Below are 57,671 nucleotides of genomic sequence, written 5' to 3'. Positions count from 1 at the left end.
ACTCAAAGCATCTAAAGCCTCATCTGATAATTTGAAATTAAGAAATATGGTTAAATGATCATTACCTTCACTGACTGTTCTTTCAATTTTTTCAGCCAGACTTCGATACTGTCTGTCCATAGCTATAATTGGCAATTTATATTGCAATTGTTTTAATTCATTCATTTTTTAAATCCTCCTAATGTTTCAAATCTAATTTTCTAGTCAAAGTGGTAACGAACCAGTCGGTTGCAGCCAAATCATCAAAACTTGGTTCCCAGCTTATTCCGTAATACTTACCACCAAATCCATAAGGAACCATTTCACAGTAGCCACGATGTCCTCCATCTTTACTAGGCACAATAATTAACCTTGGCCCTGGTATTGAATCTGACACCCATGATTCACGTGTAATACCTTTGAATCCTTTATTTTTAATATTTACAATCTCATCATCACGTTTACGTGATTCTAAGACTGCCGATCTAATATCCATAAATAGTGATTCTCCTTAAATTGCTTTATGGCTGATAACAATATCTAGCATTTATTTGCTATACTTTTACATGGAAAGGATAGTAAAAATGCCTGATATTAATTTTGATATAATTATTCATATAATTTCCTTGATTTATAACTTCATAAGTTCCAATTTAATCTCATTAATTTCTCTGATTGTAGCCATCTACGTTGCAATACAAAATTCAGCTCACTTAGATTTTCTACCAGATGAAAAACCAACCTGGGTATTAGCTATCCTTTCGTCTAATGGAAAACGTATATCCAATGAAAATGGCATGGCTTTATATAGTCTAAAATTAATAAATTCATCAAACTTTGATATTGGTTATTTTGATTTAAGAATTGTTTCTTTAAGTAAAGATCACGAAATAAATTTCTATAACAAAAGGCAATTAACCAAAACAAATCATATAGAAAAATTTCACCCGTCATCCGTCGCGGTAAACAAAGATACTTTCATTGCATACGATATGCCAAATGGTCGAGAGGGAATGTTAAAAGCACATTCAATAACCAATATTGATCTGATATTTACCCCAGATAAAAATGAAAATAATGATAATTTCCTTGCTGTTTTAAAAGTGGCTAAGCGAAAAAGTATTTTCAAAAATACTAAATATGGTTATATAAACTCTAAATATGAGTCTTTTTCACATTCTTTTTCTTTAGATTCATCATCGAAACCTGACTATGAGGAATACCTAAAAGACTGGAACGAAGACAAGCCTCTTGATAAGAATCAAACATCATAGAATCTCATAAAATAAAATATTTAACTTTTTTACATCCGTTGGATGTATTTTTTTTTCATTCTTAACAATTCACCTTTCAAATTTATAATTTCTCTCTAAAAATTCAGCTCTCGCGCATGATTTTTATTTTTTATTTAAGATAAACTCGTCAACTTCATGACGGTTATAAAACTTTGTTGCTCCTACCAAGTGGTAGGGTAGATCTCTCAGATTAGCATCAATAGAACTGTCCGAAAATGGTAAATAATTAGGCAAGTCTGATCGTTTCATCCACGTTTTTAGACCCTTTTGCTCATTTGCCCGAGTGATGCCTCGAATTGTTGCTTGGTAAGCAGACTGTTCAATTTGAGCTAACTGCTCATCACTTAAAACTATTGATAAAGTTTGCATGTCCATGAGATCACCTCCCTTCATTCAAAAACTTATTAACGAAGTATGTTTGACCTTTACCAGTAACTTTCGGAGTTCGAGTAACACGTACTGAACCATCCGGATTGTTATAGGTTCGTTCTTTAATTTCAAATATCTTCAAGTTCATAGACTTTTGTGTTGGTAAATTCCTATCTGACCGACTTCCAGCAATCAAGTAGCCATTGTCCCTCAACCATCTAAATAACCTACCAGCACCGATATTTACTCCATTCTGGCTAATTAGCTTTGCAAGCTCTCCAACCAATATGCTGGTGTCACTTGTTTCAACTGCATTTGCAAAAAGAACCTTAGGTTTCATCTGTTCAATTTGATCTTGTTGATTAGCTGCTAGTCTCAATGCCTCTGACATTGAAGTGGGGATGTTAAATCCACCGTTCTTGATTTGGTCTTCCATCTGGTTGAAAGCCTCAATATATTTGATCTTAAACTGAATTGCCTTTTTACCATTGAATCCCATGGCCAATAACGTGAACCCATCACGATTCATGTAATACATTGGATATTCTTTACCACGGTTTAAATACATCCCTTGAACAAACATTTCGCTGGCCACTTTTGGCGAGCCAGATTCCTCAATGATTTGTTCAATGGATCGATTAACTTTGGATGGTTCTTTATTAAAGGACTCTGCAACTTGTAAACTGCTCGTAACGGGTTCCTTGTTTTTTAAAACAACTAAGTTATCCATTTAACCGCTCCTTTCATTTTATTTTCCAACGCCTCTCATGTTTTTAATTTTTTCGCTAAAAGCGTTATTGCTTCCAAAAAAAATATAGTCTTGAGGCACATTATAAATAGCTGTCACCTTATCTATTTCTGAGATCCTTAAATCGGAGGAATCTCTCTCCCACTTTTGAAGTGTTGGTTTGGAAATATTAAGACGCTTAGAAGCCGTTGCCTGATTTAATCCGGCTCTTACTCTAAGGTCTCTCAAAGTATGCTTAGCTCTTATAGGAACTCTCTTATCAGACATATACATACCTCCTTTACAACAAATAGATTATCACGCTTTTAGCGAAAATACAATGTTTATTTGTTTTAAAGCGTGTTTTTTTGTCTAAAAGAAAGAATTTTAACGCTTTTTGTGATATATTGTAATTAATGAAGCGAGGTTAATGACAATGACAAAAGATATTAAAGAAATATTCTCTGATAATTTGCAACGATACATGGATATTCATGACGAAAATATAACCAAACTTTCTGATTCTGTTGATGTCGCATATTCAACAGTCTCTGATTGGATTCATGCTAGAAAAATGCCACGTTCTGGATCTCTAGAACTATTAGCAGAACACTATAATATCAACATTTCTGACTTAACCTCATCCAAATTCGAAATGATTCCTAATCAAACAGCAACAAAGGGAATTCCTATCCTTGGTGAAATTGCCTGTGGTGATCCTATAACTGCCGAAGAAAATATCGAAGGATACTTATATGAACCGGTTGATTCTTTACCTAGCGGAAATCTATTTTATTTACGTGCTAAAGGACAATCAATGGAACCAACCATTCCAGATGGATCAGACGTATTAATTCGTGAACAACCAGAGGTAGAAGATGACGAAATTGCTGCTGTCCTTGTTAATGGCGATACTGAAGCCACTCTTAAAAGAATCAAACACCAGGACAGCATAGTTATGCTTATGCCTGATAATCCATCGTATTCTCCTTATATTGTTACAAAAAGCAATCCTGCTAGAATTCTTGGAAAGGCAATTCGCTTTACAACCGAACTCTAATGAGAATATTTTGATTGCCATTAAAGTTATTTAAAGTACATGGGGGATTTATTATGGGGATGTTTACAAATAAGCAAAAGTTTACTGCAGATAGTGTCTATTCTAAAGAAGTAAAACCATTATTAAAAAAAGATGGATTTACTCACGTCATTATGGTTAACAGTTTCAGCAAATGGATTAATCAAATTTTCGGTGCAGAAGATAAATACACTGTACAGATAGATGGCATTCTGTCTGATATGCAAAATGATAATTTTGAAATAATAGATGTTAAATTCGATTCACTTAAAAATCAAGGGGTTTTTAAAGATATGGAGGGATTTCATACATTAATTACATATAAATAATTTAGTTGTCCAAATACTGATGACTTTAAAAGCTGAACATGTGTTTATAGGGGGAAATTATGAACAAATATTCAAAGGTATTATTAACAAGCATTGCTGCTGTTACTTTATCTACTACTTTTTTAGAAGCACCAGGATTAAGCCTTAATCCAGTACAAGAAACAGTTGTTTCCGCTAAGGCAAAACAAGCAACCCTAATTCCCGGAACTTACAAGGTTGGATCAAAAGCAGAATTGAAACCAGGTAGATATACCATCACATCAAGCGACGGTTCCAGTGGTAACATCTCCTCTACTGCTAAAAGAAGTTTACACGGTGATTCAATAAATGAAATCCTTGGTAGTGAAACAGATTATGGCCAAGTCCCTTCCGTAACAGCCTCTTTAGCTAAAGGGGACAAAGTTAAAGTTGAGGGATTAACTTCAGCATCATTCACACCAGTAACAAAAAGAAATAAGAAGAATACTACTACCCTTGCAACTGGATTTTGGGTAGTTGGCAAAGATATTAAAAAAGGCAAATACACTGTAACTCCTCCAGATGGCCAAAGTGGTAACTTCATGGTTACACCTAAGAGTGTCTTGGGCGATTCAACTAACGAAGTCCTTGGTGGCGATACTGATATGTCACAAGTTCCAAAAGTAAATGTTAAATTACATAAGGGCGATAAAATTATTATTGCCGGTATGACACAAGTGAACTTTGCAAAAAAGTAAATAATAATAAATAAGTCTCACGTAGGCTTATTTATTTTCGCAAATTAACTAAAATTCAATTATCTTTTCCAAATAAAAAAGACCCCACACATCAATGTGCAGGGTCAAATAAATAATTTAAGGAGGTGATGCCCAACTTCTCTTTGATTCCAGCTCTCGCGCTATAAATTAAGGAGAACCAAATGAGTTCAATTCAAAAGTATCAAGTCAAATCTTCAGGAAAAACACAATGGCGCGTTCAATATATTTCAAGTGTTGATCCACTTACTGGAAAGAAACATAAAAACAGCAAACGTGGATTCAAAACCCGAGCTGCAGCTAAAGACTTTCTCAACAAAAAGCTTGCTGAGATAAATGATTATGGTTATGCAGAAAATACAGACATTGATTACAAACAAGTATATGAGTATTTTCTTCTTTCATATAAAAATACAGTTAAAGGTAGCACACTAAATCGCGTTAAGGGCCTTTTTAAGCACCACATCCTACCGGCCATAGGAAGTTTCAAGGTAAAAGAAATAACCTCGCCTATGTGCCAAGAAGTTGTTAATGAATGGTCTAAAGAGTTATCTTCATTCAAAATGCTGAAGTATTATGCAAGTTTAGTATTTAATGAAGCTAGGCGGTTAAAAATAATCTATGAAAATCCCATGGACATGATCATCATGCCAAAGATTGAGCAAAAGATCGGTAGCGATGAATTAACAAATTTTTGGACTAGGTCTCAAGAACAACATTTCTTTGATGAATTAAATATACGTTGTGGCCATGGTCAAAATGATATGGCCATTGCCCTATTCCGATTATCATTTTTCACCGGAATGAGAAAGGGTGAACTATTAGCACTTCAAATTGACGACATCGATTTTGATAAAAGAACTTTACGAATTAATAAGACTGTCAGTCGTGGAGAAGATGGTAAACCAACAATTACCGTTCCCAAGACAAGAAATTCTAATAGAATTGTCGGTCTTGATATTAAGACCATTAATATATTAAAGAAATGGATTGTTAAGCTACGTAGAAGAATGGTGTTCTATGGATTTAACATCGATACCACCGTTAATCAGCTGCTCTTCCCCAATACTCGTAATAAGCTATTGGGATTAACAAAGATGAATCGTTGGTTAGATTATTTGATAAAATCATATAATCACAGAAAAAAAGATTCCGATGAACCATTGAATAGAATCAATGTTCACGGAATCAGACACACAGTTTGTTCATTAATGCTTGAATCTGGTGCTAGTATCAAGGAAGTCCAACTACAACTTGGACATTCCGATACACAGATGATTTTAAAAATCTACTGGCACATTTCAAGTAAAGCACAGCTCAACACAGTTAACAAGCTATCTAAATTTGCTAATTTTTAAACTTTTATTGGAGCCATATTGGAGCCACGAAGCTAATTTATCGAATTAGTAGCCTTTAACACACTGGTATTACTGGATTTCTGGCAAGACGGGTATAGTTCTCGTAGTTCGCTTTATGAGGTTTTAAAACGTAAGAACACTGTTAAATCAGTGTTCTTTTTTTCAATTTAAATTATTTTATAAAATCAGCATAAAAGTGTGTCACGGAGAATACGAATCCAAATGGTGTAAGAGCTGATATTTATCGTTAGTCTTAAGGGACAAATGATTTTTTTGAAGAAAAAAGATTCATATATGTATGAATCTTTTTGTTTTGTATAAACATTAATTTATGCCTTAACTTTAGATTAATACTATTTACCCATAGTACTGCTCAATAACTTCACTCTTTTTGTTTCTCCATAGTCTCTTGAACCAAAACATATTTGTCATCACACTTTATTACACATCCAATGACAAATAATATATTACTTATCTTCTAATTTTGCAGACAGCATAACATGTTGTACAACCTCATTTATTATATAAATCATATAGAAAGTACAATAAAGCAACAGAAACATCCAAAATAAATAATACAAGTCCTTAACAAAATTATTTACTTTTAAACTCATTAAATTAGAGAGTAACGATATTGTAGCAAGAACTCCCCAAATTACAGAACCCCATTTATATGGAAAAATAAATCCTTCAAAAGTATGATTATCACCATTTATTATTAAGTGCAAATCTTTTTTATTGTATATTATTATTATTATAGCTATTGCAGCGACTATCATTGATATAGCTGATACCGCTATCGAAAAAAATGACATACTATTATTATTCATAAACGAAAAGAATCGTATCCTATAAACGTTATTTTTAAAAACAAAGTATGAATATATTATTACAATCGTTATCGAACAATAAAAACTCCAATTTATTATCTGCCTTTTAGGAATAACACAAATCTGATGCAAGAATTTTGAACGCTCATATACATCACTTTTTCTTGCCATTTAAATCATCTCCCATTTGAGAAACAATTGTCGCTTTTAAAGAATTGACAGATGTTAAGTCATTTACATTATCTTCTTTAATTTTTGCTGAAGCTGCATATTCTTTTGAGGAAATTGTTCTAGTATGATTTCTCGCACCCACCCTTGCTTTTATAGAACCAAAGCCAGACCTTACAATAACTAAAAAATCAGATAACAAATCTGTTGGTTCTTTTTTTTCTTTTCCTTTATTTTCATCTTCCTCATCCTTATATTTCCTTATTCCATCTTTTTCATTTTCTAATTCAAATTTACCCTTTGGAGCATTATTATTTAACAAAATATCACTAATAGAATTCAAAGTCCTTGGATCATTGGGTGTAACATAATTCAATGTTATTTTCCTAATGGTATCCTCAAATAACTCCCGTTCAAATTGGGTATATCTCATATAAACTTCAAAATCCAATTCTCCAATATTTACATCTCGTGATAAAATCGTTTTTAAAACTGACAGTCCAATATCATAATGTATATATTGATTTGACTGCATAATAACAACTTCATCATCCACAAAATAATAAAAATGAATTTTAAGAGCCCTATCCACCTCTTCAGGTTCAGTTTTTACACCTTGTAAAATATCAAACGTTGTTTTGGAGACTTTAACTACATCCCCAGATAGAACATTATCCTCTATCTCAGTGACATTTGCTAATGTCCACCTCACTGGATTCAATAATTTATCATCTGATTTACCAAGTCTGTACAATCTTGATTTACCATCATATTTACTAAAAGATTTTATACGTTCCGGTATCAGATTTTTTTTGATATTATTCAAATCTTGATTAAAAATATTGGCGTTAATATTCAATTTTGATCCATAAAATTTTAATTTCATAATTAATTCCCCATATAAAAGTATAATTATCTAAATTAAACACCTTAGTCAGCATCCTATCAATATAGTTATTGAATAAAGCAATCCCCTCACCATTGTTCAAGAATTGCTGTTTACTAACACAATCTAGTAACTATTATGTGAATAAATTTTATTATATAAATTTTTCCATTTCTCCATAACTTCATCAAAGCGGGTAATATATATCACATATTTCTAAAGTACATATATTTGCCCAATTAAAGTAAAAATGTTTTTAATAGAGATAATTAATATATATGGGGGTATCAAAATGAAATTCAACATTAACATGAACTATATAGGTATGGATGAAAAAGGCGAAATAACCAACCTTGTGTTACTGCATAAATTAATTGAGGAGACAAAGAACAACTTAGAAAACAAGGCGTATCTAACTTCTCTAACAACAGCTTTAACGCTACCTGATATTTGTTTTTCTTTATTGAATACCGATATGATTAAATTGGAATTGCCTTACCTAGTCCATTCCCAGTCATTTTCTGAAAATCCATCTAAATGGAATTCGTCTTTCAAATATGCATATTTTTTAAACAAATATGCAGATATTAAGCAGATAAACTATAAAGAAAATTCCCTACCAACTGATAATATTATGATTGGCTTTTTTTCCTACTATCTGAGATGTTCGCTTCTTCATGAAGGACGTATAGAACTTGAAAATAGCATGAACTTAAGTGCCCTATCTTTTTTCATGACCGATTTACAGCATCTCTTCGAAACAAAGAATACTAATATTAATTCAAAATTTAATAAAAAAAATACCTCCGAAAATATTAAGAAAAACAAAACTGAGCTTAGATTTGAATATATCAAAGAACATCGAATTAGTAATGATAAAATGGCTCAAAATAACATGAGACTTAAAATCAAGATGAACATTGGACCTAATTATGCTCCTGGGGTCATAAAAAATGACAAGAACGGTTGCTTTTTTTCTATAAATTCCAGCGATTTAATTAATTTGATTTTGGAAGCAAGTAATAAATTCATATATTCGAATGATATAAACAACAAAATTTACAATCAGGATATTTATTCCCCTGGGAAGGTTTTTTTAAATAATTCAACTAGCAAACTAAACAGAGATTTTCTTTCATAAAATTTTATACTTTGATTATTTTCATAAGAACTAAATTTGAAATTAGGATCAAGTTTAATAAATATATTTATATAATGTTTCAAACATATCAAAAAGTATCACACGACAAAGTTAAATGCTTTTTAATGTGCTGTAAAACTACTAATACCCTCTCGAAAAAGCTTTTCAAAGAAAGTATCCAATTCCTCAACACTCATTTCAGGATGACTCAACCAGTATTTAACCAATCCCAACAAAGCTGACGAAATATATTGAGCCAGTAATTCCTTCTGCCTGCTGTCTAATCCATTGAAACGGTGAGAATTTTCAATCGTCTTCAATCCTTTGGCAGTTAGGAAATTAACAAAGCTATCGTAGAACTTAGAATCTCCATTAGGACTCAACAAAATGGTGATAATTGCCCTTTTTTCATTAATCGATTCCAAAACTCTTAAGACCTGAGATCTATCATCCTCTTCACTAATTCCATATTGATCAATTTTATCCAAACCATTCAAAATATCATCTTCAATAGCTTCCAAAATAGCAAGTTTATTAACATAATGACGATAAACTGTTGTCCGGTTGACCTTGCTGTAATCGGCAATTGCCATAATCGTGATTTCTTCCAAACTCTTTTCCTTCATCAACACCAATAAGGCTGTCTGAATTTTTTCATCTGTATTATTCATAATTATCCTCTCTGCAACAAATTCAACTAACTTGTGGCTTAAAAATATTTCCTTATTTTCTACTATTTTGGTAGCGAATACAATATGGTTTTTGAATTAAAAAACATTGAATAAAATGTATTTCTCTATGGATTTATTGATAGTGAATACTCTCATCCCTGGAAAACAGCCAAAATAAAAAGACCACTTCGTTTGAAGTGATCCCTTAAATTAAACTTTAAATTAAACCATCTTTAATTTTCCGACAGCTTCTTCAATTGTTTTACCATCTGCAAAAACGTGAGTGTTTTTATCTTCAACAGTAAACAACTGAGATTTTGTATTTAATTCTACGCGATACTTCATTTGTCTACCTCCCAATTAATTATTTCTTTATATCTGCTCAACGGATAATAAGTGAAATTATATTCTTTATTCATTAAAATGCAAGCCCTTTCTTTTTAATAAATGTCGCCTAAAGATATTTTTTAGGTAGCATTTCTTTTTAAATCTAGCTATAATCTATGTACAGATAATAAGGAGAAGATGCAAAATGAAGAACATGTCCAAAAAAGAATATCCGTCGTGGTACCCTCGTAAACGGGGGCATAACACAGTAGAGTTTAATAAACCAGATAAATGGTACGAATGGTCGGCCATTCTGGATGTTATCTTTTTTGCGATTTTTTTACTTATCATAAATCATTAGACTAAAGGAGTAACGCTTGGATCATAATTCCAAATGCTACTCCTTTTTTAATTGCCTCTATTTAAGAGATATCAGTGGATAAACTCGATTATTAACAACTAATGTTATATTTTTATATTCCAAATTTGCTATAATTAAGTTAAGGAGGCGGTAACATGGGTTTGAATATTAACTTGGTGAACGGTCGTAGCATTCACATCACTGACGAAACATATATTATTGCATGGAAATATCAATCATCAATGATGGCAAGTAACGATGACCACTATTATCTAGATTGCATTTTTAAGGGTGGTTTTGAGGACGGCAAGATCACTGAAGAAGATGAAGAGAACAAATTGGAAGGCCTTATCAGTGCAGCCGATTGGTTGACAATTGGTAAAGACAACAAGAACTCTTTGAAAACTACCGCTGTTTTAAGTATCACTAGAGACTAATCGCATACTAAAAAGACCCCAGTCAATTGACTGGGGTCTTTATGCTCTCTGGGGGGAAAGCAGTAATCAGAATTTTGATTACGCCAAATCTTAACATTAAAAAAACACAAATTCCAGAGAAAAGCCTGTATACAAATATTTAGTTATTCATTGATTGACAGGCTTTTGAAGTAGCTTCCAATGTATCGCAAAAATCCTCTAAACCATCTTCTGATCCATTGTCACAAGCTGCCTCAAAATACTTAACTTTATAATCAAGTTTCTTCAAATATCTCTGAGATTGTTCAATTTGTTTCATAACTTCATCACGTTGACGTTTGAACATTTCCAATCTCGCCTGCAAAGTATCATTACCTGCCATCGACATATTGATAAACTCACGGATTTCTTTCAGAGACATCCCTGTTTCTTTCAAACAAGCAATCAAGTCTACAAAATCCATATCATCGTCAGTAAATTCACGGCGACCACCATTCCCACGATGTACAAATGGCATTAAGCCCTCTTTATCGTAATAACGTAGTGTGTAGCTGGAAAGACCAGTCTTCTCTGACACTTCTCCAATTGAATAAGCCATATTGGTCTCCCTCTTTTCTTTAAAAAATATTAATACTAGTATACCTTTAGTAACAAAATTTTTGTACTTTTTAAAATTTTGGACGTCTCCAGGACCGAGAATATTCACCTGCTATGCGGAACGATTCGAGCTAAAGTACGGTCTCGAATCTCGGTTTGAATCCTTACCAAAGAACGGTAAGTCTCCAAACTCGCCCGGTGGTGTAATGGCTAAAGCCATAACGCCACTCCCACAGCTGGTGAATATTCTCGCTCCTTCCGACTAATTTGGTTCGCAAATCAACATAATTAAATTCATAGAAATTCTGATTATATAAATTGCATCAACTCAACAAAAAAGAAGACCCTGATGGCCTTCTATTTTTTAATTAACTGAATCAATAAATGAATCTGTGACATTGTTTTATCACGAATATCATCACTGATTATTTTTTTATTTTTAATAATTAACTCTTCATAAATCGATCTCTGCAAAATCGAAACAACGGTATCAACCAAACTGCTTATATCTTCTTCATTAGCAATCTTGGTTTTATCCTGAATCGACTTCACACTGATAACTAAACTGCTTTTCAGTCGATCCAAAATTTGGGAAATCCATTTCGACTGGTCATTTGATAAAATTGCACGCTCTCGAATCGTAATCATAAAGGAACGGTAGCCCTCTTCATTTGAGAATAGCTCACATATTCCTTCATAAATAGTATCAATCAACTTTTCAAAACCAGCTAAGTCATTTATATCAAGACGTATTTCATGAACGAAATGTTCTCGATAATCCATTCCTTTTTGAACAATTAAATCCAAGATTTGTTTCTTACCCTTTGGAAAATAATAGTAAAGTGAACCATCAGATATATCAACGGAACGACTAATTTCACGAGTTGTTGTGGCTTCGAAGCCTTTTTTAACAAATAAATCTTGAGCAACTTCTAAAATTTTTTCTTTTTGGATGTCGCTTTTCTTCATATATACCTCTAGGCTCCCGTTATTGTTTGGAAAATAAGATAAACATTCAAGATAATTAAGACAACCGTTGCGAACCAGGCGCTGTATTTAACCCAATTCTTATTCTTGAAATCTCCCATCAATTTCTTATCACTGGTGAAAATAACTAGTGGAATGATGGCAAATGGCAACGCCACACTCAAGAATACTTGTGAGAAAGTTAAAAGATTTTCAATTTTGGCTTCATTATCATGATAGTAAATGGCGAAAATCAAAACTGGTGTTACTGACAAAAGTCTTGTTAACAAACGTTGTGCCCAAAGTGGCATCTTTAATCTGATGAAACCTTCCATGATAATTTGTCCGGAAAGTGTCCCTGTAATAGTTGAACTTTGACCTGATGACAACAATGCTATGGCGAATAACATACTCAAGATTGGACTGGCAATTGCACCAACGACTTGCTTGTTACTCAAAGCGTTGAACAAATCAACGAAACGTCCCAAATCACTGTTAGTGCCATAGAACAATGCGGCACCTAAGATTAACAATAAACTATTAACGATAAATGCTAAGAATAATTGAATATTTGAATCAATTGTTGAGAATTTAATTGCCTTAGCAACGTCTTTCTTATTACTACGATCAACTCTTCTAGTTTGTGAAATTGATGAGCCTAAGTACAAATCATGTGGCATAACAGTCGCACCAACGATACCTAATGATAGGTAAAGCATTGATTTGTTAGTAATAATACTGCTGGCTGGCAAGTAACCTTCCATAATTCCTGAAATACTTGGCTTAGCTAAAAATACTTCATATAAAAATACTAATAAAATAACTGTAACCAAAGTAGCTACGATAGCTTCAATCTTTCTAAAGCCTAATTTCATTAACAATAGTAGAATCAAAACATCGGCTGCGGTAATCAAAATACCCACAATCAGTGGAATATTGAATAACAACTTAATAGCAATACCAGAACCGATGATTTCGGCGATATCAGTTGCCATAATGGCTAGTTCAGCAATTATCCAGAGAATGAATCCGCCGGTCTTAGAAGTCTTCTCACGCGTCAATTGAGCTAAATCCTTACCCGTGACGATTCCAAGTTTTGCTGACATTGATTGTAACAACATCGCAATCAAACTGGAGATAAGTACCACTGACAAAAGTGTGTACTTAAATTGTGCTCCACCAGCGATTGATGTGATCCAATTACCAGGATCCATGTATCCAACCGCGATTAAAACACCGGGACCAGTAAAGGTCATTAATGTTTTCCAGAATCCAGCGTTTTCCGGCACTTCAATACTACCGTTGATTTCATCTAGACTCTTGTTATCAGCTGTACTTGAGCTGACAAACTTTTTGTTTGTTTCTGTTTCACTACCATCCCTCATAGTAGTACCTCTTTTCTATTGGTTTAGAAATTCGGTGATATATTATCATTTGAACTTATGACGTTATCTCCGTATTTTTCAGACAAATTAAGCACACGATTAAACTATACAGCTCTATAAATTATTATATTTTGAATAATTTGAGCGTGCGCTCAATTAACCATTGATACTATATCACGATTTACAGAAAAATACAGGCTTTTTTTTACGATTTTACAAATATTTTTGCAAAAAAAGACCTATTTCGAAATATTCCGAAATAAGTCTTTTTATCATTTTAAAATTTTAAATAGTCGAATTAATACTGTGACATATATGTATCACGTTCCCATTGGGAAACTGTCTGTTGATATCTAGCCCATTCAGCATTCTTGGCAGCAAAGAAACTGTTTGTTAGTCCCTTACCAAGTGATTGTTGAACATATTCATCTTTACGTAGTGCTTTCAAGGAGTTGTGTAAAGTTGAAGGAAGATCGACAATACCTTCTTCACGACGTTTGTCTTCTGACATTTCGTAGATATTATCTTTAACTTCTGGCATCAAATCGTAATCGCTCTTAATACCATCAAGACCGGCATCAAGAATACATGCGATTGCTAGGTATGGGTTAGTTGTTGGATCAACACTTCTCATTTCAATACGTTTTGACTTACCTTTAGCAGCAGGTACACGTACAAGTGGTGAACGGTTCTTACTTGACCAAGCAATGTAAGTTGGTGCTTCATAGCCTGGTACTAAACGTTTATATGAGTTAACTGTTGGATTATTAACAGCAGTCAAGGCACGAGCATGTTTCAAAATACCACTCAAGAATTTCTTGGCTGTATCTGACAACATATCGTTTTCATCATCAAAGATATTGTCGTTGCCGTTAAACAATGACATATTGATGTGCATACCTGAACCATTGATACCTTGCATTGGCTTTGGCATAAATGTGGCATACAAACCATGTTCTTTAGCGATTGTCTTAACAACAAGTTTGAATGTTTCGATACTGTCTGCAGCTGACAAAGCATCTTCGTACTTAAAGTCAATTTCTTGTTGTCCTGGTGCAACTTCATGGTGACTAGCTTCAACTTCAAAGCCCATCTTTTCAAGACCAAGAACGATATCCTTACGAACATTTACACCTAAATCAACTGGTGAAAAGTCGAAGTAACTACCATCATCATTAAGGTGAAGTGTTGGATTACCATGTTCATCTGTATTGAATAAGAAGAATTCTGGTTCTGGTCCGATATTAAAGTTAGTGTAGCCCATGTCACGCATCTTCTTGATGATTCTCTTCAAGTTTACACGAGGATCACCTTCAAATGGTGTGCCGTCTGTCTTATAAATATCACAGATCAAACGAGCAACCTTACCATGTTCTTCACCCCATGGGAAAATCAACCATGTTGATAAGTCGGGATGTAGTAACATATCACTTTCTTCAATACGTGTGAAACCGTCAATTGATGAACCATCAAAAGTAATCTTGTTTGCTAGAACTTTATCTAGTTGAGAAACAGGAACTTCAACGTTCTTAATGATTCCGTTGATATCTGTAAACATTAAACAGATAAATTCAACGTTTTCATCGTTAACCATTTTTGTAATATCTTCTGCAGTATAATGTTGCACTTTTAACCACTCCTATTGGATATACCGATTTTTTTGAGACAACTAACAAACGTTATTAATATACCGTTCTATTAATAATATGATGATAATACCAATTACAAATCATAGTGTCAAATATTTTCATTATCATTTTCAATAATTTTAATATTTAACGCTGGGCCGTCTCCAGGACTGAGAACATTTATCTGCTATGTGGACCGATTCGAGCCACAGTACGGTCTCGAATCTCGGTTTGAAACCTTACCAAAGCCCGGTGGTGTAACGGCTAAAGCCGTAACGCCACACCCACAGCTGGTAAATGTTCTCAGTCCTTCCGACTATTTTATTTTAATAAATAAATAATTAAATGAAAACTTCCAATCACCATAAATAAATTACAAATTGTATTGTTAAAAGACCAGTTATAATTTATTTCTTTCAATTTTCATTTTCAAAATTACTGCATAAAACATAGTGCTAGTTAATGATTCATTCTAAACATTCATATCAACTATATTTCAATATCTAAAACGAACTGAGCAAAGATAAATTAGTCGGAAGAGACGGGATATTTAAATATAAACACAAATTGCATATGAAAATTTTATCATAATTAAACCGATTAATCGTATAAATAATTTGACTTATTTCCGTTTTCCCGTTAAATTATAGATACGAACGAAATAGAATATAAAAATAATAATTGTTCGTTATTAATGGAGTGAATGATAAAATGCAAGTATTTGATTATGAAGATATTCAACTAATACCGAATAAATGTATCGTCGATAGTCGCTCAGAATGTAATACTGAGATCAAATTTGGTCCAAAAACATTTAAAATCCCGGTTGTCCCTGCTAATATGCAGACAATCATCGATGAAAAGTTGGCTGAAAAATTAGCTGCGAACGATTATTTTTACGTTATGCACCGTTTTGAACCCGAAACACGTGTTGATTTCATTAAAAATATGAATCAAAAAGGATTGTTTACCTCCATCAGCGTTGGTATCAAAAAAGATGAATTCACATTCATCGATACATTAGTTGCTGAACACTTAAAACCTGATTACATTACCATTGATGTGGCTCACGGTCACAGTGATCGTGTCATTGAAATGATTAAATATATTAAGACCAACCTGCCAGAATCTTTCCTAATCGCTGGTAATGTCGGCACTCCTGAGGGTGTTCGTGAATTAGAGAACGCCGGAGCTGATGCAACCAAAGTCGGAATTGGACCTGGTAAAGTATGTATCACTAAATTAAAGACTGGTTTCGGTACTGGTGGTTGGCAATTAGCCGCTGTGAGACTCTGTGCCAAAGCCGCAAGCAAACCCATCATCGCTGACGGTGGTGTTAGAAACGACGGCGACATCGCCAAATCTATCCGTTTTGGAGCCGATATGGTCATGATTGGTTCCCTATTAGCTGGTCACAAGGAATCTCCTGGTAAAATCATTGAAAAAGACGGTCAAAAATTTAAAGCATACTTCGGTTCAGCTTCACAATTCCAAAAAGGTGAATACAAGAACGTCGAAGGAAAACGCATGTTAGTTCCATATAAAGGCGAAATCATGGATACATTGACTGAAATGCAACAAGATCTACAATCATCAATTTCTTACGCCGGTGGCAAAGATCTTAAATCACTTCGTAAAGTAGATTACGTAATTGTTAAGAACTCTATTTACAACGGTGACGTTTACTAATTTTAAATTAGACAAATATTAGATATTTATTTAAAAAATGAACAAGTTTTTATAAAATGAGCAGACCTCTGACGAATCAGAAGTCTGCTCATTTGGTTTTTTTGAATTGAAAGAACACCCTAGTTTGAGAGTTAGAGGGATGGAACCAGCAGTGATAGTGGTGTTAGGTCGGTGTTCTTCCGGCCTTACAGCACAGGACGTATTTTGAGACGCGGCCTTCGGCTCAAAATCGAGGATCGAGACCGTACCTTGGCTCGAGCCGGTTCCACAGCGGTTCCATCCCTCTAACTCTCAAACGGCATATTTAAAAAACAAGACAAAAGAAAAAGAAGCTGACGACTGGGTGTTCGTCAGCTTCTTTTTTTATGAATGGGATAGTTCATGTTCAATTTGATATAATCGGTTGTCCATCAAACAACTTTAGCTGTATCAAATTTATCATTACTGTAACACATTACTAGATAATTAAAAAGCGTGAAAACTTTTAAGGTAAAAAAGATTTTTTCTAATTTTTTCAGACTATACATCTAGTAATGAACTACATTTGTCAAATATTTAAAAATTTGGTAGGACAATTTGTCTTTTTAAAATATCGGTTGTTCTCATTTAATTATTCATCTGACGAGTGGTAAAACGATGAATTCCTTTATTTCGTTCTTCAAATCCTTCAGTCTTGCTAACGATAAATCTAGGACGATTGTTGACTTGATCCAAAACACGACCTAAGTAACTTCCTAAAATCCCAATCGATAGCATCAATAATCCTAATGTGAACAAAAGAATCGTCACGCCGACACCAGCTAAACTGAAACTGCCACTTGCAATCATATAGCCAAGTGAGAAAACACCACTGACCAATGGCACGATTGAAAAAACATTGACGAATTGCAATGGTTTCATTGAGAAAGACGTGATTCCGTCTAAAGCTAACTTAACCATTTTGGAAAGTGGATACTTTGTTTCACCAGCAAGACGTTCTTGACGATGATATTGCACACTAGTCTGCTTGAAACCAATCCAAGTAACTTGTCCACGGACAAATGGATCTTGTTCATGCAATTTCAATAATTGATGGACAGCTTTTCGATCCATTAGTCGAAAATCACCAGTATCAAGTGGCATGTCAATCGTGGCTAACTTCTTGAAAGTCCGATAGAACATTTTAGCAGTGAATTTCTTGAAGAATGTTTCGCCATCACGTTGCATTCGCTTGCCATAGACAATCTCATAACCTTCATTCCACTTCTTAATCATTTGCGGAATGACTTCTGGAGGGTCTTGCAAGTCAGCATCCATAACGACAACGGCATCCCCTTTGGTATATTGCAAACCAGCGGTAATGGCCAGTTGATGTCCAAAGTTACGGGAAAACTCGACCAACTTAATATTATCGTGTTGTTCAAGTGCACGTTTGATAATTCGAACTGATTTATCCTGTGATCCATCATCAACGAATATTAGTTCATATTTCTCTTCTTGTTGTTCGATATAATTTAATAACGTATCAATCGTCGCTTGAATCCCAGCCTCTTCATTAAAAACTGGTAGAACGATTGAAATTAATTGATCTTTCATAAGCGAACGTTCCTTTCATTGATTAATTCGTTTGAAAGTTAGTACTACCTCCACTGATGACCATATTGCCAACATCCAACTAAGTTTCATTTGAAAAACCGGTCGGAAGAAATGATTACTATCATTTCTGGAGACGCCAACTACTTGTAGATACTTGATAAATCGTAAAGTGTACCTGACTGACCACCAGGGCCACCCATGCCACCACCCATTGATGGTGTTCCGGATTTACCGGATTTCTTCATTTGTGCTTTCATTTTCTTAAGTTGTGCTTTAGTCAATTTCTTCTTACCTGTTGGTGCCTTAGTACCAGATGGTGCTTTGGTGCCACTAGGTGCTGTACCTGAAGGAACCTGACCACTATTAGAACCACTTGGTTTAGCAGGTGGTGTTGAACTAGAACCTGAACCGGATGAACCAGGAGCTGTTCCACTTGGAGCTTGTCCAGTTGTACTTGCAGAACTTGCTTCTGAAGCTACAGTAACTGAACTAGAGTTATTCGTTGCAATACTGCTACTATTAGACAATTTAACTTTCTTAGCATGTTTCTTGATCCATGAAACAATCTCACTATTATTACCACCAGTTTTACCACCGGAATAGTAATACTTAATCTTGCCTTCTTTAACAAGTTTCTTAAACTGCTTCAAAGTAATCGCATTATCAGTTCCGTTAAATCCACCCATTGCCATAACAGCTTTACCGGTAGAAATAATATATGGTGCAGCGGTACTTGAATCATCGGTTGCAAATAAGTATTCAGCGTTACCTTGATGTTTTTCAAGGTATTTAAGCAAAGTTGAATCCTCTTTGGAATCTCCCATGCCACCGCCACCACCTGCGGCTGATAATAGTGATGGACCAGCACTTGGAATACCGTCACTTGATCCAGCTAAGGTTGGAGTTAATGACCACCACGTTGGAGCTAGCATGACGATAATCAAGGCTGCAATTGGCCAAACGCGTTTGTTTTTTAGACGAATGGCAATCCATGGCAATACGAACAGTGGGATTGAAATAATGATGCCAGCAATCAACAATACCCAAGCTAAGGTTGGATAATAATCTGTCAAATACCAAGCTTGCAAAATACTTGTCGACAAAATTGAGACTGGCAAAAGCATTGACCAGATTGACTTTTCGCGCCATTGCTTGACCATTGTGTAAACTCCAACTCCGGCTAAAACGGCCATCGCTGGGGCTAACATGATTGTGTAATATGGGTGGAAGAAACTAGCAACTGAAAAGAATCCCGCCACTGGGACCATCCAACCAAGCCATAGCCAGAGATCTTTTCTTTGGTTATTGAGTGAATACCATTTTTTCTTAGGATCTTGATAGTAAATGTAACTAGAAATTACGCCAAAGACAGCTAGTAACATCAACCAACTAATCTGAGGTCCTAATTCTTTTTGAAGCAATCTGAATGGTCCAGCTGTACCAATGTTGAAGGCACCGCCACCGGCACCACCTGTACCATTTCCACCACCAGTTGCTTTAGTTCCTCCTGGTCCACCTTTAGCTGAACCAGATGGTTTAGCTGGAGGCGTTCCATTAGCAGATTTCTTTGATCCACTTGGAGGTGTTGGAGCATTACTTGAAGACTTCATACCACTAGGTTTCTTAGACTTACTACCACTTGGTGGCGTCATTGACTTACTGCTGCCCTTTTTGGAAGAACTGTTACCCATACCAGGGAAAGCTCCACCAGTACCAGTAGTTTGACCAAGTAAACGTTGAGTTCCGTTATATCCAAAAGCCAATTCTAAAGCTGAGTTTGTTTCCGAACCGCCTTCATAAGGACGACTACTTGAATTAGTCATATCAACTGACAACGGCCAGAATAAGGTGAAGACCGCTAGAAAAACTGTTGCAATCGATAAGTGGACCAATTTCTTTTTCCAATTAACTTTTGCTGCTAACCAATAATAAAGGTATAGGGCTGGCAAAACCATGAACGCTTGAAGCATCTTGATATTGAATGAGAAACCAATTAAGGCAAATCCAATCCAAAGATAACGTTGTTGCTCTTTTAACACGGCTTTTTGCACGAACCAGACTGACAATAATAGGAAAAATACTAACGTAGCATCCATATTGTTGGTTCTGGAATCAGCTACTACGATTGGCGTTAAAGTCATAATCAAGGCAGCGATTCGTGCAGGAACTCTGCCAAAACGTTTTGATACCAAGTTGTAAATCAAATATACCGAGCCAATTCCAAACAGGATTGACGGTAAAACGACACTCCAACCATGTACACCAAAAATTTTGGCACTGATAGTCATAAACCAGAGGGCTACTGGTGGCTTATCAACCGTAATGAACCCGGCGGGATCAAAACTGGCATACCAGAAGTTTTTAAAACTCTTTGTCATACTGACAATTGCGGCGGTATAGAAGTTATTAGCTTCCCCAGCCTCCCAAATATTCCAAGCGTACAAGAAAGCCGCAAGGATCAAAATGGCAATTAACCAGTAATCATACTTAATAGTTCTTAATTTATTGAAAAAACTAGGTTTTTCATTTTTTTGAATACGAGTGGATTCTTTTGATTCCATCATTTATCTTCTCCTATCTCTAAAAAGCTATATTTACAAAAAAACAAATGATTGAATAAACAAATATTGAAAATAAGATTGGTTTTAATTGCAAATTATTTTTCATCTGTTCTAATTCCTTTCTTAACAACAGGGACAAGATTAGACAAACTAACTTAAATTAAGCTTAAATCGAAATTTATGTTTTATAATTATGAATAGATATTAACGGTTATTTAAATATGCCGTCTCCGGCGCTGATAGTATTCCCCTGCTGTGCGGAACGGTCCGAGCCAAAGTACGGTCTCGAACCTCGGTTTGAATCCTTGCAAAAAACGCAAGTATCCAAACTCGTCCGGTGGTGTAATGGCTAAAGCCATAACGCCACTTCCACTGCGAGTAAATACTATCAGCACCTCCGACTAGTTTTTTCTATTACTAACAACTGGATTATATGAATACTTATCATATGTATACCGAATAATATAAATTCATCAGGTTTTCATAATATGCTTGATAGAAAATAACTAGTCGGAAGAGCTGAGAAATATTTGTGGGCAGTGGTAGTGATGTTAGGACGAGTGATTTTCTCGTTCTTACATCACCGGGCGTGTTTTGAGACTTGCTGGTTTTGCAAGGCTTAAAACCGAGGAGCAATACCTTGGCTTGCTCCGGTACGCACAGCCAGTGAATATTTCTCAACTCTGTAGACAGACTACGTTAGACACCAATAAAGGAGTGCTTTATGTCAAATAACATTAGAATTTTAGTAGTTGAGGATGACGAAAACTTGGCTAATAACATCGCTTCCTTCCTATCCGACTTTTCTGAAGTCGATATTGAAAATGATGGTTTGAGTGGCAAGTTTGCCGCTACTGAAGATGTTTACGATTTAATAATTTTGGATATTATGTTGCCAGAAATGAATGGTTATGATGTGCTGAAAAATATTCGTAACGATAAAATCAACACACCTGTCCTAATCTTGACTGCCAAAGCTGAAATTGATGACAAAATTCACGGTTTCAACCTTGGTGCTGACGATTATCTAACTAAGCCCTTCCACCGTGAGGAGTTGCAGGCTCGTGTTAAAGCTCTTTTAAAGCGGAGTGGTATTTTAGCTGACGATTCAATCTTAAAAATTAAAAATCTTGAAGTAAATTTGAACAACCATGAGATCGACGCTGCTGGCAAACAAATTGCGCTCAATGGTAAAGAATATGATTTATTAGTTTATTTATTGCAAAATAAAAATACTATTCTAACTAAGGATCAGATTTTTGAACGTATCTGGGGTTTTGACTCAGATACTTCCATCACTGTGGTTGAAGTGTATATGAGCAATTTGCGTAAAAAACTACGTCCTTCGAAAAATGATAATTTAATCAAGACAATTAGAAATGTTGGGTATATTTTCCAAGATGACACAGAAAACTAGACAAAATAAAATCACCCGCCGCCAGCAATTTAAACTTTTTCTATCAATTATGGGTGCCTTTGCCATTCTCTTTTTGACGCTAGGAATTATCATTTTTAACCTTTTCCAATCGTCAACTTATCGCAGCATCGATAAAGATATTCGTAACCAAGTTACTGCTATTCAAAAGCAACCCAATATGGCTAAACGTGTTGGTCCAGCTCCTAATCATCAAATTGACCAAAATAAAAAACCAGACCCTAAAGCTCCTTTTCAAGCTTCGATTCTGGTTTTTGATGATAATGGAAAATTACTAAATAAGACTAGTCTTGGTAACCGTTATTCTGTTCTGAAAAATATTAAATTACGTAAAAGGAACGTTAATGTGAAACAAACCCTGCTTGTTAATAAAATGAGTTTCCGTTCGATGCTGATTAAAGTTTCGAAGAAAAACAATAATCCCATGTATGCCGGTCATTATATTCTAATCATGCAAAATATTGATACTCAAATCCAAGCAATTAAGAACTTTGAGGAAATATTAATTATTACTTTCTTCATATTCTGGGTCATTGCCCTAGTTATTTCTTACTTCCTAGCTCGTATTAATATGTTGCCAATTGTTAAATCATGGAAACAACAAACTGAATTTGTTAACGATGCTGCCCATGAATTACGTACGCCACTAACAATTATTCAAGGTAAATTGGAATACATGCTGACGAAGCCGAATAAAACTATTCTTGATGAAGCTGAAGCAATCTCCGTTTCATTGGATGAAGTTAGCCGACTCAACTCTTTGACTAATAATCTGCTAGTTTTGGCTCGTTCTGATTCAGCTACTACGAAATATAATTTTGAAATGACTACGCCGGATTTCTTTCTGAAGGATCCCATTGAGCCTTTCAAAGATATTATTAATTCTCAATCGAAAGTCTTTCAAATCAACCTTTATCACACACCTACGCTTTATCTGGATCGTGATAAAATTAAACAATTATTGATTATTCTTTTGGATAACGCTACAAATTACACCCCTAAAAATGGCACTATCAAAATTTACGACCAAGTTGAAGGCACCAAATATCAATTTGTGATTTCTGACACTGGTATTGGTATTAATGACAAGGATAAAGATAAGATTTTTGGACGTTTCTACCGAGTTGATAAATCACGTAATAGCAATAGCGGTGGTCACGGCTTAGGTCTAGCCATTGCCAAACAAATCGTCGATATCCACCACGGACACATCTTTGTACGTGATAATTTGCCTCAAGGCAGTGAATTCGTCGTTGAACTACCAATCAAACATAATTAAAATGAGGTATTAATTCATGGACAAAGAAAAAATCAAAGCATACTGGTTCAATTTTCTAAAAGATAAGAATCCGTTAGACTATCCGTTGGGTGACATCACACTTTTTGGCGGTGACGATCCTGACGAGTTAGCTCAATTAGTTTACAAAGGTATTAAAACAGCCACTACCTCCTCATATGCTTTATACGAACCGACTGAATATATGCCTCAAGTTGGTGACTATAACATTATTTTAGACGGTCAAGAAAACCCTCTTTGCATCACTAAAACACTTGTAACTGAAGTTATCCCTTTTAATCAAGTCAGTGCTGAGCATGCTTACCATGAAGGTGAAGATTCACGGACGCTTGAAGAATGGCGTAAAGTTCATGAACATTTCTTTAGAGAAGAATATAAGGAATTTGGTCAAGAATTTACCTTTGATATGCCCTGCTTATGTGAAGTATTTGAACGTATATACTAAAAAAGTTTGAGACTAATTTAGCCTCAAACTTTTTTACTTATCAGACTTTTCATCTAAAGATTCAGAAATCTTCTTAAGGTACATAACCATTTCTTCTTCCTTTGAGTCATCCTCTTCTGGTTCTTCCTCTTCTTCACGGCCCTTGATAATCTTATTCATCATTTTGACCAATAAGAATACTACAAACGCAATGATTAGGAAGTTAATGATGGACTCAATGAAAGTCCCATATTTGAATGTTGCATCCCCAACTTTGAATACCAAGTTACTGAGATCAATTTTCCCTAAAAACAAACCAATCAGTGGATTAATCAAGTTGCTAACTAATGATTGGACGATAGCTGTAAAAGCAGCACCCATAATGACACCGACAGCCAAGTCCATAACATTGCCGCGACTAATAAAGTCTTTAAATTCTTTTATCATATTCCAAATCTCCTAAAAATGATTTCTACCCTTAATTATGAATGTTTACAGGCGTTTTGTGCAAATTTTTCGCCAAAAAAATCTATACGTATCGTCAAAAAAGTTCATTTTAAAAGGAGTTTTGAAAAGCTTTTCATTTATAATTGATATGAAAGGCCGTGAAAATATGAATAAATTTGATATTTATAAAATGATTCTAGAAATTATCTCCGAGAAGAATCCCAAGGATTTCCAAGAACTCTTAGACGATGCTCAAAAGTACCAAATCGTTAAAGATTATATTGCTAGCGACAATCCCAATCAATTTCTAATCCAAGACTTGCAGGATTACGTAATCAGCATGGTCAATGACGGCTTGATTGCTGGGATTATTAGTCCCCTAAAGTACGTTACCTTGATCAAAATCAACGGTCTTACTATTGAGGGATTCCAATATCTCAAGAAAATGAAGGAAGACGATGTTGAAAAAGAAGTTAAGGCTATTTTAGATAGTAATAATCAACCAGTGAATCCTAAGACATTAACATCGGCACTGTCCTCACTAATATTTTAATTAATGCGAACGAAATAAAAAAAGCTTTCATATTGAATCTTCAATGATTCAAATATGAAAACTTTTTTGATCCTATTAGAATAGTGCCACTGACAAGAGTCGAACTTGCACTCGGGAAACCCGAACAGCGACCTGAACGCTGCGCGTCTGCCAATTCCGCCACAGTGGCTTTATAATTCAAATAATTACTTATTTAGATTACAATGAAAATGATACTACAAATGGAGGGTCTTGTAATGGAAAAAATTAGTAAAAATATCTTAAATCAAGTAATTCTGCCCCGTAATCCTGAGTCGTACAAAGGAAATTACGGTAAAGTCCTAATTATTGCTGGATCAACTCACTTCGGAGGTGCTGCAATTTTAGCAAGCAGTGCTGCCGTTCATGCTGGAGCTGGATTAGTAACCGTCGCAACTACTCCTGAAAAATTCACGGCAATCAATACTCGTATTCCTGAGGCAATGACCATCGACTATCACAACAAGAAAGAATTATTGACCGCTATTCTAAATAATAATGTCATTGCTATTGGCCCAGGTCTTGGTACATCAAGTGTTGCCATTGGTTTAGTTAAGGCAGTCTTGAACAATACTAAAACTGACCAAACGGTGATTTTAGATGCTTCAGCTTTAACAATCATTGCTGAAGAAAAGATTCCGCTACAAACTACTGCCCACATCATCCTCACTCCACATCAAGGCGAATGGAGACGACTTTCACAGTTAGAAATACCCGAACAAATTGAACTCAATAATTTTGAAAAACTTCAAGATTTGAATCCTGATGCTGTCTTAGTTTTAAAGAAACACAATTCTGAAATTTATTACCAGGACATGTCATTCAAAATAACTGCTGGCAATGCTGGTATGGCAACCGGTGGTATGGGCGATACTCTAACAGGAATCATGGCCGGCTTTATTGGTCAATTCGGCTACTCTCTGGCAACAATTCAAGCTGCCCTAATAATTCACAGTGTTATCGGTGATAAATTAAACGAAAAAGAATATGTTGTCTTACCTTCTCAAATCATTGAGAAACTACCAAAATACATGCAAAAATTCAGTTTGCAGAACAAATAAAAAAGACGTAACGATGTTTTCCAATCAACAATTGGATAAATATCATTATGTCTTTTATTTTTTATCTAATATTAAATATTCTTCTAATTCTTTCAACACGTGGTCCTAAAATCTTGTCAGCTAAAGAAGTCTTCAAAACCAAGTAGCCATATATAACGCCACCCAATCCAGCTTCTAATACCAAGACGACAACGGAAATGATTCGATCAGAATTACCAACAAAGTGGAATACCACCCAGTTAACAAACATAACTGAGACGAACATAATCAGCGAGAATAAGATTATTCCACTGATACGACGAGAAATTCGACCTGTATTGAATGGATAAATTCGATGTAATTCACGTAGCATTAACCAGCAAACCACCGCCATACCGATACTTGTAGCAATTAAAGGACCAAATTCATGGAACAAGCCAATCATTGGCAATTGAACAACAACTTTCACAATCAAGCCGTATACAAAATATTTAATCGCCAATCTGTTACGATATAACGCCTGTAAAACGGCTGATAAAACAGTGAACAATCCCAATAGAATAGAGATAATGGATGAAAATTGTAGCATCAAAACGCCAAGTGCATCATAACGATAAAATGTTGTCCACAATGGTTGTGCCACAGCGTACATCCCTAGTGATGCGGGAATCATAATGAAAAAGAACAATTCCAAAGTATTTGAAATTTGATTTTCAATATTTTTCTTATCACCTTTAGAATACAATCCTGACAAGATTGGAACGGCTGTAACGGCCATAGCGGTTGACAACGAAACGATAATCATAATTAATTTGTTAGCTTGGAAACCAAATAATGAATAATAATTATCCAATTGGGCTCCTGTGGCAGTAACAAACATCCGCATAAATTGATTGAATGTTGATTGATCAAACAAATTAAAGAATGTTATTCCGGCATCCAAAATAATAAATGGAACAGCCTGTTGGAAAATTTCACGAGTAAAGTTTCGCTCATTCACATTAGCAATTGGTTGACCATTACGCGATAATCGCCTCAGCTTTGGCAAGCGCCTCAACAATGCTAAAACTAAAATCCCAATAGCGACAGCTGCCCCAATAAATGCGGCAAAAGTTGATTGAACAACGGCATTGATATAACTACCTTTATTCATAATCATAATGACATACGTCGCTAAAAGCATGTAAATAACACGAGCAATTTGTTCGATAAATTGTGATATAGCGGATGGGGCCATGTCAGAATATCCTTGCAAATACCCTCTTAAAATACTCAAAATTGGAATAATTAAAACGGCAACTGCCAAAGATTTGATAACGGGAATACTTCTTGGATCACCGTCAGTAAAAATGGTAGCCAAAATTGGCGCTCCAAAATACATAACGGCTCCAAAAATCACACCCATGAATGTCATAATCTTCAGACCGTGCTTAAACAATTTATTACCAGTTGCATACTGATCAAGTGCGTTATAATGTGAAATTTGTTTTGATATTGCACCGGGAATTCCGGCTGTAGAAATAATCAAGAACAGACTATAAATGTTATAACCCTTAGCATACAAGGCATTAGCTGCGGGATAATATGATCCCATCCACGCCATCCATGGAATGATATATATCGCACCTAAAATACGAGAAAAAATACTACCAGCAGTCATCCATGCTGAACCTTTCAGCATTGTGTCTTGCGAAGAAGGCTCAGAATCAATTACTGGCATTACTTCTTCATCATCATGGCTATTATTTGCGCCCAAAACCTGCACCACCTTAAAAACTATCCTTTTAATTATAGCAAAGTTATCTACCTAAAAAATTTAAATTACACTTAAATTACGTAAAAAGCAAATTAATTTTGCCGTCTCCGGGTGACAGTACAATGCTTAGCCTGCTGTGCGACCGGTGCGAGCCAAGGTCTCGCACCTCGATTTTGAACTTCGAGAAAATCACTCGAATTTCAAAATACGTCGGTATTGTAAGGGATAAATCCCTAAGAATACCTGCACTGCTGGCTAAACATTGTACTGTCACCCTCCGACTATTTCTAATAACTACTTGGATACTTTCCTTTTTATTAATTCTTATAAATATACTGAATGTATTCTTATTTAAACATTACGAAAGCTTTGAATTCGATCACTAAAATGTCCCTTCCGATTAAAACATGTTCTATAGCTTTAGTCTCTAGTCATTTTGACCAATAATTTACACTATTCAACACTTTATATCGAAACAGTTAAAACTGCCTTATATAGGAAACCAAAGCATTTTTAAAGACACTAGCCAGAACTTGCGAGGGATGGAGTTCAGCAGTGATAGTTATGTTAGGCTGGCGATTCTCCAGTCTTACATAACAGGACGTCTTTTGAAATTCGCGAACTCTGCGAAGTTCAAAAGCGAGGGTCGAGACCGCACTATGGCTCGAGCCGGTTCCACAGCAAACTCCATCCCTCGCAAGCTCTGGCGGCATATCCCCAAATTTTACAAAACAAGAAAATTGTAAAGCGCGTTATCGTTTGAACAATGATAGAATAATCTTGTTGCAGGTTAGAAAGCAAGCAATTAATTAATTGAACTCACCTAAAAATCTCTATTTTGCAATTATTCACAAAAGTTTGAAATTCCTTCATATAATATATATAAAACGCTTAAACAATATTATCTTCAGCTTGCTTTCTACTCAACCAAAAAAGACTCCGGAAAATTTCCGAAGTCTTTTTTACTTGTCATTATTTAACTACGATATTAACAATCTTGTTAGGGATAACGATCACCTTAACGATGTTCTTACCTTCGATAAATTTTTGAACTTTTTCATCAGTTGTAGCAAGTTTTTCAAGATCATCCTTTGAGGTACCATTGGCAACTTCAACTTTATCTCTCAACTTACCATTAACTTGGACGATAATTTCAACTGTGTCAGAAACAAGTTTTGCTTCATCGTAAGTTGGCCATTTAGCGTAAGAAATTGATTCTGTGTGGCCAAACTTGCTCCATAACTCTTCCATCATGTGTGGTGCAATTGGAGCTAACAATTGAACTAAACCTTCAGCGTAAGCCTTTGGCATTGTATCAACCTTGTGTGCTTCATTTACGAAGACCATCATTTGTGAAATTGCTGTGTTAAAGTGCAATGCATCATAATCTTCGGTAACTTTCTTAACTGTTTCGTTATAAACTTTATCAAGTTTACCATCATTTGTATCAGTCAAGTAGCCATCTTTCAATGTGCTGTAGTCGTCATCATTGATAAATAGGTTCCAAACACGGTCCAAGAACTTGTATGAACCTGACAAACCATTTTCTGACCAAGCGATTGATGCATCCAAAGGACCCATGAACATTTCATAAACTCTCAATGTGTCGGCACCATATTGCTCAACTACGTCATCAGGGTTAACAACGTTACCTTTTGATTTAGACATCTTTTCGTGACCTTTACCAAGAATCATACCTTGGTTAAATAGCTTTTGGAAAGGTTCCTTAGTTGGAACAACGCCCAAATCATACAATACTTTGTGCCAGAATCTAGCATATAGCAAGTGAAGTACGGCATGCTCGGCACCACCAATATATAAATCAACTGGTAGCCATTGCTTCAATAGATCATAATCAGCTAGTGCATTGTCATTATTAGGGTCGATATATCTCAAGTAATACCATGAAGAACCAGCCCATTGTGGCATTGTATTAGTTTCACGACGACCTTTACGACCGTTCTTATCAACTACGTTAACCCAATCAGTTAGGTTAGCTAGTGGACTCTCACCGGTACCTGATGGCTTGATATCAGTATCTTCAGGCAATTTAAGTGGTAGTTCATCTTCTGGAACAAGTGAAGTCGTACCATCCTCCCAGTGAATAACAGGAATTGGTTCTCCCCAGTATCTTTGACGTGAGAAGACCCAGTCACGTAGACGGTAGTTAACTTTCTTTTCACCAAAGCCTTTGTCTTCCATGTAAGCAATAGCACGTTCAATAGCATCGGCTTTATTCAAACCATTCAAGAAGTCAGAATTAATATGCTTGCCATCTTCCGTTATAACGCCGTTATCCAAGTCACCTTCAATAACTTGAGTCATTGGTAGATCAAACTTCTTAGCAAAAGCATAGTCACGTTCATCATGCGCAGGAACAGCCATAACGGCACCTGTACCATAAGTTACAAGAACGTAGTCTGAAATCCAAATTGGAAGTTTCTTGCCGTTAACTGGGTTGATTGCGTATGCACCGGTGAAAACACCAGTCTTTTCGTCATTCAAATCAGTTCTATCAAGGTCTGACTTGTGTGAGATTTCTTCTTTATAAGCTTCAACAGCAGCTTTTTGTTCAGGTGTTGTAATCTTATCAACAAGCTTGTGCTCTGGTGCCAAAGTCATGTATTCAACACCAAAAATTGTATCGGGTCTAGTTGTAAAGACGTTGATTTTATCATCTGAACCAGCTACATCAAATGTAACTTGGGCACCAACTGAACGGCCAATCCAATTTCTTTGCATTTCTTTGATGTTTTCAGGCCAATCAATATCATCAAGGTCATCCAGCAATCTGTCAGCGTAAGCTGTGATTTTTAGCATCCATTGACGCATTGGCTTTCTAACAACTGGGAAACCGCCACGTTCAGTCTTACCATCAATGATTTCCTCATTAGCAACAACTGTACCCAAATCTGGTGACCAGTTAACCAATGTTTCTGATTCGTAAGCCAAACCTTTTTTATACATTTGTTCAAAGATCCATTGTGTCCATTTGTAGAATTTAGGATCGGTAGTTTGAACTTCACGTTCCCAATCATATGAGAAACCTAGTGAATTGATTTGACGCTTAAAGTTTTGAATATTCTTTTCAGTAAATTCAGCGGGATTGTGTCCTGTATTCAAAGCATATTGTTCTGCAGGCAATCCAAAAGCATCAAAGCCCATTGGATGCAATACGTTATAGCCTTCAGCACGTTTCATTCTAGCAATAATATCTGTGGCTGTATAACCTTCTGGATGTCCAACGTGAAGACCTTGACCTGATGGATATGGAAACATATCTAAGGCATAAAAGTTCTTCTTATTTGGATCCTCAGTTGTTTTAAAAGTATTGTTTTCTTTCCAATACTTTTGCCATTTCTTTTCTACGGTGTTGTGATTGTACATTTTTCTCCTCCTATACAAAAAAAGTCCTATGATTATAAATTAATCATAGGACGAGTTATCGCGTTACCACCTAAGTTCCGCACCACAAAATAAGTACGACTCTCAAAATCCTTAACGAGGATTAATCGTAGTCACTTACTAAAGGTTCGGCAACTATTATCAGTGGACGAGTTCGAAAATAAAACCTTACGCATTCACATCCCCATGCGCTTTCTGAAAAAGTATTTTATAATCTACTACTTCCGTGCTTATATCTTATACCATTAATGTTTGTCCGACAACCAATAAATCAGAATTTAAATCATTTAATTGACGAACGTTATCAACAGTTGTTCCAGCTTTTGAAGCGATAGAGTCAATTGTATCACCGCTTTGAACGGTTACTGACTTACTAGTTTGACTGCCTGAATCACTATCATTTGAGCTGTAATCATTTTGAACATTGATTGATGATGAGTCAGATGAATCATTTTCTGATGGAACAAATTTCTTCACACCATCACGTTCATCTTGAACCATAACTGGTGCTTGTTGACTGCCGTAAGCATCACCAACATTGCCAGTATCAGTTGTTGTATCATTAGTCTTATTTGCCAAGTTAGTAACTGCCAATGGTTGTCCATTAGCTCCAATTACTTGAGTAATTGTCAAAGTCTTACCAGGATAAATATAATTATCAGTCTTCAAATTATTCAAGCTCATCAAAGTATCAGTTGTCATGTTAAACTTATCAGCAATTGATTGTAATGTATCGCCTTGCGCTACAGTATACGTTTGATCCTTATCAGCAGCTGTATCAAATTGTGTCAAATTATACTTTTCGATAACACTGTCCAACTTATCAGCATATGTTGTATCGGTAGCATAACGACCAGTCAAATACTTAGTAGCATCTTTGTATGATGTTGTATTGCTCTTCCAAGTACCAGCATAAATTTGTGAATTGCCTGAAGTTCCACCACGAAGCAATGAAACATAGTCTTCAAGTGATTCCTTATATGAAGGATACTTTCTAAAATCAGAGCTAATTGAGCAAAGACTACCTGTACCGTCGTCTTCTTGTGTACCCATATTAACAGAGGCACCTTTATAATCTCCCTTAATACCAAAAAGATTATAATTAGGCGCAGTAGCTAGTCCACTTGTACCCCAGCCACTTTCAACCATTGCTTGTGCAATCATTACTGAAGCGTAGAGATCGTTATTTGCGGCCAACTTACGTGCTGAGTTACCAATATAGTCAATAAAAGCTTGATCCCCAACACCAGTAGAAGCAACCGGTGTGGCTGCTACTGCTGAGTTTTGATTCAACAAATTATTAACGGACAAAGCTTCGGCTTTAACGGGTGTAGGAGCTGAAATATTAGTAATTTCTGCTACTGCAGCACCAACAAACATACTTGATCCTAAGATCGTCATATTTTTGCGTAAGTTTGCGTTCTTACTTTTTTTATTATTTAATCTAGTCAAACGACTATCTTCGATTTTGCGTTCATGACGTGTCATAACCATAAATATCTGCTCTCCCTCAAAATCTTTATACTTTATTATATTTCTTAACAAAAACTTAAACAATAGAGAGATCAAAAAATATGAAAATATCTAGAAAAATATCCATCTTTAATGTGTTTTTACTGCTGTTTTTTGTTTTTTGGACCATTAATGTCTCACAACACACTAATCTAATCAAAAAATTCGATACTGCCTTGATCAGTCAAATTTATCATCATAATCCCCTGACACTTGGCATCTTTCGACTCATGACAAGTATCGGTGACACTTTTGCAACTATTATTGTAACCGCAATTATTTTTCTACTTTTAATTGTTAAAAAATATCATTATGCTGCGATTTATTTAGTGCTCAACAAGGTAGTCATCTCCGGAATGAACAGCATTATTAAAATTACTATCGACCGTCCACGCCCCAGCCATCATCATTACGTTTATGCTGGTGGCTACAGCTTTCCCAGTGGGCATTCGGCTAGTTCATTTGCGTTATACATTTCGGTTTTGATTATCAGTCTCTATATTTTCAAAAAAATCAGCTTAAAGATAGTTATCAGTGCCATTTGTATTGCCATGGTACTGCTGATTGGATACAGTCGTATCTTTCTAGGAGTTCACTACCCTAGCGACGTTTTCGGTGGCTATCTTTTGGCAGCTACTTTCATAACTTTCAATACTCTATTATTTAGAACCAAGAATCTTTCGATTCTTAATCTCAAAGGCGTTAAGAATTAGACCCAGTATCAATAATACAAGAGTAGCGATGTAGATATTATGCAATCCTGAAAAAAGAATTTGTCTCATTTTGGGTAAAAGCTGATGTGGCAAGGAATTAGCGGTCTGCGGATCAATCAATTTATTCATCATATCGACCGTAATATGCTTGTTTCCTGCGGCACCTTTTGCTAAAGCGGTGTTCAAAACGATTCCGTAAACTGAAACCATCATTGATTGACCAATTGTTCTCAACAAAGTATTAAAGCTCGTGGCAACTCCGACATTCTCTGGTTCAACGACAGTTTGAGATGTAACGGTAGTTGTAGTGATAGTTAGACCAAAGCCAAGTCCGGCAATCCCGGCTAACATACAGAAGTACCAAAATGGCGTTGTTGGACCAGCAGCTAATAATAAGGCATTAGCAATTGCTAAGAAGAATAAACTGATGTAAATGACTCGATTGGGAGCCATTTTTTTTATCAATGAACCAGCCCAGAATGAACCAAAAATCCAAACAATTGAGCTTGGTGTAACGGCGAATCCACCCATTGATGGACTCAAGCCTAAAATACCTTGCATCCAAGTTGGAATATAAGCTTCGAACCCGATTAAGAAGCCACTGACTAACAAGGCTAAAACATTTTGAATAACGAAAGTTTTATTCTTAAATAATTCCAAAGGTAAAATTGGATCCGCAACGTGCTTTTCAACATGAATAAAAGCAAAAATAGAAATAATTGAAACTAATACTAAGCCTAAAGGTATCAACATCGTGCGGCTACCGATATTTTGTAGAGCTAGCATTAATGGCAACAATACTAAAATCAGCAAAATAGTACCCATGTAGTCGATTCTGATTTTCTCGTGCTCTCGTTTATCTTCCTTAAAGAAGATCCATATTAAAGCCATTGTTATCAATCCAACTGGCAAGTTAATCAAGAAAACCCAATGCCAGCTTAATCTTTCAACAATGAATCCACCTAATAACGGTGCTATAACGGCAGCAATTCCCCATGCAGAACCGTTTAGTCCTAAAATACGAGCACGTTTTTCCAACGGATAAATATCTGCAATAATCGTAAATGTTAACGGTTGGATAGCTCCAGAACCGATACCTTGGATTACACGTGCCAAGATTAACGTCAACATTGAATTCGACATCGCACACAAAGTCGAACCAATGACGAAAATCACTAAACCAATCAATAGAACTGGTTTACGACCGACTATATCTGATAATTTTCCATAAATTGGTGTCGCTACGGCAGTCATCAGTAGGTAAACTGAGAAGACCCAGTTCATCAAACTAACCCCATGTAGACTTCCGATAATTGTCGGCATCGCAGTCGAAACGATAGTTCCTTCAATTGCCGTCATGAATGTCGCAATAAATACCGCAATCGTGACGATTACAACATTTGACTGATTTTTTTGTTCCATTAAATAATTCCTCCCATAAAAAAAGAGACCTTCCCTAAAGTAAAAACTTTAAAGAACGCCTCTGTAATCACCGATTAAATTTTCAAGAAACTCTTAATATCATTAACTTTATCAAGTTTTTCCCATGGTAAATCGATATCTGTACGTCCGAAGTGGCCATATGCGGCCGTCTTCTTATAGATTGGTCTTTGTAGATCAAGCATTTTAATGATACCTAGTGGACGTAAGTCGAAGAACTTGTTGATAACTTCTTCAAGTTGTTCTTCGGAATAATCACTAGTACCAAATGTATCAACGTGAATTGACACAGGTTTTGCCACACCGATAGCGTAAGCAATTTGAATCTCAACCTTTTCAGCCACACCAGCAGCTACAAGGTTTTTAGCAATATATCTGGCAGCGTAACTAGCTGAACGGTCAACTTTAGTAGCATCCTTACCTGAGAAGGCACCACCACCGTGACGAGCAAAGCCACCGTATGTATCAACGATAACTTTACGTCCTGTAAGTCCAGAATCTCCTTCTGGACCACCGATAACGAAACGACCTGTAGGATTAATTAAAATCTTTGTATTGTCGTCCATCATGTTAGCTGGTACAACTTCATCGATAACATATTTCTTAATATCTTTTTGAACTTGTTCCAAACTAGCTTCAGCTTTGTGTTGTGTACTCAAAACAATTGTATCGACACGAACTGGATGATCATTTTCATCATATTCGATTGTGACTTGTGACTTAGCGTCAGGCATCAAGTAGTCGATAGTACCGTTCTTTCTAACTTCGGCTGTCTTTCTCATCAACTTGTGAGCGAGAGAAATTGGCAATGGCATGAATTCTTTAGTTTCATTTGTAGCGAAACCGAAAACAAAACCTTGATCACCGGCACCGATTTGATCCAATGGATCTTTATCGTCGTTACCACGTTCTTCCAATGCATCGTCAACACCCTGAGCAATATCAGGAGATTGTTCATCTAGTGCAACTAATACGGCACAACTATTACCATTGAAACCAGGATTTGTTCCATCATAGCCAATATCGGTAATTGTTTTACGTACGACACTTTGAATATCAACATATGCAGAAGTTGATATTTCGCCTACAACTAGTACTAAACCAGTTGTAACAGTTGTCTCGCAGGCAACACGCGCATCTTTATCCTTTGCTAAAATAGCATCGAGAATTGCATCACTTATTTGATCAGCAACTTTATCTGGATGTCCTTCTGAAACTGATTCAGAAGTAAATAAATAATTTTTTGACATATCTTTTCCACCTTTTCGGTTACAGGGCCTCTCCTTAAACAAAAAAAGGATCCCATCAGGAACCTTTTAATAGGTTAACACAAAATTAATCCATTTTCATGAAAAACTCAGTTTGACGTGCAACTTTTTCTACATTAATATGTTTTTATGAGCCAAAGGAGTTCGCATGGATAAATTAAAATCTAAAAAAATATTATCAGCTTTTATTGAATTCATAAGCTACCATATTTTTCCGTTTATCTTCATTTTTGTCCACAACTTGAATAACTATTCCCTACACGGATTTTTAATCATCATGGTGGCCATGGTAGCTTTATATAAAGAATACATTTTAACGTTGAATCCCAATAAATATTTCCATATTTTATACAGTGTCATCTATATATTATTGGCTGCTCTATCGTTACATTCGTTGAATCTCTTCGTAATAGTCTTAGTTTTTGCACAATTAGCTTTCCTATACATGACGAGATATTTGCCAGACAACTATCAAAACTTAGTTTCATTAGTGGAAGATTTCGTTGTTCCAAGTTTCATGTCGATAGCTTTAGCTTTCACTTACATGCATTTTATTTCAGTAAACTTCGTTGTCCCACTATTGTTAGTTAACCTAGCAACTGTATTGATCAATTATTTTGAAGGAACTAAAACTGATTACATTGAATTGGCGGTCATCTCAGTTCTATGCGTAATCTTATTCCTACTAAATTACATCAGCTTATGGACAGCTTTAGCAATTATCGTCTTCGTTATTGCGATGTCATTATTGAAAAAATATAAAAATTTCAACCAGTCGAATCTATTTTATCGGGTTATTGGCAATTTGATTCTTGTTGTTTAGCTCCGGGTACAAAAAAGATGTAGTCTGCTGTGCGACCGACTTGAGCCAAGGTCTCAAGTCTCGATTTTGAACTTCGAGAAAACCGCTCGAAGTTCAAAATACGTCGGTATTGTAATGGCTAAAGCCATATCAATATTTGCACTGCGGACTACATCTTTTTTTGTACCCTCCGCCTTTTTTTGTATTGGGCAGCGGATCACTTTAATTAAAGATTATTTATCATTTCAATATATATATAAAAGAAAAAAATCCATACCAAAAGCGATTAAATATCAACCTCAAATTGAAATTAACAGTTAACTTAGCCTCCGGCTGTCAGAAATATAGTCTGCAATGGAGGTGGCGTTACGGCTTTAGCCGTTACACCACGGGACGAGCTTGGAGACTTGCGATTTTTGCAAGGCTTCAAGTCGAGGTTCGAGACCGCTCTTCGGCTCGGACCGGTCCCCATAGCAGAACTATATTTCTGACAACCGGAGGCGGCATATATAAATAAAGGCATAAAAAAAACACCTAACATTAAGTTAGATGTTTAAGCGCTTTTGGTATGGAGGATACAGGGATCGAACCTGTGACCTCCTGCTTGTAAGGCAGATGCTCTCCCAGCTGAGCTAATCCTCCAAAAGTGACTCCTACGGGATTTGAACCCATGTTACCGCCGTGAAAGGGCGGTGTCTTAACCACTTGACCAAGGAGTCATAAATATTTAATTGATATATTGCTCTCTCAAGCACAAGAAATATAATACAATAATAATAAAGGTGTAGCAAGCTTTTTTTTACATTTTTTCGAACTTTTTTAAAAAACAGGAGGATAATGAACTTTGAACGTGCAAAAATACTTTGAAACTGGTAAAACTATGGACTTGGCTCAAGATATGCTCGGACATACTTTTACCTATAAATCAGACCAGGGTTCCTTCTCAGGCTTAATCGTTGAGACTGAAGCCTACTTGGGACCAATTGATATGGCGGCTCATAGTTACAATGGTCGGCACACCCCTGCCAATGATCCTCTCTATCAAGCTGGTGGAACAATTTATATCTACTCGATTCACAGTTGGTTAGATATGGATATTAGTATTCAAGCTGCTGGCACTCCAAATGGTATTCTTATTCGCGCTCTGCAACCAATTGAGGGTATTGAGCAAATGGAAGTCAATCGTAATAGAACTGGCTTTGAGACGACTAATGGACCTGCTAAATGGATGGCAGCTTTTGGCATCAAAGATAAATCACTTTCCGGTACTAAGTTGAATGAAAATAATTTCATTTTTTCAGCAAAAAAAGTCCAGACTCCTCAAAATATTTTAGCAACACCACGTATTGGTGTGAAAAATAAGGAGCCATGGACTTCAAAAAATATGCGTTTTATTGTTGAAGGTAATCCTTATGTTTCAAAATTACCTAAACGTGATATGAATCTTGACACTTATGGTTGGCTATAAACGGTCGCTACGAGCACGCAATGCATAAAGAATTGCTACGGTATCGACAACTTCTTGAAGCAATGCCCCGATAACAGTTGGGATTAGTCCAAAAGCGGCAATAATCATCAAAGCAATACAGATGAAGATACCGATTAAAACAGCCTCACGAGCAACTTTCATCGTATCATGAGCAATTTTAACAACTAGACTAACCTTGCTGAGGTCATCTTGTAAAATAACGGCATCAGCGGACTCACTAGCGGCGTTGGCACCCTTATAACCCATTGCGATACCCACATCAGCTAAAGCTAAGGCAGGCGCATCGTTGACACCATCCCCGACCATAACAGTTGGGTGGTATTCTTTACTCAAGCCATTGATAATCTTAACTTTATCAGCTGGCAAACTTGAAGGATAAGCCTTCGTAATACCTACTTCTGAAGCGACCATTTCGGTGGCTTCTTTTTTATCCCCAGAAATCATTAGGATATTTTTGATACCGAAATCTTTTAACTTCTGAATCGTTGATTTAGACTCTGGACGAATTTGATCAAGCAAGCTGTAGACACCAGCATATTTACCATCAATTGAAATGTAAACGCCTGAACCTTTAACTTCATCGACCGCTTCATCAGTAACGAATTCACCTTGACCAACTTTAACAATGTGTCCATCAATCGTACCAACGATACCTTCAGCAGTAACTTCCTTCAAATCTTCAGCACTAGTCAATGTTAAATTACGTTCTTTAGCATAATTAACGATTGCTTCAGCCATAACGTGACTGGAGTTTTGTTCAATTGAAGCGGCATAAGCCATAACAGTTTCTGGTTTGAAATTATTAGCTGCCTTGAATTGATCGACAACTAACTTACCCATTGTAATTGTACCGGTTTTATCAAATGCAACTGTCTGAGCAGAGTTCAATTTTTCCAAAGCAGTTCCAGATTTGATGATAATACCGTTTCTACTTGTGCGACTCATCCCTGAAACAAAGGCAATTGGTGCTGCCAAAATCAATGGACATGGTGAAGCAACAACCAATACTTGAGCAATTCTAATCGGATCTTTGGAAACGTACCACGCGATACCTGCAATGATGTAGGCGATCAAAGTAAATGGAACGGCATAGCGGTCAGCTAAACGGACGAAATGCGCTGGATGTGTTTCTGACTCTTTAACTAATTTAACGATAGCTTGGTATTCAGAATCAGCAGCCACTTTGTCAGCTTTAATCTTGAAAGGATTCTCACCGTTGATTGATCCTGACATGACATACTTACCTTTTGATACATTAACTGGTACCGATTCACCAGTAAGGGATGATTCATCGACTTCTGATTGACCGTCAAAAACTGTCCCATCAACTGGAACTTGTTCTTTCGGACGAATCAAGAGTTCATCCCCGATTTTAACATCATCAATATCAACGTCTTTGATATGTCCGTTATCAATCATATGAGCTTTTGATGGCGTGTTATCTAGTAAAGATTTCAATTCACTCTTAGCTTTATTAGCAGCGTACTCTTCAAGAGTGTCACCACCAGTTAGCATCAATAGAACAATCCAACCAGCCCAGTATTGACCAAGACTGATAGTTGCCACAATGGCGGTAATTGCCAACAAGTCGATACCAAAGTTACCTGACTTGAGGACTTTGATCATATCGACAAACATAATTAATGCCAACAACAAACCAAGAATACTAATAATCAGTTGGGCATAACCATTTAAATGAAATCCGAATTCCAAAACGGCTGCGATAAAACCAATTGTTAACGTTCCGTATAATTTAATTTTGTCTGAGTTCATAAAATCACAACCCTCCCAAATATAATCCTTCTTTTGTCTTGATTATACATTCTTTATATAGAAAAGTGAACACTTATTTGGAATGATTCTCATTTAATTATCATTTCAAATAGATACCTAAAGTTGGCTACATTAGTAGATTTTTGGCATACTTTCTCAATTGGAAAGATATTCATCTACTCTATAGTATGGCAAATTAAGGTCATTTTAAGCAAACAAAAACAGTCATAGTCGATTTTGAACTTTAGACATCACTAGATCTTAGAATATCCACCTATTATGTGGAAAAATTCATGCTAATTCCCTACTGGAAAATCAACAGATTCGAATCTTCATAACAGAAGTACAAAAAAACTGTATCACCACCCTCTGTTGTTTCTTTGTAGGTGTGATACAGCTTTTTTAAACTTAATTTTTAATATGAATATTCTTTCAAATTACATTTATCATTTGATAAACTTTATTTAACCAACTTGTCCCAGATCACTACGTCCCCACTGGCTAGAGACTTTGGAACATCGATAATTCTTTGATTAGATGAGCCACGAAATTGTAATGTTAAATCTTTTTTACGCAGTAAGAATCGACCGTCCACTAAAATATCAATCAAGGACAACATTTCTAGTTTATCATCTGATTCCTTCATTAATTCATCCCACGAATAACCAGTCCATGACCAAATATCTTTCGTGTGACCAAACTCTTTTCTAATTCGCTTGCATAACGATAAACAAACTTCTGTATTGAGAAATGGTTCACCACCAAGTAGCGTTAAACCCTGGACATAGCTTTGCCCAAGGTCTTTGATGATCTGATCTTCGAGTTCTTTAGTATAAGGTTTTCCATAACGAAAATCCTGTGCTGCAACGTTATAACACCCCGGACATCTAAATAGACAGCCCGAAACATACAAACTACATCTAACACCTTCACCATCTACAAAGTTAAATGGTTTGTAGTCAGCAATTCTTTTAAGACTGTGGTCCTTGCTTAACCATTCTTTGGGAGTCGGATTGTTTGGCTCTCTCATATTTTGCCGCATGCTGTATCATCTCCGAAGTCATATTTTTTCTACGTGAAGCAATTTCAACGTGACGACCGTGAATCATCGGACGTTGTTGTGGATTACCTAAATATCCACAAGTTCTCTTAACAACATCACATGTTTGTGGATCATGATTACCGCATTGTGGACAAACAAACCCACGTGCAGTGGCATTAAACTCTCCTTTAAACCCACATTCGAAGCATTGATCAATCGAAGTATTTGTACCTAAATAACCAACATGGTCATAAGCCCAATCCCAAACAGCTTCCAATGCCTTAGGATTTTGACGTAAATTAGGATATTCGCAGTAATGAATGAACCCACCTGAAGCGTATTTTGGAAATGCCTCTTCAAAAGTCAACTTCTCAAATGGATTAGGATGTTTTCTAACATCGTAATGGAAACTATTGGTGTAGTATTCCTTCTCCGTTATATTTGGTATAACGCCGAATTTTTCCAAATCATCGCGGCAGAATGTGTCCGTCAATGATTCAGCTGGTGTTGAATAAAGACTGTAGTGATAACCACTCTCGTTAGCCCACTTAACACATTTTTCGTGTAACGCCTTTACAATACTTTCAGCAAAGTCATGAGCCTCTTGATTACCCTCCCATTTATCGCCAAAGAACTCGCTACATACTTCATATAGACCAATATAGCCTAATGAAACAGTGGCACGTTGATTTTTGAATAACTCATCAATACTGTCATCTTTCTTAAGACGTTTACCGAAAGCACCATACATATATAATAACGGTGCATTCTCAGGTTTAGCTTGCTTGGTACGTTCGATACGATATTCCAAAGCGGCGTGACAAATCTGCATTTTTTCTTCAAAAATAGTCCAAAACAAATCCATGTCTCCCTTGGATTCAAGAGCAATTCTTGGTAAATTGACCGTTACAACGCCTAGATTCATTCGACCAGAAATAACTTCTTTACCGTTCTCATCTTTCCAACCTTGAAGAAATGAGCGACAACCCATTGGTGTTTTAAAACTACCAGTGATTTCTTTGATTTTGTCATACATCAACAAATCAGGATACATACGTTTAGTTGAACACTCTAATGCCAACATTTTGATGTCATAATTAGGATCACCTGGGTCCAGATTCAAGCCACGTTTAACAGTAAATGTTAGTTTGGGAAAAATTGCCGTTCGATGTTCTTTGCCCAAACCTTTAATTCTGATTTCTAAGATAGATTTTTGAATAGCACGCTCCAACCAATTCGTTCCTAAACCGAAATTAATGGTCGTGAACGGCGTTTGCCCTTGAGATGAGTAAAGTGTATTGATTTCATATTCAAGTGCCTGCATGGCGTCATAAATGTCCTTACGAGTCTTATCCTTAGCAAACTCTTCTTGCTTATCTTCAGCAATCCACTTCTTAGCATCTTTCATGTGTTTTTGATAATTAATTTCAGCATATGGTGCCAATAATTGATCAATTCGGTTAGCTGAACAGCCACCATATTGTAATGAAGCCACGTTGGCAATAATTTGTGACATTTGGGCAGTTGCTGTTTGAATCGAGCGTGGTGAAGAAACCCAAGCGTTACCAATTTTAAAACCATGACTCAACATCTCATCAAAATCGATCAGACAACAGTTAGTCTCAGGTGTAACTGGTGAATAATCAAGATCATGCCAGTGGATGTCACCACGTAAATGTGCTTTAGCCACAAGCTCTGGCAGCATTTTTAGTCCCATCGCACGACTTGCTACACCGGCTTCCAAATCACGTTGGGTATTGAAAATATTACTGTCCTTATTAGCATTCTCATGAACAACTTCATCGTTACGGTCAAATAGACGTTCAATGTTCAATTGGACATTCGTAGCACGGGCAAACTTATCCTGATCACTTTGGAAGTATTCTTCATAAGAATCAGCCTGATTAGCCATACCATTTTCTTTCAGAATACGAAAAATAACCCTATGCAGTTCTGTCGCTGCAATCAATTCATGACTACGAAAAATATCCACCAATTTATCTACAACTAACTGTTTTTGTTCAGCGTTTAACTTTAATTGGTCCAAAACAAACATAATCTTATAAGCGTAAAAATTAGTTTTGACTCCACTACGTTTTTCTACGGGAATAGTAACTAAATCATCTAATCTGGCATTCATATAAAAATCCTCCTGAACTTTTGACCTTGCGATAACGTTAAATACTGCTATCATTCTACAAAATTATTAATAAAAAAATAAGACTACTAAATACCAGATGATGTGTTATATAGCACAGTCATACAATATATAGTAGCCTTATTTCGATTTCAGCAAAAACATCACTCTAACGATTTCACAAATCGTCGTTATGTTTGCGAACAATCTTGATATGCAAACATTCGTTCATGCTCAAAAATTTCAGAAGTTTTTTAACTTATAGCGTTGTAGTGGTCGATTTTTGTTCTCTCTTACGAACAAAATAAAATGTAATTGCTGCATAAACAAAAACGACGGCAGTAATAAAAATATGTACATTATATAGAACACTAATCGTAGGACCATCATTAATATTATTATTGAAAAATCCCAATGCATTAATTTTAGCAAAGTAACTGACAAAATAAATTGTTGTCATGTATACCAATTGTTGTGAAACGTTACCGACACTTGAAAGTTGATACTTGATCAAGAAAGCACGTTCATTGTCGATATTGGTATTTGAATATAACTCATCATTTAGAATACGGTTATCTGCCCCGACAAAGACTGAACAGAAGAACAATCCAGCAAAGTATGTCAGATTAAACAATGACAAGACCAGTCCAACTAGCAGTAATGGATAACGGATGCCACGATGGTTTTTATTAAGTAACGGCCCCATCTGGAAACCAATTAAATAAATTGCATAAATGAGCATCAAACTGTTAAATCCAAAACGAATCGTACTGTCAAATATGGCATAGAGCATTACGTAATTCATAACTACCCCACGGTTTACCGCAGACATGCTCAATGGGAAAAGTTTTTTATGAATATCAATTTGGTAATAGGCTAAGAAAAAGAACAAAACGATGGCAGCGATACTGATGATCAAATCAAAAGAATTCGAAACTGCTTTGAGTCTCGTGTAGCGAATAATAAAGACCAACATGACCAAACTGGCCAGAACAATCAAGCTAAATAGCGAATTAACGTGAAACTTGGGTTTCTTCTCCATCCCTTGATAGAACGTCAAACGATGTGTTATCTGCATTCCACCGACCATTGCGGCAAAGAATAGCACCGCTAATAATAAGAATGATAGATTCAAGAATTTTGTCTTTGTAGCAATCAATTGTACGACCAACAAAATAACTAAGGTCAAGACAACCGACAATAGATGCATGCGATTGAACTTGAACTCTTTATCCATCTGTCCTCGTGAACGAACGGTTAAATAGTATGGCCAGATCCAACTCGATGCTAGTCCCAACAAGACACCACCGATAATTCCCATAACAGGATTAGCGGCACCGAGGATGAAGAGTGAACCCATCACCCCAAACAAACTGGACATAGCTAACATAGTTGATGCTGGTAGCGTGATAAACGTCGTCAATAACATCCCTAACGCTCTAAAAGTATAAAGCATTAGGAATGGTAAGGCATACGCAAAAACACTCTTATTTTGGTTATATAACGTCAAACAGAAAAAATACGGTATCGCGACTCCAGCGTTGGCCAAAAGGTCCAACACACCTTCGTTAAATATACTCATTATTCGCTTCATTATTTTCTCACCTGAAATTAAATGTCTTTGAACATTTTAACAGAAATAGTCAAAAAAATATGGAACACAGGGCAATTTCTATGTTCCATATCTTTAATTATTGCTTGCTTTTATTTATATGCCGTCTCCGGTCGTCAGTAATATAGTCCTGCTATGGGACCGGCTCGAGCCAGAGTACGGTCTCGACCCTCGATTTGAAGCCTTGCCAAACCCAGCAAGTCTCCAAAGTCGTCCTGTGGTGTAATGGCCAAAGCCATAACGCCACTTCCATTGCTGGACTATATTACTGACGACCTCCGACTAATTTCTTCATTTAATACAATATTCCAACTGAAAATTATATTTATGAATATTAACTTAAAATACAAAAATACCCATTCAATTAAAGAATGAGTATTTTTATACATTCAAAATTTTAACTTAGTCGGAAGAGCTGAGAATATTTACCCGCTGTGGGTGTGGCGTTAGAGCTTTAGCTCTTACACCACCGGGCGTGTTCGGAGACTTTCCGATTTATGAAAAGTCTCCGAACCGAGATTCTAGACCGCACTTCGGCTCGAATCGGTCCGCATAGCAGGTAAATACTCTCAGCTCTGGAGACGGATCATTATTCAGCAGCTGGTACTGAAACCAAATCGTCAGCAACTAATCTTTCAGCAATCTGAACGGTATTCCAAGCGGCACCTTTTAATAGATTATCGGAAACAACCCACATATTGAAGGCTCCTTCGTTCTCTAAATCGGGACGGATCCGTCCAACAAATGTATCACGACTGCCAACCGCATTGATTGGTTGTGGATAAACTTGATGTTCTGGATCATCCTGCAATACTGCACCTGGTGCTTCTCTGATAAGTTGTTGAATCTTTTCAGTTGTAGCTGACTTATCGGCAACTTCAATATAAACTGACTCACCGTGACTAATTGGAACAGGAACTCTGACACAAGTAGCTGTGACTTTGATTTCAGGTGAATTCATATCACCTAACATAATCTTCTTTGTTTCATGAATCATTTTCCACTCTTCATGAGAATAAAGATTATCTTCCAAAACATCAATTTGTGGTAAGAGGTTGAAAGCTAAAGGATAGTGCTCCTTATCGCCCTTCGTTGGAAAAATATCGGCTTTCATGTCTTTACCATCCAAATAGTCCTGTGCTTCTGCGTATAATTCGTTCAAAGCACTCTGACCGGCACCACTAGCAGCTTGATAAGTTGAAACAATAATCTGCTTCAAACCAAAAGCTTTTCTAATTGGTTCCAATGCAACCATCATTTGAATTGTTGAACAGTTAGGATTTGCGATGATCCCATGGTGGTTATACAATGCAGCTTCATTAACTTCGGGGACAACCAATGGCACATCTTCTTCCATTCTAAAAGCACTGGTATTGTCGACACAGACCGCACCACGTTTAACCGCTTCAGGCAAGAGTTTCTTAGAAACAGCCCCACCAGCTGATGCCAATACAAGATCGACACCTTCAAATGATTCTGGTTTAGCTTCTTCAACAGTTACTTCTTGACCTTTAAATTGTAGTTTCTTACCTGCAGAACGATATGAAGCCAACAACTTGATTTTACTTACTGGAATAGTTGACTGTTCCAATTGTTGAATTAAACGTGTTCCAACGGCACCTGTGGCACCTAAAATTGCTACTGTATATCCACTCATAAAAATCCATCCCTTAACTATTATTTATAAATTATCAGTAAACTTTCTCAAACGTTTCATAGCTTCTTGAATATCTTCCATTGAAGCAGCATATGAAATTCTGAAGTGACCTTCGCCACCTTTACCAAAAGCAACTCCTGGTGTAACACCAACAAGTCCTTCTTCAGCTAATTTATTAGCGAATTCAATTGAATCCAAGTTGTACTTAGCAGGAATCTTAGAGAATGTGTAGAATGCACCTTCTGGCAAGATTGTTTCGTAACCCATGTCATTCAATTCACCAACTAAGTAATCACGACGTTCTTGATAAATTTTACGCATAGCAATTGGATCATCAATCCCATTCTTCAAGGCTTCTTCGGCAGCAAATTGAGCTGGGTTTGAAGGAGCTGTAACGGTAAAGGCGTGCATCTTGTTAGCTTCTTCAACAAAGTCTTTAGGACCGGCAATATAACCGATACGGTAACCCGTCATAGCGTGTGATTTTGATAAACCATTAATTAAAATAGTCTTACCAGGCATCAACTTAGCTAGTGACAAGTGCTTGTGACCATAAGTTAATTCAGCGTAGATTTCATCAGAAATAACAAACATATTCTTATCTTTAACGACATCAACGATTTCTTGTAATTGTTCCTTTGAGTAAACGAATCCAGTTGGGTTACCTGGGAAGTTAAGCATCATAGCTTTAACTTTATCAGGACCTTCTGCTTGGATAACTTCTTCCAAATGCTTACCAGTCATACAGAAACCATCATCGGTTGTATCAACTTGTACAGGTACACCGCCAAGAATCTTAACGATTGGAATGTACAAAGCAAATGTTGGTGTAGGAATGATTACCTTGTCACCAGGATTGATGATAGCAGCAAGTGAATCAAAGATTGCCTCTGTAGCACCAATTGTTACAATGATTTCTGTTTCCGGATCATATTTAAGATCAAATTGCTTGTCCAAGTATCCAGAAATGGCTTCTCTCAAACTCAAGAAACCTTTTTGGTCTGAGTAGTGAGATTCATTTTCTTTGATACTTTCAATGGCAGCATCCTTAACGTGTTCAGGAACGTTAAAGTTTGGTTCACCAAGCGTTAATTTTACTAACCCAGGGATTTTTGCAAATTTCTCCGCAAACTCTCTGATCATTGATCTACCCATTGGGGCAATCGTTTCATTTACTACATTTTTTACTGACGAATCTAATTCTGGCATCCTTCAACACTCCTTAAAAATTAATGTAGTTTAATAATATAACAAATCTGACTAAATTATTAGATTTTTTGTAATCTTTTTAATATTTTTCTTAATGTTTGGGTTCACTACCGCCGGATGAGACCAGAAAATCGATACCTGCTGTGAGGACCAGTCCGAGCCAGAGTTCGGTCTCAGACCTCGATTTGAAGCCTTGCCATAGTTCGGCAAGTCTCCAAAGTCGTCCGTGGTGTAATGGCTAAAGCCATAACGCCACCTTCACTGCTGGTACAATTTTCTGGTATCATCCGGCTATTCTCATTTTGGTTGCTCTAGTATTACCCACTATTGCAGCTAACTACGTCTGATATATAGCAATAATTTCCTATGACATCTCTTCTGACTCATTATCCGACATTACTTTAAATTCACAGCCAATGTAACGATTCACTCGATTATTCATCAATAGAAAAAATAAATTAGTTGGAAGAGCTGAGAGTATTCATTGGCCGCGAAAGTGGCGTTATTGCTTTAGCAATTACACCACCGGACGTGTTGGAGACTTACCGGTTTTTGGTAAGGCTTCAACCGAGGCTCGAACCGTGCCGCGCAGCAAATGAATACTCTCAGCTTTGGAAACGGCAAACTACCACTACACGTTAGATAATTTGTTCCAAACCAATTACCAATTCATCTTGTTTCATAACTTCATGAACAGCTAACTTAACGCCAGTCATAAAGCTCTGACGATCGGTTGTACTCTGAGAAATAGTTAGTGTTTCACCTACTCCGCCAAAGATAACTTCTTCATCAGCTACAAAGCCTGGTAGACGCAATGCATGGATTTTTGTGCCATGATAATCGCCGCCTCTTGTGCCCATAGGGTCATCATCGCTGTGTTTTGGTTGATTGTGTCCACGTGCCTCATAAATCAATCTAGCTGTGTTTAAAGCTGTTCCTGATGGTGCATCTAGCTTGTCTTCGTGGTGTTTTTCAACGATTTCAGATTCTTCAAAATACTTGGCCGCTACTTGAGCAAACTTCATCATCAAAACTGCTGACAAACCAAAATTAGAAGCAATGATTCCACCAAGATGTTTAGCATCTGCTAATTTTTTCAATTCAGCTGTCTGCTCTTCACTCATCCCACTTGTCCCAATGACCGGGCGAATTCCATGTTCAATCGCAAATTTTGTATTGTCGAAAACGGCACTCGGAATTGAAAAGTCGATCCAAATATCTGCTTCAACATCGATATCAGTTAGTTTATTAAAAATTTTCACATTTTCAGCTAAACCGTAAGTTTTTGGATTCAAATCAGTCACGATTGGATTAAATCCAGCAACCAACTCCATGTCATCTGAATCAGCGACCATTTTGATAGCTTTTTGGCCCATTGAACCACTGAAACCTGAAATTATAACTTTTATCATCAAAAAACTCCCTAAACATCTAAGATTTTAAATAATTTATCTTGTTCTGCTTTATTTAATGGCAAGATTGGCAAACGGCAACTACCAACTTGATAACCTGCTCGATTCAAAGCTGCTTTGACTGGTGATGGTGATGGATACATAAACAATGCGGCCATCTTTGGTGTCAATTGACGTTGAATTTTACCAGCAATTTGATAATTACCTTCATCCAACGACTTGAACATTTCAGTCATTTCATCGCCATAAATATGTGATGCGACTGAGATAACACCATTAGCACCGATAACTTTAGCAAATAGAGCTTGAGAATCCTCACCACTAAAGACAGCGAAATCATCAGCAGTATGTTCAACGATGTATTCCAAATCTTCCATCGTGTTACATTGCTTAACGCCATAAATATTGCGATTCTTCGATAGTTGGACAACAGTTTCCTTTTCCATCAAAACTCCTGTCCGACCAGGAATGTTATAAATCATAATTGGCAATGGTGAATTTTCGGCAACAGTTTCAAAGTGAGCAATCATCCCGCGTTGATTTGGTTTGTTGTAATAAGGCACTACGACTAAAGCCATATCAATCCCATCGATTTTTGCCAACTTGTGGATAAAATCAATTGTTCCCGCAGTATTGTTACTACCGGCACCGGCAATAATTGGAGCTCGTCCGTTAACGATTTTGACGAAATTTTGATACAGATCCAACTTCTCAGTTTCAGTTAAAGTTGGTGTTTCACCAGTTGTTCCACCGATTACAAATCCTTTTGAACCAGTTGCCAACAAGTGTTCAGTCAACTTCTCCAACGCTGCATAATCAATCTGATCATTATCATCAAATGGTGTAATGATTGCTGTCATTAAATCAATTTCGTCATCCATTACTCTTCCTCCAAATTCATCCGATAGCCTAAGAAACCAACCATCGCCTCAATACCTTTTTGAATTGCTGCTTCATTCGGTAGAAAATCTGCTGAATGGAGAGCACCTTTACTTTCGACGCCTAGCCAAAACATCGTTCCGGGAATCTTATTGATTAAGTAACCAAAATCTTCACCAGTCATCTTTGGTTCAGTTTCTTCAAAACTAACATTTTTATTTTCTTTCATATAGTTAATAAATCTTTTAGTCAATTTAGGATTGTTTTCCACGGGGTAATAACCGCCCTGATTATAATCAACGTCAATCTGACAATTGAATGATTTTTCCAACCCTTCAGCAAGCTCTGAAATGCGTTGACGAATAAATTCAATCATTTCTTGTGTCAACCCACGAATAGTTCCCTCAATCCGAGCTTCGCCAGCAATGACATTTCTAATCACACCAGCATCCATCTTGCCAAACGTGATCACACCACATTTAATTGGATCAATACTACGTGAAATCACTGTCTGAACTTGATTAATAAAATTAGCTGCAATCACAATCGCATCATTAGCTAAATGTGGATACGCCGCATGACCGCTCTTACCATGAATCGTGATATTAACCTCGGTCGTACCAGCAAATAATGTACCCATGCGACAACCAATCACACCAGTTTTCAAAAGTGGATTATCGTGCAAGCCATAAAATTCATCAACATGAAAATCACCACTGAAAGCTCCTAAATCATAGGCAACCTTGCCGCCACTTTCACTTTCCTCGGCTGGTTGAAAGAAGAATACTAAATTGTCTTTAGGTTGATGTTCACTAAAATAATTCAAAATTCCCAACGCCACAGTCGTATGCAAATCGTGACCACAGGCATGCATCACCCCAGGATTAGTTGATTTATAACTTGATTCATGTATTTCTGTCACAGGTAATGCATCCATGTCGCAACGATAACCGATATTTCTTTGTGGGTTCGAACCCTTGACTAACACCAACAGAGCAGTTGGTAATTCTGGTAGCTCTTTAATTTCCAAATTAGTCTGAGAAAATGATTGAATCACTTGCAACACATAAGCATGTGTCTTAACCTCGTGCATTGCTAATTCCGGAATGGAATGTAAATGTCGTCTGATCTGAATCAATTGTTCACTTGATAATGTCATAATTACAACTTCCTTAAAGTACTCTCAATTTGAGTTTTATCAGTCGTTTTCTGATCTTTAACTTTAAGAATTTTAGCAGGAACTCCGGCAACAACAGTTCCGGCAGCCACATCTTTAGTAACAATAGCTCCGGCACCGACAACAGCATCATCGCCAACTTGAACACCTTCAAGGACAACGGCGTTGGCACCCACGATTACGTTATTTCCGATCCGAACTGGTTGAGCTGAAGCAGGTTCAACTACTCCGGCCAAAACGGCATTAGCACCGATATGTGAATTTTCACCAACGATAGCACGACCACCAAGTACGGCACCCATATCAATCATTGTCTTAGCACCAATTTCAGCACCAATATTGATTACAGCACCCATCATTATAACGGCGTTATCACCAATTTCAACACGGTCACGAATAATGGCACCTGGTTCGATTCGAGCATTGATGTGCTTAGTATCTAACATTGGTACGCCAGTATTTTGACCATTTGCTTCAACATAATAATCAGTTAATGAATTAGCTTTCAAAATTGGTTCGATCACTTTGAAGTCACCGATAATAATTGCTAAGTCGTTACTCTTGAAAACTTTGATTTCAGAAGGAAATTCAATGTGGGAAACATCCCCTTGTAAGTAAACTTTTACGGGCGTAGATTTCTTTGAGTTTCCTATATAATTGATAATTTCTTGTGCATCCATTTTTGTCATTAAAATTTCCTCCAATTAATAATCCAAGTCTAAACTAGTTAAATCTTGATAAGTTTCACGTTTAACAACCAATTTGTCCTGACCATTTTCAACAAAGACAACTGCCGGTCTAGGATTGCGGTTATAATTCATTGCCATCGAATATCCATAAGCACCAGTATCAAGTACAGCTAAGATATCGCCAGGTGCTGTTTTTGGAAGTGGTTGTTGGTCAATCATGATGTCGCCTGATTCGCAATACTTACCAGCAATGTGAGCTGTTTCAACAATTGGTTCACCCATCTTGTTAGCAACGACTGCTTCATATTTAGCTTGATACAATGCTGGACGAATGTTGTCGCCCATACCACCATCAACGGAAACATAAGGTGTCAAATTAGGAATATCCTTACGAGAACCGATTTCATAAAGCGTATAACCAGCAGGTCCAACAATTGAACGACCAGGTTCTATCCAAATTTCCGGAACATTGTCGCAATTCTGTTTCAACTCATCGGCAATTTGTTTGATAAATTCATTAGCAGTAATTGGATCATCATCTTCGTTATAACTAATTCCAAAACCACCACCAAGATTGATTACTTCAGGCCAATAATTGAATTCCTTTTGAAAATCCTTGGAAATGGCAATCATCTTTTGAGCTAACATGACAAAACCTTGTGTTCCAAAGATTTGTGAACCGATATGAGCATGAATTCCTAAAAGATTCATATTAGGATCATCCAAAACCTGTTTCATGGCCTCTTTAGCTTGTCCAGATTCAACATCGAATCCAAATTTGCTATCAGTTTGACCGGTTTGATCATACTTGTGAGTGTGAGCTGAAATTCCAGGGGTCAATCGCAACATAACGTTAATTTTTTCGTCGTCTGTTTTTAAAATACGTGATAACATTTCAATTTCGTGGAAATTATCTAACATAATTACACCGACATGATTTTGAACGGCCATGACTAATTCGTCAAATGACTTGTTGTTACCGTGAAAACTGATTTTTTCACTAGGAAAACCGGCTGCCAATGCGGTATGTAACTCGCCACCAGAAACAACATCGATATGAACATCTTCTTGTTTCATAACTTGATAAATTGCTTTGACTGCAAATGCCTTACTGGCATAACTGACTTGATACTTCAAACCAGCATCTTCAAAAGCTGATTTGAATTTTCTTATTTGGCTACGGATCTGGGAAACATCGAATACATATAGTGGAGTGCCATATTTCTTGGCTAAATCAACACTGTCGACTCCGCCTATCATTAAATGTCCATTCTTGCTCGTTAAATCATCTGTAATCATAATATTTTCTCCTTTTACCAAATAAAAAAGCCTCTTTGCTTAATAACAAAGAGACCCATCAATAATCTGCATCAATTTTGTCATAAGCTCAACGTGACCTACCAATAGCCACGACAGTTCGTATTCTCTTATTAATACGCCCCAGCTTGCTAAATTCTGTAAAATTTAGTGCTTCGGCAATCTTCCCTTTCAATAAGTTCACAGCTTTTACAGAAGCTCCCTCATTTACTAATGTCAATTGCGACCTCTTTTGTTGGTATAAGATTATAACAGTGCTCATAATTCGTCAAGTAATATTAGTAAATTTCTCATTTTTATAAATAAAAAGTAATTTTTTCTTGTCATAACAACGAAAAATGATACACTCATCATTAAAAACAATTTAATTTTAGAGGTGTATTGTATGAAGGTCGTCAAGTTTGGGGGTAGTTCCCTCGCCACCGGAGAACAGTTTGAGAAGGTCATCAATATCGTAAATGATGATTTTGAAAGGAAAGTTATTGTTACTTCCGCTCCTGGAAAACGTTTTTCTGGTGATACCAAAGTTACTGATTTATTAATTGAGTACGCTACCGCAGTTATAGAAAATGTGGATCATACTAATATTGTCAAAGAGATTATCTCAAGATACCGTGAAATAAGCGACTATTTTAAACTTGATGATTCAGTTATCAAACTTCTAAAAGAAAAATTAGTTAATCTTGCTACTACTAAGTTCGTTGATGATGAATATCTAATGGCAGCTTTTAAAGCTCATGGAGAATTTCTCAATGCTATTCTTCTAAATGAAGTCCTAAATGCTAAAGGTATCAAATCAATTTTTGTTGATCCAAAAGATGCTGGTATTATCGTTCATGGTCAACCAAACGACGCTGATATTTCACCAGAAACTTATCTTAATTTGGATAAACTCGAATTACCTGATGATACCAAAGCCGTTTTCCCAGGATTCTTTGGTTACAGCCAAGATGGTAATATTTATACCTTTTCTCGTGGTGGTTCCGATATCACTGGTGCACTATTGAGTCGCGGATTGCATGCTGACTTATACGAGAACTTTACTGACGTCGATGCTATTTACGTCGCCAACAATCACGTAGTCAAGCATCCACAAGCAATCAAGAAGATGTCATATCGTGAAATGCGCGAACTTTCATATGCTGGTTTCTCAGTCTTTCAAGATGAAGCTATTATTCCCGCTATTAAAGGCCAAGTTCCTGTTAACGTCAAAAATACTAACAATCCTAGTGCCGAGGGAACTCTAATCGTTCCAGAACAATTTCTTTTCAATCCTTCTAATCAAATTACAGGAATTGCTTGTTCTAAACGATTCTCGGCCTTGTACATTCATCGCTACTTGTTGAATAAAGAAGTCGGCTTTACCCTAAAACTACTGAAAATCTTTTATAAATATAATATTTCTTATGAACACATGCCTTCCGGAATTGATGACCTAACCGTTATTTTTGACCGAACTAAGCTTGATAAAACAACTATTAAACACCTTTGCCACGATGTTAAAGAAGTCCTCCAGCCTGATTATTTGGAATGGATCGACGATTATGCAATTATTATGGTAGTTGGTGAAGGTATCGCTCATAACGTCAATACACTCGGTCAAATCATTGATTCATTGACTAACAATAATATTGCTATTCACATGATCAACCAAGGTGCATCACGCATTTCCATCATGATTGGAATTCAAGAGTCGGATGCTGACGATGCAGTTAAACAAATTTATAAGACATTCTTCGATTAATAATGAGGTGAACAATTTGGTAAAATTACTCAAAGTACATGGTTCAGAAAATAAGTTTTTTATCTTAGATCAAACTCTACTCGAAACACCTTTGAATGATGATGAATTAAAAGCTGTCGCAATTAACTTCTGTGACAATGTTCTCGGTGGAGCTGACGGATTACTAGTCATTGATACAAGTGAAAACTGCCTTGGCAAGATGCGTGTTATCAATGCCGATGGTAGTGAAGCTAAGATGTGTGGCAATGGCTTGAGAACAGTCAGTCGTTACCTATCTGAGAAATATCAGCTAGATAATTTTAAAATTGAAACAATGGAATCAGACCTTGATGTAGAAAAGGCTCCAGATCTTTATAACGGCGTTCCAGCATTCAGTGTTGAAATCTCACCAATCTCTTTTCAAAAAACCGATCTACCTTTCTCTTATAAGCAAAATGATGAAATGATCGATATGATGGTACCTGAATTTCTACCAGACCAAAGTTTTACCGCTATAGCGGTACCTAATCCTCATCTAATCAGCTTTGTACCTGAAGTCAGTCAATTAGAATTAGGCGACCTAGGTCAGAAACTTAATGGCAAGAACGAATACTTCCCTGAAGGTGTTAATGTCAGTTTCAGTCAGATTCTCGACACTAATAAAATATTTGTCCAGACATACGAACGTGGAGTTGGCTTTACCAATGCCTGTGGTACCGGTATGTCAGCTACCAGCCTTGCCTTTGCGATGTTGCACCCAGATAAATTCGACCCTGATAAAGAAATCAGCGTTTATAATCCTGGTGGCATGGTTAAAACTAAGATTACTTTGAATCCAGTTAAGGAAAACAGCAAATTAAGATTGATTGGTAATGCTACATTCACTCATACACTTGAAGTCAGTGAATTCAACCTTCACAACAACAATCTCAATGACATCGACGTTGCTGAAACTGGTGAAGAGAAAGATTACCAAGCATTCGTAGAAAGTATTTCGCAGTAACTTCATAATAGACATCATTTAGATGATGCCTATTTTTTGCATAAAAAAAAAGACCTATGAGATAAACTCATAAGTCTTTCAAATTAGTGCGCCTAGTAGGAGTCGAACCTACAACCTTCTGATTCGTAGTCAGACACTCTATCCAATTGCGCTATAGGCGCATGTCAATAACTCAACAAAAATAATTATAGCATACATATTGTAAATTTGTATACGACTTTTTTTATTTTTTAACAACAATTTTTAGATCAAATTTAATTCATAGTTTCTGAGTAAAATTATATATATCTAACACTATAACTGGTACAATTTGATCATAAAATCAAATCTGGAGATGATTCCGATGCAATCACAAATCTACCCTTACCTAGCATTTAATAGTGCTAAGGAAGCTATAGAGTACTATCAAGATGTCTTTGGAGCGACTGAAGTCTATCGTATTAGTCCACAACTTGAACAAGCTAAGCAATTTGGTATTCCTGAAGATGTGAACCTAGAGGATTTAACTATGCATGCTGGTTTTACTATTCTCGGTATGAAAATTGAATGTTCTGATGCCTTCAGCGGTAATGCTGAACCAAGTGGTCAAATCTCATTAATGTTAGATATCAATAATGAAGATTCCGAAAGTGTTAAAGCTGCTGACGATTTTTACAAACATCTCGAAGAATCTGGTCAAGTTGAAATCACTATGCCCTTTGAAGAACAATTCTGGGGTGGCAAAATGGGTGGTTTCACTGATAAATATGGTATCAATTGGATGTTGCACACATCTCCATGGTCACAATCACAAGATCATAAAAATGATTAATCGTAACAAAAAAGGATTCATATCGAATGATATGAATCCTTTTTTAAGTGTTATATTACCCTTTTGAATTAGAGTTTACGGAGAGTAGGGGGTTCGAACCCCTGATACAAGTCAATACTCGTATACATGATTTCCAATCATGCTCCTTCAACCACTCGGACAACTCTCCAAGATAAAAAAAAACTCCGGTTGTCAGACTCGAACTGACGACAACCTGATTAACAGTCAGGTGCTCTACCAACTGAGCTAAACCGGAATAATAACAGCGTGGCAGCTCCCTATCCTCGCGGGTAGTTTCCCACCAACTACTTTCGGCGCGGAGAAGCTTAACTTCTGTGTTCGGCATGGGAACAGGTGTATCCTTCTCACTATCGCCACCACACTATTTTCGCTCGTACCCTGAAAACTAGATATTAAGAACAATGAATTAAATCTTTGAATCACTTCGAACTGCTGTAAACTCTTACTCGATTAAGTCCTCGATCTATTAGTACTGCTCAGCTCCATGTATCGCTACACTTCCACCCGCAGCCTATCTACGTCATAATCTCTAACGGATCT

The 57,671-nt window shown here is 36.4% G+C and carries 51 protein-coding genes, 6 tRNA genes, 2 rRNA genes, 2 riboswitches and 1 other annotated feature (1 of these 62 running past the window's edge); of the genes, 19 read left to right on the top strand and 40 right to left on the bottom strand.

Annotated elements, in window-relative coordinates:
• Positions 1-165 carry the 5' portion of a hypothetical protein gene (locus AAA923_RS00295; RefSeq protein WP_338213836.1) on the bottom strand. The gene continues 75 nt to the left of window position 1, outside the view, so the window shows 165 of its 240 coding nt (coding positions 1-165); the start codon lies at positions 163-165; the stop codon falls past the left edge of the window.
• Positions 166-178: 13 nt separating this feature from the next.
• A complete protein-coding gene (locus AAA923_RS00290) occupies positions 179-475 on the bottom strand; it encodes a hypothetical protein (protein ID WP_338213835.1) in 297 nt (98 codons plus the stop codon).
• Positions 476-563: 88 nt separating this feature from the next.
• Here AAA923_RS00290 and AAA923_RS00285 point away from each other — a divergent pair, with 88 nt between their 5' ends.
• On the top strand, positions 564-1,253 hold the full coding sequence (locus AAA923_RS00285; protein ID WP_338213834.1) for a hypothetical protein: 690 nt from the start codon (positions 564-566) through the stop codon (positions 1,251-1,253).
• 123 nt (positions 1,254-1,376) lie between these two features.
• Here the strand turns inward: AAA923_RS00285 and AAA923_RS00280 are convergent, their stop codons facing one another.
• The 3 genes from AAA923_RS00280 to AAA923_RS00270 are packed head-to-tail and all read right to left on the bottom strand — an operon-like array spanning position 1,377 to position 2,658.
• A complete protein-coding gene (locus AAA923_RS00280) occupies positions 1,377-1,649 on the bottom strand; it encodes a hypothetical protein (protein ID WP_338213833.1) in 273 nt (90 codons plus the stop codon).
• A gap of 4 nt (positions 1,650-1,653) precedes the next feature.
• A complete protein-coding gene (locus AAA923_RS00275) occupies positions 1,654-2,373 on the bottom strand; it encodes a phage antirepressor KilAC domain-containing protein (RefSeq protein ID WP_338213832.1) in 720 nt (239 codons plus the stop codon).
• An 18-nt stretch (positions 2,374-2,391) separates the two neighbouring features.
• On the bottom strand, positions 2,392-2,658 hold the full coding sequence (locus AAA923_RS00270) for a helix-turn-helix domain-containing protein (protein ID WP_338213831.1): 267 nt from the start codon (positions 2,656-2,658) through the stop codon (positions 2,392-2,394).
• A gap of 148 nt (positions 2,659-2,806) precedes the next feature.
• On the opposite strand from AAA923_RS00270, the gene AAA923_RS00265 reads away from it, so the two are divergent.
• The 4 genes from AAA923_RS00265 to AAA923_RS00250 all read left to right on the top strand — a co-directional run bounded on the left by AAA923_RS00265 (position 2,807) and on the right by AAA923_RS00250 (position 5,869).
• Positions 2,807-3,430 (top strand): LexA family protein, encoded by a 624-nt coding sequence (locus AAA923_RS00265; RefSeq protein WP_338213830.1) that lies wholly within the window; start codon positions 2,807-2,809, stop codon positions 3,428-3,430.
• A 53-nt stretch (positions 3,431-3,483) separates the two neighbouring features.
• Complete coding sequence (locus AAA923_RS00260; protein ID WP_338213828.1) at positions 3,484-3,777, top strand: hypothetical protein; 294 nt, start codon at positions 3,484-3,486, stop codon at positions 3,775-3,777.
• A 59-nt stretch (positions 3,778-3,836) separates the two neighbouring features.
• Positions 3,837-4,493: a hypothetical protein gene (locus tag AAA923_RS00255; protein WP_338213826.1), complete on the top strand. Its 657-nt coding sequence runs from the start codon at positions 3,837-3,839 to the stop codon at positions 4,491-4,493.
• Between the two features lie 182 nt (positions 4,494-4,675).
• On the top strand, positions 4,676-5,869 hold the full coding sequence (locus tag AAA923_RS00250; protein WP_338213825.1) for a site-specific integrase: 1,194 nt from the start codon (positions 4,676-4,678) through the stop codon (positions 5,867-5,869).
• 467 nt (positions 5,870-6,336) lie between these two features.
• Here the strand turns inward: AAA923_RS00250 and AAA923_RS00245 are convergent, their stop codons facing one another.
• Entirely contained in the window at positions 6,337-6,870 is a 534-nt protein-coding gene (locus tag AAA923_RS00245) for a hypothetical protein (RefSeq protein WP_338213823.1), read from the bottom strand.
• On the bottom strand, positions 6,854-7,753 hold the full coding sequence (locus tag AAA923_RS00240) for a hypothetical protein (protein WP_338213821.1): 900 nt from the start codon (positions 7,751-7,753) through the stop codon (positions 6,854-6,856). Before AAA923_RS00240 ends, AAA923_RS00245 begins: the two co-directional genes overlap by 17 nt.
• 292 nt (positions 7,754-8,045) lie before the next feature.
• Between AAA923_RS00240 and AAA923_RS00235 the strand changes: the two genes are divergently transcribed.
• Entirely contained in the window at positions 8,046-8,894 is an 849-nt protein-coding gene (locus AAA923_RS00235) for a hypothetical protein (RefSeq protein ID WP_338213820.1), read from the top strand.
• A gap of 122 nt (positions 8,895-9,016) precedes the next feature.
• On the opposite strand, the gene AAA923_RS00230 is transcribed toward AAA923_RS00235, so the two are convergent.
• Together AAA923_RS00230 and AAA923_RS00225 are read right to left on the bottom strand one after the other, a co-directional pair.
• On the bottom strand, positions 9,017-9,565 hold the full coding sequence (locus tag AAA923_RS00230) for a TetR/AcrR family transcriptional regulator (protein WP_338213818.1): 549 nt from the start codon (positions 9,563-9,565) through the stop codon (positions 9,017-9,019).
• A gap of 222 nt (positions 9,566-9,787) precedes the next feature.
• The gene (locus AAA923_RS00225; RefSeq protein WP_263390694.1) at positions 9,788-9,910 is read right to left on the bottom strand and encodes a hypothetical protein; all 123 of its coding nucleotides are present in this window, start codon (positions 9,908-9,910) and stop codon (positions 9,788-9,790) included.
• A gap of 498 nt (positions 9,911-10,408) precedes the next feature.
• Here AAA923_RS00225 and AAA923_RS00220 point away from each other — a divergent pair, with 498 nt between their 5' ends.
• Positions 10,409-10,690 (top strand): hypothetical protein, encoded by a 282-nt coding sequence (locus AAA923_RS00220; protein ID WP_338213816.1) that lies wholly within the window; start codon positions 10,409-10,411, stop codon positions 10,688-10,690.
• Positions 10,691-10,829: 139 nt separating this feature from the next.
• On the opposite strand, the gene AAA923_RS00215 is transcribed toward AAA923_RS00220, so the two are convergent.
• The 4 genes from AAA923_RS00215 to glnA form a co-directional block, all read right to left on the bottom strand.
• On the bottom strand, positions 10,830-11,267 hold the full coding sequence (locus AAA923_RS00215; protein WP_338213815.1) for a MerR family transcriptional regulator: 438 nt from the start codon (positions 11,265-11,267) through the stop codon (positions 10,830-10,832).
• Between the two features lie 356 nt (positions 11,268-11,623).
• Positions 11,624-12,235 carry a TetR/AcrR family transcriptional regulator gene (locus AAA923_RS00210; RefSeq protein ID WP_338213813.1) on the bottom strand — a complete coding sequence of 204 codons (612 nt, stop codon included), beginning with the start codon at positions 12,233-12,235 and terminating at the stop codon, positions 11,624-11,626.
• Between the two features lie 8 nt (positions 12,236-12,243).
• Positions 12,244-13,617 carry an Nramp family divalent metal transporter gene (locus AAA923_RS00205; RefSeq protein WP_338213811.1) on the bottom strand — a complete coding sequence of 458 codons (1,374 nt, stop codon included), beginning with the start codon at positions 13,615-13,617 and terminating at the stop codon, positions 12,244-12,246.
• A gap of 298 nt (positions 13,618-13,915) precedes the next feature.
• A complete protein-coding gene (glnA, locus tag AAA923_RS00200) occupies positions 13,916-15,244 on the bottom strand; it encodes a type I glutamate--ammonia ligase (RefSeq protein ID WP_338213810.1) in 1,329 nt (442 codons plus the stop codon).
• 712 nt (positions 15,245-15,956) lie between these two features.
• Here glnA and guaC point away from each other — a divergent pair.
• The gene (gene guaC / locus AAA923_RS00195) at positions 15,957-16,934 is read left to right on the top strand and encodes a GMP reductase (protein ID WP_338213809.1); all 978 of its coding nucleotides are present in this window, start codon (positions 15,957-15,959) and stop codon (positions 16,932-16,934) included.
• A 606-nt stretch (positions 16,935-17,540) separates the two neighbouring features.
• Here the strand turns inward: guaC and AAA923_RS00190 are convergent.
• Together AAA923_RS00190 and AAA923_RS00185 are read right to left on the bottom strand one after the other, a co-directional pair.
• Positions 17,541-18,509: a glycosyltransferase family 2 protein gene (locus AAA923_RS00190; protein WP_338213806.1), complete on the bottom strand. Its 969-nt coding sequence runs from the start codon at positions 18,507-18,509 to the stop codon at positions 17,541-17,543.
• Between the two features lie 140 nt (positions 18,510-18,649).
• Complete coding sequence (locus AAA923_RS00185) at positions 18,650-21,070, bottom strand: glycosyltransferase family 39 protein (RefSeq protein WP_435890153.1); 2,421 nt, start codon at positions 21,068-21,070, stop codon at positions 18,650-18,652.
• Positions 21,071-21,794: 724 nt separating this feature from the next.
• Here AAA923_RS00185 and AAA923_RS00180 point away from each other — a divergent pair.
• The 3 genes from AAA923_RS00180 to AAA923_RS00170 are packed head-to-tail and all read left to right on the top strand — an operon-like array spanning position 21,795 to position 24,247.
• Positions 21,795-22,487, top strand: coding sequence for a response regulator transcription factor (locus AAA923_RS00180; protein ID WP_338213803.1), 693 nt, complete (start codon positions 21,795-21,797; stop codon positions 22,485-22,487).
• Positions 22,471-23,784, top strand: a complete 1,314-nt coding sequence (locus AAA923_RS00175) for a sensor histidine kinase (RefSeq protein WP_338213801.1) — start codon at positions 22,471-22,473, stop codon at positions 23,782-23,784. The genes AAA923_RS00180 and AAA923_RS00175 overlap by 17 nt, the downstream gene beginning before the upstream one ends.
• 16 nt (positions 23,785-23,800) lie before the next feature.
• Positions 23,801-24,247: an ASCH domain-containing protein gene (locus AAA923_RS00170; RefSeq protein WP_338213799.1), complete on the top strand. Its 447-nt coding sequence runs from the start codon at positions 23,801-23,803 to the stop codon at positions 24,245-24,247.
• 33 nt (positions 24,248-24,280) lie between these two features.
• Here AAA923_RS00170 and mscL read toward each other — a convergent pair whose 3' ends face one another.
• On the bottom strand, positions 24,281-24,673 hold the full coding sequence (mscL, locus tag AAA923_RS00165) for a large-conductance mechanosensitive channel protein MscL (protein ID WP_338213798.1): 393 nt from the start codon (positions 24,671-24,673) through the stop codon (positions 24,281-24,283).
• A 166-nt stretch (positions 24,674-24,839) separates the two neighbouring features.
• On the opposite strand from mscL, the gene AAA923_RS00160 reads away from it, so the two are divergent.
• A complete protein-coding gene (locus tag AAA923_RS00160) occupies positions 24,840-25,226 on the top strand; it encodes a hypothetical protein (protein ID WP_041501426.1) in 387 nt (128 codons plus the stop codon).
• Positions 25,227-25,310: 84 nt separating this feature from the next.
• On the opposite strand, the gene AAA923_RS00155 is transcribed toward AAA923_RS00160, so the two are convergent.
• Positions 25,311-25,395: transfer RNA gene (locus AAA923_RS00155), tRNA-Leu, on the bottom strand.
• Positions 25,396-25,462: 67 nt separating this feature from the next.
• On the opposite strand from AAA923_RS00155, the gene AAA923_RS00150 reads away from it, so the two are divergent.
• Complete coding sequence (locus AAA923_RS00150) at positions 25,463-26,305, top strand: NAD(P)H-hydrate dehydratase (RefSeq protein WP_338213797.1); 843 nt, start codon at positions 25,463-25,465, stop codon at positions 26,303-26,305.
• Between the two features lie 61 nt (positions 26,306-26,366).
• Here the strand turns inward: AAA923_RS00150 and AAA923_RS00145 are convergent, their stop codons facing one another.
• The 3 genes from AAA923_RS00145 to AAA923_RS00135 form a co-directional block, all read right to left on the bottom strand.
• Positions 26,367-28,004 (bottom strand): putative polysaccharide biosynthesis protein, encoded by a 1,638-nt coding sequence (locus tag AAA923_RS00145; protein WP_338214442.1) that lies wholly within the window; start codon positions 28,002-28,004, stop codon positions 26,367-26,369.
• Between the two features lie 1,008 nt (positions 28,005-29,012).
• A complete protein-coding gene (gene leuS / locus AAA923_RS00140) occupies positions 29,013-31,427 on the bottom strand; it encodes a leucine--tRNA ligase (RefSeq protein ID WP_338213795.1) in 2,415 nt (804 codons plus the stop codon).
• A gap of 43 nt (positions 31,428-31,470) precedes the next feature.
• Positions 31,471-31,686, bottom strand: a binding site (T-box leader).
• Positions 31,683-32,939, bottom strand: a complete 1,257-nt coding sequence (locus AAA923_RS00135) for a glucosaminidase domain-containing protein (protein WP_338213794.1) — start codon at positions 32,937-32,939, stop codon at positions 31,683-31,685. It overlaps the preceding feature by 4 nt.
• Positions 32,940-33,019: 80 nt before the next feature.
• Between AAA923_RS00135 and AAA923_RS00130 the strand changes: the two genes are divergently transcribed.
• Entirely contained in the window at positions 33,020-33,670 is a 651-nt protein-coding gene (locus tag AAA923_RS00130; protein WP_338213792.1) for a phosphatase PAP2 family protein, read from the top strand.
• Here the strand turns inward: AAA923_RS00130 and AAA923_RS00125 are convergent.
• Together AAA923_RS00125 and metK are read right to left on the bottom strand one after the other, a co-directional pair.
• Positions 33,617-35,092, bottom strand: coding sequence for an MDR family MFS transporter (locus AAA923_RS00125; RefSeq protein ID WP_338213791.1), 1,476 nt, complete (start codon positions 35,090-35,092; stop codon positions 33,617-33,619). The two genes, AAA923_RS00130 and AAA923_RS00125, sit on opposite strands and share 54 nt — an antisense overlap.
• 74 nt (positions 35,093-35,166) lie before the next feature.
• Positions 35,167-36,360, bottom strand: coding sequence for a methionine adenosyltransferase (gene metK / locus AAA923_RS00120; RefSeq protein ID WP_338213789.1), 1,194 nt, complete (start codon positions 36,358-36,360; stop codon positions 35,167-35,169).
• Positions 36,358-36,435: riboswitch (SMK box riboswitch) on the bottom strand. (Overlaps the previous gene by 3 nt.)
• Positions 36,436-36,526: 91 nt before the next feature.
• Here metK and AAA923_RS00115 point away from each other — a divergent pair.
• A complete protein-coding gene (locus AAA923_RS00115) occupies positions 36,527-37,201 on the top strand; it encodes a hypothetical protein (protein ID WP_338213787.1) in 675 nt (224 codons plus the stop codon).
• A 548-nt stretch (positions 37,202-37,749) separates the two neighbouring features.
• Here the strand turns inward: AAA923_RS00115 and AAA923_RS00110 are convergent.
• Both AAA923_RS00110 and AAA923_RS00105 read right to left on the bottom strand, forming a co-directional pair.
• Positions 37,750-37,822 (bottom strand) — tRNA-Val (locus AAA923_RS00110).
• Between the two features lie 5 nt (positions 37,823-37,827).
• Positions 37,828-37,899, bottom strand: a tRNA-Glu gene (locus tag AAA923_RS00105).
• Positions 37,900-38,030: 131 nt separating this feature from the next.
• Between AAA923_RS00105 and AAA923_RS00100 the strand changes: the two genes are divergently transcribed.
• Positions 38,031-38,648, top strand: a complete 618-nt coding sequence (locus AAA923_RS00100) for a DNA-3-methyladenine glycosylase (RefSeq protein ID WP_338214441.1) — start codon at positions 38,031-38,033, stop codon at positions 38,646-38,648.
• Here the strand turns inward: AAA923_RS00100 and AAA923_RS00095 are convergent.
• The 11 genes from AAA923_RS00095 to lysA all read right to left on the bottom strand — a co-directional run bounded on the left by AAA923_RS00095 (position 38,643) and on the right by lysA (position 53,555).
• Positions 38,643-40,442, bottom strand: a complete 1,800-nt coding sequence (locus AAA923_RS00095) for a heavy metal translocating P-type ATPase (RefSeq protein ID WP_338213785.1) — start codon at positions 40,440-40,442, stop codon at positions 38,643-38,645. The genes AAA923_RS00100 and AAA923_RS00095 overlap by 6 nt on opposite strands.
• A 460-nt stretch (positions 40,443-40,902) precedes the next feature.
• The gene (gene nrdG, locus AAA923_RS00090; protein ID WP_338213783.1) at positions 40,903-41,484 is read right to left on the bottom strand and encodes an anaerobic ribonucleoside-triphosphate reductase activating protein; all 582 of its coding nucleotides are present in this window, start codon (positions 41,482-41,484) and stop codon (positions 40,903-40,905) included.
• Complete coding sequence (nrdD, locus tag AAA923_RS00085) at positions 41,414-43,624, bottom strand: anaerobic ribonucleoside-triphosphate reductase (protein ID WP_338213781.1); 2,211 nt, start codon at positions 43,622-43,624, stop codon at positions 41,414-41,416. The genes nrdG and nrdD overlap by 71 nt, the downstream gene beginning before the upstream one ends.
• Before the next feature lie 256 nt (positions 43,625-43,880).
• Positions 43,881-45,215 carry a hypothetical protein gene (locus AAA923_RS00080; RefSeq protein WP_338213779.1) on the bottom strand — a complete coding sequence of 445 codons (1,335 nt, stop codon included), beginning with the start codon at positions 45,213-45,215 and terminating at the stop codon, positions 43,881-43,883.
• Positions 45,216-45,822: 607 nt separating this feature from the next.
• Entirely contained in the window at positions 45,823-46,890 is a 1,068-nt protein-coding gene (locus AAA923_RS00075) for an aspartate-semialdehyde dehydrogenase (RefSeq protein ID WP_338213777.1), read from the bottom strand.
• A 24-nt stretch (positions 46,891-46,914) separates the two neighbouring features.
• On the bottom strand, positions 46,915-48,099 hold the full coding sequence (locus tag AAA923_RS00070) for an aminotransferase class I/II-fold pyridoxal phosphate-dependent enzyme (protein ID WP_338213775.1): 1,185 nt from the start codon (positions 48,097-48,099) through the stop codon (positions 46,915-46,917).
• A gap of 638 nt (positions 48,100-48,737) precedes the next feature.
• Entirely contained in the window at positions 48,738-49,511 is a 774-nt protein-coding gene (dapB, locus tag AAA923_RS00065; RefSeq protein WP_338213773.1) for a 4-hydroxy-tetrahydrodipicolinate reductase, read from the bottom strand.
• 11 nt (positions 49,512-49,522) lie between these two features.
• A complete protein-coding gene (dapA, locus tag AAA923_RS00060) occupies positions 49,523-50,392 on the bottom strand; it encodes a 4-hydroxy-tetrahydrodipicolinate synthase (protein ID WP_338213771.1) in 870 nt (289 codons plus the stop codon).
• A complete protein-coding gene (locus AAA923_RS00055) occupies positions 50,392-51,549 on the bottom strand; it encodes an N-acetyldiaminopimelate deacetylase (RefSeq protein ID WP_338213769.1) in 1,158 nt (385 codons plus the stop codon). Before AAA923_RS00055 ends, dapA begins: the two co-directional genes overlap by 1 nt.
• A gap of 2 nt (positions 51,550-51,551) precedes the next feature.
• Positions 51,552-52,256, bottom strand: coding sequence for a 2,3,4,5-tetrahydropyridine-2,6-dicarboxylate N-acetyltransferase (gene dapD, locus AAA923_RS00050; protein ID WP_338213767.1), 705 nt, complete (start codon positions 52,254-52,256; stop codon positions 51,552-51,554).
• A gap of 15 nt (positions 52,257-52,271) precedes the next feature.
• Positions 52,272-53,555: a diaminopimelate decarboxylase gene (gene lysA / locus AAA923_RS00045; RefSeq protein WP_338213765.1), complete on the bottom strand. Its 1,284-nt coding sequence runs from the start codon at positions 53,553-53,555 to the stop codon at positions 52,272-52,274.
• A 76-nt stretch (positions 53,556-53,631) separates the two neighbouring features.
• Positions 53,632-53,813: riboswitch (Lysine riboswitch) on the bottom strand.
• Positions 53,814-53,958: 145 nt separating this feature from the next.
• Here lysA and AAA923_RS00040 point away from each other — a divergent pair.
• A complete protein-coding gene (locus AAA923_RS00040) occupies positions 53,959-55,317 on the top strand; it encodes an aspartate kinase (RefSeq protein ID WP_338213763.1) in 1,359 nt (452 codons plus the stop codon).
• A 16-nt stretch (positions 55,318-55,333) separates the two neighbouring features.
• A complete protein-coding gene (gene dapF / locus AAA923_RS00035; protein WP_338213760.1) occupies positions 55,334-56,299 on the top strand; it encodes a diaminopimelate epimerase in 966 nt (321 codons plus the stop codon).
• A gap of 87 nt (positions 56,300-56,386) precedes the next feature.
• Here the strand turns inward: dapF and AAA923_RS00030 are convergent.
• Positions 56,387-56,460, bottom strand: a tRNA-Arg gene (locus tag AAA923_RS00030).
• 182 nt (positions 56,461-56,642) lie between these two features.
• On the opposite strand from AAA923_RS00030, the gene AAA923_RS00025 reads away from it, so the two are divergent.
• Positions 56,643-57,110 (top strand): VOC family protein, encoded by a 468-nt coding sequence (locus AAA923_RS00025; RefSeq protein WP_338213758.1) that lies wholly within the window; start codon positions 56,643-56,645, stop codon positions 57,108-57,110.
• Between the two features lie 78 nt (positions 57,111-57,188).
• On the opposite strand, the gene AAA923_RS00020 is transcribed toward AAA923_RS00025, so the two are convergent.
• From AAA923_RS00020 to AAA923_RS00005, 4 genes are all read right to left on the bottom strand, one after another.
• Positions 57,189-57,279: transfer RNA gene (locus tag AAA923_RS00020), tRNA-Ser, on the bottom strand.
• A 14-nt stretch (positions 57,280-57,293) separates the two neighbouring features.
• A tRNA-Asn gene (locus AAA923_RS00015) sits at positions 57,294-57,366 on the bottom strand.
• Between the two features lie 9 nt (positions 57,367-57,375).
• Positions 57,376-57,492: ribosomal RNA gene (rrf, locus tag AAA923_RS00010) — 5S ribosomal RNA — on the bottom strand.
• Positions 57,493-57,577: 85 nt separating this feature from the next.
• Positions 57,578-57,671: ribosomal RNA gene (locus tag AAA923_RS00005) — 23S ribosomal RNA — on the bottom strand; the annotation flags it as partial.

The organism is Companilactobacillus muriivasis (assembly GCF_036246245.1).
In the GTDB taxonomy this organism is placed as follows: domain Bacteria; phylum Bacillota; class Bacilli; order Lactobacillales; family Lactobacillaceae; genus Companilactobacillus; species Companilactobacillus muriivasis.
This window is presented reverse-complemented; position numbering and strand designations above follow the sequence as displayed.

Bases quoted from the DNA above. Each gene is read 5' to 3' on its own strand.
- AAA923_RS00290 (WP_338213835.1), bottom strand. From the start codon at position 475: ATGGATATTAGATCGGCAGTCTTAGAATCACGTAAACGTGATGATGAG.
- AAA923_RS00285 (WP_338213834.1), top strand. From the start codon at position 564: ATGCCTGATATTAATTTTGATATAATTATTCATATAATTTCCTTGATT.
- AAA923_RS00280 (WP_338213833.1), bottom strand. From the start codon at position 1,649: ATGGACATGCAAACTTTATCAATAGTTTTAAGTGATGAGCAGTTAGCT.
- AAA923_RS00275 (WP_338213832.1), bottom strand. From the start codon at position 2,373: ATGGATAACTTAGTTGTTTTAAAAAACAAGGAACCCGTTACGAGCAGT.
- AAA923_RS00270 (WP_338213831.1), bottom strand. From the start codon at position 2,658: ATGTCTGATAAGAGAGTTCCTATAAGAGCTAAGCATACTTTGAGAGAC.
- AAA923_RS00265 (WP_338213830.1), top strand. From the start codon at position 2,807: ATGACAAAAGATATTAAAGAAATATTCTCTGATAATTTGCAACGATAC.
- AAA923_RS00260 (WP_338213828.1), top strand. From the start codon at position 3,484: ATGGGGATGTTTACAAATAAGCAAAAGTTTACTGCAGATAGTGTCTAT.
- AAA923_RS00255 (WP_338213826.1), top strand. From the start codon at position 3,837: ATGAACAAATATTCAAAGGTATTATTAACAAGCATTGCTGCTGTTACT.
- AAA923_RS00250 (WP_338213825.1), top strand. From the start codon at position 4,676: ATGAGTTCAATTCAAAAGTATCAAGTCAAATCTTCAGGAAAAACACAA.
- AAA923_RS00245 (WP_338213823.1), bottom strand. From the start codon at position 6,870: ATGGCAAGAAAAAGTGATGTATATGAGCGTTCAAAATTCTTGCATCAG.
- AAA923_RS00240 (WP_338213821.1), bottom strand. From the start codon at position 7,753: ATGAAATTAAAATTTTATGGATCAAAATTGAATATTAACGCCAATATT.
- AAA923_RS00235 (WP_338213820.1), top strand. From the start codon at position 8,046: ATGAAATTCAACATTAACATGAACTATATAGGTATGGATGAAAAAGGC.
- AAA923_RS00230 (WP_338213818.1), bottom strand. From the start codon at position 9,565: ATGAATAATACAGATGAAAAAATTCAGACAGCCTTATTGGTGTTGATG.
- AAA923_RS00225 (WP_263390694.1), bottom strand. From the start codon at position 9,910: ATGAAGTATCGCGTAGAATTAAATACAAAATCTCAGTTGTTTACTGTT.
- AAA923_RS00220 (WP_338213816.1), top strand. From the start codon at position 10,409: ATGGGTTTGAATATTAACTTGGTGAACGGTCGTAGCATTCACATCACT.
- AAA923_RS00215 (WP_338213815.1), bottom strand. From the start codon at position 11,267: ATGGCTTATTCAATTGGAGAAGTGTCAGAGAAGACTGGTCTTTCCAGC.
- AAA923_RS00210 (WP_338213813.1), bottom strand. From the start codon at position 12,235: ATGAAGAAAAGCGACATCCAAAAAGAAAAAATTTTAGAAGTTGCTCAA.
- AAA923_RS00205 (WP_338213811.1), bottom strand. From the start codon at position 13,617: ATGAGGGATGGTAGTGAAACAGAAACAAACAAAAAGTTTGTCAGCTCA.
- guaC (WP_338213809.1), top strand. From the start codon at position 15,957: ATGCAAGTATTTGATTATGAAGATATTCAACTAATACCGAATAAATGT.
- AAA923_RS00190 (WP_338213806.1), bottom strand. From the start codon at position 18,509: ATGAAAGATCAATTAATTTCAATCGTTCTACCAGTTTTTAATGAAGAG.
- AAA923_RS00185 (WP_435890153.1), bottom strand. From the start codon at position 21,070: ATGGAATCAAAAGAATCCACTCGTATTCAAAAAAATGAAAAACCTAGT.
- AAA923_RS00180 (WP_338213803.1), top strand. From the start codon at position 21,795: ATGTCAAATAACATTAGAATTTTAGTAGTTGAGGATGACGAAAACTTG.
- AAA923_RS00175 (WP_338213801.1), top strand. From the start codon at position 22,471: ATGACACAGAAAACTAGACAAAATAAAATCACCCGCCGCCAGCAATTT.
- AAA923_RS00170 (WP_338213799.1), top strand. From the start codon at position 23,801: ATGGACAAAGAAAAAATCAAAGCATACTGGTTCAATTTTCTAAAAGAT.
- mscL (WP_338213798.1), bottom strand. From the start codon at position 24,673: ATGATAAAAGAATTTAAAGACTTTATTAGTCGCGGCAATGTTATGGAC.
- AAA923_RS00160 (WP_041501426.1), top strand. From the start codon at position 24,840: ATGAATAAATTTGATATTTATAAAATGATTCTAGAAATTATCTCCGAG.
- AAA923_RS00150 (WP_338213797.1), top strand. From the start codon at position 25,463: ATGGAAAAAATTAGTAAAAATATCTTAAATCAAGTAATTCTGCCCCGT.
- AAA923_RS00145 (WP_338214442.1), bottom strand. From the start codon at position 28,004: ATGCCAGTAATTGATTCTGAGCCTTCTTCGCAAGACACAATGCTGAAA.
- leuS (WP_338213795.1), bottom strand. From the start codon at position 31,427: ATGTACAATCACAACACCGTAGAAAAGAAATGGCAAAAGTATTGGAAA.
- AAA923_RS00135 (WP_338213794.1), bottom strand. From the start codon at position 32,939: ATGGTTATGACACGTCATGAACGCAAAATCGAAGATAGTCGTTTGACT.
- AAA923_RS00130 (WP_338213792.1), top strand. From the start codon at position 33,020: ATGAAAATATCTAGAAAAATATCCATCTTTAATGTGTTTTTACTGCTG.
- AAA923_RS00125 (WP_338213791.1), bottom strand. From the start codon at position 35,092: ATGGAACAAAAAAATCAGTCAAATGTTGTAATCGTCACGATTGCGGTA.
- metK (WP_338213789.1), bottom strand. From the start codon at position 36,360: ATGTCAAAAAATTATTTATTTACTTCTGAATCAGTTTCAGAAGGACAT.
- AAA923_RS00115 (WP_338213787.1), top strand. From the start codon at position 36,527: ATGGATAAATTAAAATCTAAAAAAATATTATCAGCTTTTATTGAATTC.
- AAA923_RS00095 (WP_338213785.1), bottom strand. From the start codon at position 40,442: ATGAACTCAGACAAAATTAAATTATACGGAACGTTAACAATTGGTTTT.
- nrdG (WP_338213783.1), bottom strand. From the start codon at position 41,484: ATGCGGCAAAATATGAGAGAGCCAAACAATCCGACTCCCAAAGAATGG.
- nrdD (WP_338213781.1), bottom strand. From the start codon at position 43,624: ATGAATGCCAGATTAGATGATTTAGTTACTATTCCCGTAGAAAAACGT.
- AAA923_RS00080 (WP_338213779.1), bottom strand. From the start codon at position 45,215: ATGAAGCGAATAATGAGTATATTTAACGAAGGTGTGTTGGACCTTTTG.
- AAA923_RS00075 (WP_338213777.1), bottom strand. From the start codon at position 46,890: ATGAGTGGATATACAGTAGCAATTTTAGGTGCCACAGGTGCCGTTGGA.
- AAA923_RS00070 (WP_338213775.1), bottom strand. From the start codon at position 48,099: ATGCCAGAATTAGATTCGTCAGTAAAAAATGTAGTAAATGAAACGATT.
- dapB (WP_338213773.1), bottom strand. From the start codon at position 49,511: ATGATAAAAGTTATAATTTCAGGTTTCAGTGGTTCAATGGGCCAAAAA.
- dapA (WP_338213771.1), bottom strand. From the start codon at position 50,392: ATGGATGACGAAATTGATTTAATGACAGCAATCATTACACCATTTGAT.
- AAA923_RS00055 (WP_338213769.1), bottom strand. From the start codon at position 51,549: ATGACATTATCAAGTGAACAATTGATTCAGATCAGACGACATTTACAT.
- dapD (WP_338213767.1), bottom strand. From the start codon at position 52,256: ATGACAAAAATGGATGCACAAGAAATTATCAATTATATAGGAAACTCA.
- lysA (WP_338213765.1), bottom strand. From the start codon at position 53,555: ATGATTACAGATGATTTAACGAGCAAGAATGGACATTTAATGATAGGC.
- AAA923_RS00040 (WP_338213763.1), top strand. From the start codon at position 53,959: ATGAAGGTCGTCAAGTTTGGGGGTAGTTCCCTCGCCACCGGAGAACAG.
- AAA923_RS00025 (WP_338213758.1), top strand. From the start codon at position 56,643: ATGCAATCACAAATCTACCCTTACCTAGCATTTAATAGTGCTAAGGAA.